At 31.4% G+C, this 57,671-nt stretch carries 41 protein-coding genes and 1 pseudogene (2 of these 42 running past the window's edge); 20 read left to right on the top strand and 22 right to left on the bottom strand.

Going from position 1 to position 57,671, the window contains the following annotated elements:
• The 5 genes in view from ABNT14_RS08520 to pyrR are tightly spaced (at most 35 nt apart) and all read right to left on the bottom strand, a layout consistent with a single transcriptional unit that may run on beyond the window.
• Positions 1-143, bottom strand: the start of a protein-coding gene (locus ABNT14_RS08520; RefSeq protein ID WP_101902828.1) for a ribonuclease Z. The gene continues 802 nt to the left of window position 1, outside the view; the window shows 143 of its 945 coding nt (coding positions 1-143); its start codon is at positions 141-143; the stop codon falls past the left edge of the window.
• A complete protein-coding gene (locus ABNT14_RS08515) occupies positions 144-461 on the bottom strand; it encodes a T9SS type A sorting domain-containing protein (protein ID WP_101902827.1) in 318 nt (105 codons plus the stop codon).
• Between the two features lie 35 nt (positions 462-496).
• Positions 497-829: a hypothetical protein gene (locus tag ABNT14_RS08510; protein WP_101902826.1), complete on the bottom strand. Its 333-nt coding sequence runs from the start codon at positions 827-829 to the stop codon at positions 497-499.
• A gap of 8 nt (positions 830-837) precedes the next feature.
• Positions 838-1,770, bottom strand: coding sequence for an aspartate carbamoyltransferase catalytic subunit (locus ABNT14_RS08505; protein ID WP_101902825.1), 933 nt, complete (start codon positions 1,768-1,770; stop codon positions 838-840).
• 12 nt (positions 1,771-1,782) lie between these two features.
• Positions 1,783-2,346, bottom strand: coding sequence for a bifunctional pyr operon transcriptional regulator/uracil phosphoribosyltransferase PyrR (gene pyrR, locus ABNT14_RS08500; protein ID WP_101902824.1), 564 nt, complete (start codon positions 2,344-2,346; stop codon positions 1,783-1,785).
• Between the two features lie 171 nt (positions 2,347-2,517).
• Here pyrR and ABNT14_RS08495 point away from each other — a divergent pair, with 171 nt between their 5' ends.
• Positions 2,518-4,410, top strand: coding sequence for a SulP family inorganic anion transporter (locus ABNT14_RS08495; RefSeq protein ID WP_101902823.1), 1,893 nt, complete (start codon positions 2,518-2,520; stop codon positions 4,408-4,410).
• Between the two features lie 61 nt (positions 4,411-4,471).
• On the opposite strand, the gene ABNT14_RS08490 is transcribed toward ABNT14_RS08495, so the two are convergent.
• Entirely contained in the window at positions 4,472-5,413 is a 942-nt protein-coding gene (locus ABNT14_RS08490) for a LysR family transcriptional regulator (RefSeq protein WP_101902822.1), read from the bottom strand.
• Positions 5,414-5,551: 138 nt separating this feature from the next.
• On the opposite strand from ABNT14_RS08490, the gene ABNT14_RS08485 reads away from it, so the two are divergent.
• Entirely contained in the window at positions 5,552-6,022 is a 471-nt protein-coding gene (locus tag ABNT14_RS08485) for a Dps family protein (protein WP_101902821.1), read from the top strand.
• Between the two features lie 88 nt (positions 6,023-6,110).
• On the opposite strand, the gene ABNT14_RS08480 is transcribed toward ABNT14_RS08485, so the two are convergent.
• On the bottom strand, positions 6,111-6,926 hold the full coding sequence (locus ABNT14_RS08480) for a TerC family protein (RefSeq protein ID WP_101902820.1): 816 nt from the start codon (positions 6,924-6,926) through the stop codon (positions 6,111-6,113).
• 249 nt (positions 6,927-7,175) lie between these two features.
• Between ABNT14_RS08480 and ABNT14_RS08475 the strand changes: the two genes are divergently transcribed.
• Both ABNT14_RS08475 and ABNT14_RS08470 read left to right on the top strand, forming a co-directional pair.
• On the top strand, positions 7,176-8,723 hold the full coding sequence (locus ABNT14_RS08475) for a phosphatase (protein WP_101902819.1): 1,548 nt from the start codon (positions 7,176-7,178) through the stop codon (positions 8,721-8,723).
• 24 nt (positions 8,724-8,747) lie between these two features.
• Complete coding sequence (locus ABNT14_RS08470) at positions 8,748-10,532, top strand: cytochrome-c peroxidase (RefSeq protein WP_101902818.1); 1,785 nt, start codon at positions 8,748-8,750, stop codon at positions 10,530-10,532.
• Positions 10,533-10,535: 3 nt separating this feature from the next.
• Here the strand turns inward: ABNT14_RS08470 and ABNT14_RS08465 are convergent, their stop codons facing one another.
• Positions 10,536-11,258 (bottom strand): sulfite exporter TauE/SafE family protein, encoded by a 723-nt coding sequence (locus tag ABNT14_RS08465; RefSeq protein ID WP_348719381.1) that lies wholly within the window; start codon positions 11,256-11,258, stop codon positions 10,536-10,538.
• A 41-nt stretch (positions 11,259-11,299) separates the two neighbouring features.
• Positions 11,300-12,232, bottom strand: coding sequence for a helix-turn-helix domain-containing protein (locus ABNT14_RS08460; RefSeq protein WP_101902816.1), 933 nt, complete (start codon positions 12,230-12,232; stop codon positions 11,300-11,302).
• 736 nt (positions 12,233-12,968) lie between these two features.
• Here ABNT14_RS08460 and ABNT14_RS08455 point away from each other — a divergent pair.
• Both ABNT14_RS08455 and ABNT14_RS08450 read left to right on the top strand, forming a co-directional pair.
• Positions 12,969-13,547: a cyclic nucleotide-binding domain-containing protein gene (locus ABNT14_RS08455; protein WP_101903375.1), complete on the top strand. Its 579-nt coding sequence runs from the start codon at positions 12,969-12,971 to the stop codon at positions 13,545-13,547.
• A 59-nt stretch (positions 13,548-13,606) separates the two neighbouring features.
• Complete coding sequence (locus ABNT14_RS08450; RefSeq protein ID WP_101902815.1) at positions 13,607-14,335, top strand: acyl-CoA desaturase; 729 nt, start codon at positions 13,607-13,609, stop codon at positions 14,333-14,335.
• 68 nt (positions 14,336-14,403) lie between these two features.
• Here ABNT14_RS08450 and ABNT14_RS08445 read toward each other — a convergent pair whose 3' ends face one another.
• The 7 genes and pseudogenes from ABNT14_RS08445 to ABNT14_RS08415 form a co-directional block, all read right to left on the bottom strand.
• Positions 14,404-15,486 (bottom strand): mannose-1-phosphate guanylyltransferase, encoded by a 1,083-nt coding sequence (locus ABNT14_RS08445; protein WP_101902814.1) that lies wholly within the window; start codon positions 15,484-15,486, stop codon positions 14,404-14,406.
• A 20-nt stretch (positions 15,487-15,506) separates the two neighbouring features.
• Positions 15,507-15,806 (bottom strand): hypothetical protein, encoded by a 300-nt coding sequence (locus ABNT14_RS08440; protein ID WP_306455149.1) that lies wholly within the window; start codon positions 15,804-15,806, stop codon positions 15,507-15,509.
• 12 nt (positions 15,807-15,818) lie between these two features.
• Positions 15,819-16,007, bottom strand: a pseudogene (locus tag ABNT14_RS08435) (SprT-like domain-containing protein); the annotation flags it as partial.
• Positions 16,008-16,089: 82 nt separating this feature from the next.
• The gene (locus ABNT14_RS08430; RefSeq protein WP_101902812.1) at positions 16,090-16,395 is read right to left on the bottom strand and encodes a hypothetical protein; all 306 of its coding nucleotides are present in this window, start codon (positions 16,393-16,395) and stop codon (positions 16,090-16,092) included.
• A 42-nt stretch (positions 16,396-16,437) separates the two neighbouring features.
• Complete coding sequence (locus tag ABNT14_RS08425; RefSeq protein ID WP_101902811.1) at positions 16,438-17,121, bottom strand: SDR family NAD(P)-dependent oxidoreductase; 684 nt, start codon at positions 17,119-17,121, stop codon at positions 16,438-16,440.
• The gene (locus ABNT14_RS08420; protein WP_101902810.1) at positions 17,114-18,604 is read right to left on the bottom strand and encodes a hypothetical protein; all 1,491 of its coding nucleotides are present in this window, start codon (positions 18,602-18,604) and stop codon (positions 17,114-17,116) included. Before ABNT14_RS08420 ends, ABNT14_RS08425 begins: the two co-directional genes overlap by 8 nt.
• A 345-nt stretch (positions 18,605-18,949) precedes the next feature.
• Positions 18,950-19,990, bottom strand: a complete 1,041-nt coding sequence (locus tag ABNT14_RS08415) for a glutaminyl-peptide cyclotransferase (protein ID WP_101902809.1) — start codon at positions 19,988-19,990, stop codon at positions 18,950-18,952.
• Positions 19,991-20,173: 183 nt separating this feature from the next.
• Between ABNT14_RS08415 and ABNT14_RS08410 the strand changes: the two genes are divergently transcribed.
• The 6 genes from ABNT14_RS08410 to ABNT14_RS08385 all read left to right on the top strand — a co-directional run bounded on the left by ABNT14_RS08410 (position 20,174) and on the right by ABNT14_RS08385 (position 38,850).
• On the top strand, positions 20,174-20,425 hold the full coding sequence (locus tag ABNT14_RS08410; protein WP_058885474.1) for a type B 50S ribosomal protein L31: 252 nt from the start codon (positions 20,174-20,176) through the stop codon (positions 20,423-20,425).
• Between the two features lie 93 nt (positions 20,426-20,518).
• Positions 20,519-22,033: an FMN-binding glutamate synthase family protein gene (locus ABNT14_RS08405; RefSeq protein WP_101902808.1), complete on the top strand. Its 1,515-nt coding sequence runs from the start codon at positions 20,519-20,521 to the stop codon at positions 22,031-22,033.
• A gap of 50 nt (positions 22,034-22,083) precedes the next feature.
• On the top strand, positions 22,084-23,187 hold the full coding sequence (locus ABNT14_RS08400; protein WP_101902807.1) for a class I SAM-dependent methyltransferase: 1,104 nt from the start codon (positions 22,084-22,086) through the stop codon (positions 23,185-23,187).
• A gap of 612 nt (positions 23,188-23,799) precedes the next feature.
• On the top strand, positions 23,800-35,955 hold the full coding sequence (locus ABNT14_RS08395) for a gliding motility-associated C-terminal domain-containing protein (RefSeq protein ID WP_348719380.1): 12,156 nt from the start codon (positions 23,800-23,802) through the stop codon (positions 35,953-35,955).
• Positions 35,956-35,965: 10 nt separating this feature from the next.
• Positions 35,966-36,880, top strand: a complete 915-nt coding sequence (locus ABNT14_RS08390; RefSeq protein WP_101902159.1) for a PorP/SprF family type IX secretion system membrane protein — start codon at positions 35,966-35,968, stop codon at positions 36,878-36,880.
• A 23-nt stretch (positions 36,881-36,903) separates the two neighbouring features.
• Complete coding sequence (locus ABNT14_RS08385; protein ID WP_101902158.1) at positions 36,904-38,850, top strand: OmpA family protein; 1,947 nt, start codon at positions 36,904-36,906, stop codon at positions 38,848-38,850.
• Positions 38,851-38,936: 86 nt separating this feature from the next.
• On the opposite strand, the gene ABNT14_RS08380 is transcribed toward ABNT14_RS08385, so the two are convergent.
• Both ABNT14_RS08380 and gcvP read right to left on the bottom strand, forming a co-directional pair.
• Positions 38,937-40,106: a histidine decarboxylase gene (locus ABNT14_RS08380; protein ID WP_101902427.1), complete on the bottom strand. Its 1,170-nt coding sequence runs from the start codon at positions 40,104-40,106 to the stop codon at positions 38,937-38,939.
• A 401-nt stretch (positions 40,107-40,507) separates the two neighbouring features.
• Positions 40,508-43,363, bottom strand: a complete 2,856-nt coding sequence (gene gcvP, locus ABNT14_RS08375) for an aminomethyl-transferring glycine dehydrogenase (RefSeq protein WP_101902426.1) — start codon at positions 43,361-43,363, stop codon at positions 40,508-40,510.
• 127 nt (positions 43,364-43,490) lie between these two features.
• Here gcvP and ABNT14_RS08370 point away from each other — a divergent pair, with 127 nt between their 5' ends.
• From ABNT14_RS08370 to ABNT14_RS08335, 8 genes are all read left to right on the top strand, one after another.
• Positions 43,491-44,303, top strand: coding sequence for a hypothetical protein (locus ABNT14_RS08370; protein ID WP_101902425.1), 813 nt, complete (start codon positions 43,491-43,493; stop codon positions 44,301-44,303).
• A gap of 96 nt (positions 44,304-44,399) precedes the next feature.
• Entirely contained in the window at positions 44,400-46,289 is a 1,890-nt protein-coding gene (gene serA, locus ABNT14_RS08365; RefSeq protein WP_101902424.1) for a phosphoglycerate dehydrogenase, read from the top strand.
• A 104-nt stretch (positions 46,290-46,393) separates the two neighbouring features.
• Entirely contained in the window at positions 46,394-47,017 is a 624-nt protein-coding gene (locus tag ABNT14_RS08360) for a PAS domain-containing protein (RefSeq protein WP_101902423.1), read from the top strand.
• An 89-nt stretch (positions 47,018-47,106) separates the two neighbouring features.
• Positions 47,107-48,375, top strand: a complete 1,269-nt coding sequence (kynU, locus tag ABNT14_RS08355) for a kynureninase (RefSeq protein ID WP_101902422.1) — start codon at positions 47,107-47,109, stop codon at positions 48,373-48,375.
• Positions 48,376-48,381: 6 nt separating this feature from the next.
• Positions 48,382-49,776, top strand: coding sequence for an FAD-dependent oxidoreductase (locus ABNT14_RS08350; protein ID WP_101902421.1), 1,395 nt, complete (start codon positions 48,382-48,384; stop codon positions 49,774-49,776).
• A 28-nt stretch (positions 49,777-49,804) separates the two neighbouring features.
• Positions 49,805-50,023, top strand: a complete 219-nt coding sequence (locus ABNT14_RS08345; RefSeq protein WP_101902420.1) for a DUF6500 family protein — start codon at positions 49,805-49,807, stop codon at positions 50,021-50,023.
• A 111-nt stretch (positions 50,024-50,134) separates the two neighbouring features.
• Positions 50,135-50,659, top strand: a complete 525-nt coding sequence (locus tag ABNT14_RS08340; protein WP_101902419.1) for a 3-hydroxyanthranilate 3,4-dioxygenase — start codon at positions 50,135-50,137, stop codon at positions 50,657-50,659.
• A gap of 59 nt (positions 50,660-50,718) precedes the next feature.
• Positions 50,719-51,804, top strand: a complete 1,086-nt coding sequence (locus ABNT14_RS08335) for an amidohydrolase family protein (protein WP_101902418.1) — start codon at positions 50,719-50,721, stop codon at positions 51,802-51,804.
• Between the two features lie 39 nt (positions 51,805-51,843).
• Here the strand turns inward: ABNT14_RS08335 and ABNT14_RS08330 are convergent, their stop codons facing one another.
• The 4 genes in view from ABNT14_RS08330 to ABNT14_RS08315 are tightly spaced (at most 6 nt apart) and all read right to left on the bottom strand, a layout consistent with a single transcriptional unit that may run on beyond the window.
• Positions 51,844-52,500, bottom strand: coding sequence for an ion channel (locus tag ABNT14_RS08330; protein WP_101902417.1), 657 nt, complete (start codon positions 52,498-52,500; stop codon positions 51,844-51,846).
• On the bottom strand, positions 52,501-55,611 hold the full coding sequence (locus tag ABNT14_RS08325) for an efflux RND transporter permease subunit (protein ID WP_101902416.1): 3,111 nt from the start codon (positions 55,609-55,611) through the stop codon (positions 52,501-52,503).
• Between the two features lie 3 nt (positions 55,612-55,614).
• Positions 55,615-56,694, bottom strand: coding sequence for an efflux RND transporter periplasmic adaptor subunit (locus ABNT14_RS08320; RefSeq protein WP_101902415.1), 1,080 nt, complete (start codon positions 56,692-56,694; stop codon positions 55,615-55,617).
• A gap of 6 nt (positions 56,695-56,700) precedes the next feature.
• Positions 56,701-57,671 carry the 3' portion of a TolC family protein gene (locus ABNT14_RS08315; RefSeq protein ID WP_101902414.1) on the bottom strand. It continues 1,360 nt past the right edge of the window, so the window shows 971 of its 2,331 coding nt (coding positions 1,361-2,331); its start codon lies beyond the right edge, outside the window — the gene reads right to left on this strand; its stop codon occupies positions 56,701-56,703.

Raw genomic sequence — 57,671 nt, 5'->3', positions numbered from 1 at the left:
TATTTACGCATTTGTCGTTGGGTACCTTCGCCACAATCAATTAAAAAATGACTGTTGTTAATTTCTAAATATTGAGATGTCGGGTGAGAATTTACTCTCGGAGTTGCTGAATGACAACCTAAAATACTTAACTGTAAACTCATTTATTTAATTACAAATCGTTTAGAAATAACTTCTTTATTACTTTGAATAGCGTAAATATACATACCTGCTTTTAAATCGTTGCGTTCAAAAGGAATTTTATTACGCCCGATTTCTATTTTAATTTCTTTATAAAAAACAGTTTTCCCTAGGATATTTTTAACAGATAAAAATACGGTTTGGTTGTTTTTTGAATCGATAAAAATAGTAGTGTTATTCCTAAAGGGATTTGGAGAAGCAACGAGTTTATCTAACTGTTTTTCTTGCGAAAAACCAGCAACTGTTACCAATAAAAATAAAAAAAGTATTTTTTTAACCATATATCTTAATTTTAGGAATTAATGATTATAACTATTTAAAAGCCTAATTCACGCTGCATATTTTCCATTAATAATACATCTTGTGCCTCCTCTAAAGTTGGAACAATGTTAAATGTTTCTGGAAAATCATCAATATTTATATCTTTAACTATAATTACAAAAGATGTGCCACTTTCTTGATGTTTATCAGCATATTCCAAAAATAGTGAAATATTTTCTTTTGAACTGGTAAAATCACCTAAAACTTCAATAATAATATGATTGTTAATGTACTTAAGGTGTTCTTTTTCAAAGTTTAAGAAAAAATCTTGAAAACTTTTTTCATCAGAAGTAATTAAAATATAATTATTTTTTTCTTTAGTTTTCATAGTAATAATTATCTTTTTATTTGCTGAGCTAGTAAATAAATAACCGCCATACGTACGGCAACACCATTTTCTACCTGATTTAAAATAATAGCTTGTTTGCTGTCGGCAACATCACTTGTTAGTTCAACACCACGGTTTATTGGTCCTGGGTGCATAATAACGATGTCTTTATTCAGGTCGTCTAAAATTTCTCTGTTAATACCAAAAAGCTGTGTATATTCTCTAGTTGAAGGGAAATATTTAATGTCCATTCGTTCGTGTTGTACACGTAAAACATTGGCAACATCACACCATTCTAGGGCTTTCTTTAGGTCAGTTTCTACTTGAACACCTAAGCTACCAATATATCGAGGGATTAAAGTTGTTGGTCCACAAACTTTAACTTCAGCACCTTGTAATTGCAAAGCGAAAATATTAGAAAGTGCTACACGTGAGTGTAAAACATCACCAACAATAACAATTTTTTTACCTTTTAAATTACTGTTTAAAGCTTCTCGCATAGAAAAACTATCTAATAATGCCTGTGTAGGATGTTCATGAGTTCCATCACCAGCATTAATAATTTTAGCATCTACATGTCTTGATAAAAAAATACCAGCTCCAACACTTGCATGACGCATTACAACAATATCAACCTTCATGGCTAAAATATTGTTCACCGTGTCAATTAAAGTTTCTCCTTTTTTTACGGATGATTGCCCTGCCGAAAAATTAATAACATCTGCCGACAAACGTTTTTCAGCTAATTCGAATGATAATTTTGTACGAGTACTATTTTCAAAAAACAGATTAGCAATGGTAATATCTCGTAAAGAAGGAACTTTTTTAATGGGTCTGTTGATAACTTCTTTAAAATGAGAAGCAGTTTCAAAAATAAGCTCTAAATCAGTTTTGTTAAGGTATTTGATACCTAATAAATTTTCAACACTTAACTGCTTCATCGTCGTTTTGTTTTATAATTGCGAGTCTACCTTGGTAGGCTTAGTTTCTAAGTAAATGGTGTCTTTTTCATGAGTTTCTTGCCAGTTAACCACCACTTTTTCTTCATTAATGGCATCTACTTGTCGTCCTCTATAATTAGGTTGAATTGGTAAATGACGGCTAAAACGGCGGTCAATAAGTACCAATAACTCAATGTTTTCTGGTCGCCCGTACGATTGAATTGCTGTTAAAGCACTTCGTACACTTCTTCCTGAATAAAGCACATCATCAATAATAACCACTTTTTTATTTTCGATTAAAAAGTCAATTTCTGTTGATGTAGCTTCTAAAGGAGCATCTCTTCGTCGAAAATCATCTCGATAAAAAGTAATGTCTAAAAGCCCTAATTGTAAGTTTTTAATTTGATAATCATCCGTTAACAATTGTGCTAATCGTTTTGCCAAATAACTTCCTCTTGGTTGTAATCCTATTAAAACGGTATTAGAAAAATCGTTGTGATTTTCGATTAACTCACAGGCTAATCGATGCAGAATGATTTCAATTTCTTTTGAAGTAAGTAGTGTTTTCCTGCTCATGATTTGCTACCAAATTGGCTTGATAGTTGAGCGTCAAAAATAAAGTAAAAAATTAAGTGAACAAAATTAAAGTTAAGCAAAATTAAACTTAAACAAACATAAAATTATATGAATAAAATTATCTTTACATTTGCCATCTTTTAGAAAAAATTTAGCAAAACGGATATAATTATGATGAAATACCTTAAAAATAAGAAACTTAACATTAAAGACGATGCTTTAGCGGGTATTACAGTTTCTTTAGCAATGATTCCCGAAGTGGTTGCCTTTGCCTTTGTTGCTCAAATTAGCCCAATTGTAGCGTTATTTGGAGCTTTTGTAGTAGGAATAATTTCTGCCATTTTCGGTGGGCGCCCAGGATTAATTTCAGGTGCAGCAGGAGCAGTAGCAGTTATTTTTGTACACATGATTCAAGAAGGACACGCCAAAGGCTTATTATTTGAAAACCCTGTCGAAAATATGGGGTATTTTTATTTACTCGCCGCCGTGGTTTTAATGGGGGTCATACAAGTATTTGCAGGACTATTTAAGCTCGGTAAGTTTGTCAGGTTAATTCCACACCCTGTAATGATGGGGTTTGTAAACGGACTTGCCATCGTTATTTTTATGGCGCAATTAGGAATGTTTACCGAAAATACTAAAGATTTTTTTGGGCAGAATAAGCGTAAAACAACATCTAAAGAGCTGGTTTATAATGTAAACAATAATGAAGTAAAAGATGTTTTATCGGGTACTGTTTTATATACTATAAAAGATACGTCGGTTATAAATAATCAAACAAAATCAGCAGATTTTATTATTTCTGATGGGCAGGTTTTTAATCCGACAACTAAAAAAGTTATTTTTAATGTAAAACAAGACGGTTTTTATTCGGTTAAAGATTCTGGTGTTGTAAAATCGGCAATGCAAGGCGAAAAGCTTTATATAATGATTGGTTTGGTTTTATTAACAATGCTTATTGTTTGGGGATTGCCAAAAATTACCACAAAAATTCCTGCGGCTTTAACTGCAATTTTAATTGTTACCTTAATTTCAATTTTTAGTGGATTAAATGCCATAAATGTAGGTGATTTTATTAGAGATGGAGGCGGAGCAGGTTTAAATGGAATAGCAGAGCTATCAAAAAACTTAAATGTTTTAGAACTTTGGAGTAATTTACCTTTCAATTTAGAAACCTTAAAATTTATTGCACCGTACGCATTTTTAGCAGCATCGGTTGGTTTAATTGAAACCTTAATGACCATGAATTTAGTAGATGAATTAACAGAAACTAGAGGAAATGGAAATAAAGAATGTATCGCTCAAGGAGCTGGTAATATGGTTAGTGGTTTATTTGGTGGTACTGGAGGTTGTGGTATGATTGGGCAAACGGTAATAAATATTAACGCTGGCGGACGTGGGCGTTTATCGGGAGTAATGATGTCGTTAACCTTATTAACCTTTATTTTATTTGCTGATAAATACATTGAGCAAGTGCCAATTGCGGCATTAGTAGGGGTAATGTTTATGATGGTTATTGAAACTTTTGCATGGTCGAGTTTTCGAATTATGAAAAAAATACCTGCTTCGGATGCTTTTGTTTTAATTATTGTATCGGCGGTAACGGTATTTTTTGATTTGGCAATTGCCGTATTTGTAGGGGTTATTATTTCGGCATTATCATTTGCTTGGTCGAGCGCTAAGAAAATTAGAGCTAGAAAACGTTTAAAAGCCGATGGAACAAGAGTGTACGAAATTTGGGGTCCTTTATTCTTCGGAAGTATTACCGAATTTAACGATAAGTTTGATATTAAAAATGATCCTGAAAATATAGAAATTGATTTTGTAGAATCGCGAATTTCAGACCATTCGGCTTTAGAAGCCTTGTTTTTATTGGTTGAAAAATACCAAGCCGCAGGAAAAACAATCAAATTAAAACACTTAAGTGAAGACTGTAAGGTGCTAATGTATAAGGCTAGTGATACTTTTAAAAATGTAATTATTGAAGATGTTGATGACCCTCGCTATCATTTAGCAGAAAATCCAGAAGCATTTCCGAAGCCTTTATCGGAATATAAATTTTAATCTAGTATTTTAACTATAAAAAATCCCGCAAGAAATTGCGGGATTTTTTTTGATTATAATTTTACATCTTCTGAATCGGACTAATAATTTGAACATCATTAAAGGCAATTGCGCCTCTTACCACGCTATCGATTGTTTTATTTAAGGCTTCAATTAATTGCATTTTAAGCTGCGATTTATGATAAATTAAACTCACTTCTCTTGCGGGTGGCGGTGTTTCAAATTCTCTTAAATTTTTGCTGTCTTTTTCATTCAAATCAAGGGTGTTTAAATAAGGCAATAAAGTCATCCCTAAGCCATCTTTTGATAATTTAATTAGCGTATCGAAACTACCGCTTTGTAATTGAAAACCTTGTGCTGAATTCTTTTTATGGGTTCTACATAAATTAATAATGCTGTTTTTAAAACAATGCCCGTCTTCTAATAATAAAATATCATCAACATCTAAATCTTCTACTTTTATCTTCTTTTTTTTATACAAACGATGTTCGTCAGGAATCAATCCTACAAAAGGCTCGTAGTATAAAACACGTTCTTTTATGGCTTCGTTTTCAAGCGGTGTAGCGGCTAAAGCAGCATCAATATGCCCGTCGCTTAATTTTCTGATAATTTCTTCAGTGGTTAATTCTTCAATAATTAATTGAACTTTCGGGTACTTTTTACTGAATGTTTTTAAAAACATTGGCAATAATGTAGGCATAATTGTTGGGATAATTCCCAATTTAAATTCGCCACCTATAAAGCCTTTTTGCTGATGCACGATGTCTTTAATACGACTGCTTTCATCTACAATAATTTTCGCCTGTGCTATAATTTTTAAACCAACTTGTGTTAATTCAATGGGTTTTTTTGAACGATTAAATATTTTAGCCTCTAATTCGTCTTCTAATTTTTGAATTTGCATACTTAAAGTAGGCTGAGTAACAAAACAGTGTTCAGCAGCGATGGTAAAATTTTTATATTCAGCTACAGCAAGGGTGTATTTTAATTGCGTGATGGTCATTGTATCAGTTTTTTTGATAAAGATATTAAAACTATCAATAACCTTTATAGTTTTTGACAGTTATTTACCTGTACTTTTGAAGTATCAAAATAACAGATTAACAATAAGATATAAATAATAATACTAAAAAAAAGTACTATGAGCACAACAGTTTTAGGTTTAGACAGTAAAAAATCAATACAATTAGTAACAGAATTAAATACATTATTGGCTAATTTTCAAGTGTATTATCAAAATGTAAGAGGTTTACATTGGAATATTAAAGGAAAAAATTTTTTTGAGTTACATGTTAAATTTGAAGAATTATATACCGATGCACAAGAAAAGGTTGATTTAATTGCCGAAAGAATATTAACCTTACAAGGAACACCTTTACATACTTTTGATGATTATATAAAATTAGCAACAGTATCAATAGGAAAAGATATTTCAAATGATGAAAAAGCAGTGGCTTTAGTAGCTGATTCGTTATCAGAATTATTAAAAATAGAGCGTGCTATTTTAGCTATTTCTGATGATGCAAATGATGAAGGAACAAATTCAATGATGAGTGATTTTATCGCAGAGCAAGAAAAAACAATGTGGATGTTAAACGCTTGGTTAGGATAGAATTTATTAAAACACAGTAAAAAACTTCTTGAAAATAAAAAAAGGCAATCATTTACGATTGCCTTTTTTTATGAATATAATTTTAAAATTATTTTTTATCTTCAGAAAGAGCTACCGTATTTTCTGCTAATATTTTTTTCTGATAACGTCCTTGTACAACATCTACAATAATTAAAATTGCCAATACAAAATAGAAGGTTGTTTTACTCATCGGAACAATTTCGTTTCCAAACAATTTTAAATGTGCTAAATGTCCGCCTTCGGTAACTAGCATAATTCCTACGATAAAAAGAATAAATAAGCCTAAAACCTCGTACATACGGTTTTTAGCTAAAAATGTAGAAATTTTATCAGCCATAACAAGCATTAATAATCCGCTGATAACAATGGCAATTGCCATAACAATAAAGGCGGTGGTACTGTTTTTAATTTCGCTGGTAAGCCCGATTGCAGCTAAAATAGAATCAAAAGAAAAGACCAAATTCATAATAACAATACTTATAATAACGGCATTGGATGATTTTGCGCTTTTTCCACCTTCAATATCATGAGCTAAATCGTTACTTCCAATCATATGCCATATTTCTTTAATGGCGGTATATAAAATAAATCCACCACCAAGTAACACAATAATACTGTGTCCGTTAAATGCAAAATGTATGATATCTTTAACGCCTCCTGTTAAAAATGAAAAAGGATCTTGAAAGAAATCAATAATAGAGACTAAAATAAAAAGCAATACAATTCTTAAAACAATGGCGATTAAAATACCCACTTTTCGAACTCTTTTTCTATCCGCTTGCGGGGCTTTTTTAGATTCTAAAGAAATATATAATAAATTATCAAACCCTAAAACGGCTTGTAATAAAATTAGCATTAATAACGTAAAAAGAATTCCTAGCATAATGGTTTAAAATTAATTGATTTTATAGTGTCAAATATATCAATAAACAATTGAAGCAAAAAGTGTTTTTAAAACAAGATATGTAATACTGAACAGCTGTGTTATTTATTTAGAACAAATCTAATTATTTAAGTTCTCTTAATAAAATTCATCTTTTAATGATGTGCTAATAAAACAGGAAGCCTATAACTTTTACAAATGCGCCTTTAATTTGTAACATCAAAAAAAAACTTAAAAAAAAGTATAATAATGAAAAATTTAAAATTGAGCGTATTTGCCTTGTTAGTAATTTCAATTAGTTTTACAACGTTCACATCGTGTGAAACACCTGTTGACGGAACCAATGGTATTGACGGAGTAAACGGAACGGACGGAACTAACGGTACAGATGGAACAAACGGAACTAACGGTACAGATGGTTCTGATGCTATAATGCCTTTAACAGTATCTAAAACGCCAAATTTTTTAAAAGTAACCAGTGATTTTGTTGGCTTGAAAATTACGCCAATATTATCATCAGAAGATGTAATTCCTAATTCGCCAAACTTCGTGTACGGTTCTATGGCAGATGGTTCGGGTTTATTGCCTGAGGTAGATGGTACTTTTACTTTAATTAATAATATTGAAGCAGATTATGCGATTGCCAGAATTAAATTAAACAAAAATTTAAGACCATTTGCAGCTGAATATATTTTAAATGCAACGGCAACAGGCGAAACAGCACAATGTTCAGGGTCTATGATTACACCTGGAGAGCATGGTTTTGGTCCTTTATATTTATCAGGAGGTGAATGGGGTGGCGCATCAAAAGGTGTTTTTGTTACCGATCCTTATAAATCAGCATCCCAAGCAAGTACGGGTAAAATGCTAACGGCAATGGGGCAATGGTCTACTGAAAATGCGGTGGTTATTGGTAAAGATGCCTATGCTGATAAAACTGTTGCTTTTATTGGAGATGATAATGCAAATAACGAAATCCCTTCAGGGCAATTAGGAATGTATGTTGGTAATAGAGGTGATTTAGAAGGCGGAAAATTATATGGTTTAAAAGTAACTTCGGCTAATGTTTCTTATGAGGTAGATATGAAACAAGGAACTTCGTACGATGCAAAATTTGTGGAATTAGAAGAAAGAGAAATTGCTGCTTTAGATGCCGAGTGTAAAACCAAAGGTGTTATGGGGTTTTCTAGGTTAGAAGATATTGATTGGCGAAGAGGTTCAGCGGCAAATAACCGAGAAATTTATTTTGCAGTAACAGGGCGTAACAAACCAGGTTTAGTAGGTAAAGGTGCTATTTTAGGACGTGTGTATAAAGTGGTTTTAAATGAGAATGATCCAACAGGAGCTGCTAAAATTACCTGTGTTTTAGATGCTGATATTGTAGGAGGAAAAGCCGATGGTTTCCATTCTCCTGATAATATTGTAGTTACTGAAAACTACGCCTATATTCAAGAAGATCCTAACGGATATGCTGCTGTAAATTCGGCTATTGTTGGCTATTCTAAATTGTATCAATACAACTTAAACACAGGTGTTGTAAAAACAGTTTTAGAATGCGACCAAGAAAGAGCGGCAAGCTTAGGATATGGTAGAACTTCTAAATATTGGGAAATTACAGGAATGGTTGATGTTACCGATATTGTAAACAATGGAACGTCGTCATTTTTAGTAACAACTCAAAACCACGGATGGGAACCTGCCGATGGAACCTCGTTTACAGACCCAAAAGCAAATACCGATTTAGAAAACAGAAAAGAAGGTTCTGTTTTACATTTAATTACAGGTTTAGAAAGATAAAAAAAGTATAAAAAGAATAAGAAAATGAAAGACTTACTGGGTCAAACTAAGACATACCTTTGTGTATGTCTTTTGCTTTTAGTAGTAGCCTGCAATCAAAAATCAGAAAAATATTCTTCAATTACTGAATTTTCTGACACTGTTAAAAAATTATATTTGAGTCATCTTTCTAAAGCTATTGAAAATTTAGATAGCATGGAATTCAAATCAACAAAAGCACAACAAAAACACTATATTTTAGCTCGAAAATATTTTAAATTATCAGAACCAATTTTAGCTTTTTCTGATAAAGACAATTACAAGTGGTTAAATGCGCCAAATATTATTGGGGTTCATGGCGAGGCAAGTAATGATACTCGTATTGTAAATCCGATAGGTTTTCAGGTTATAGAAGAAGCTGTTTTTGATGAAAATAGCGATTCTTTAGTTTTAAAAAGAGCTATCAATATTACAAGTGCGCGCTTAAAATTAATTCGAAAAAATGCAACACTAAAGTTAAAAGGATATCACGTAATGTGGTTGTTAAGAGATCAAATTACCAGAATAGCCACTACAGGTATTACAGGTTTTGATTCGCCTGTTTTAAATCAATCATTAGTAGAGAGTTCATATACTTATCAAACTTTGCTTACTATTATTAAATTTAATGAAAACAAGTTTCAATCAAAAGCATTATTAAATAAATTTGAAGATGCTATAAAAAGTGCTCAAAAAGCTTTAAACCATGATTTTGATACTTTTGATAGGTTTAGTTTTATAAAAAATCACACCAATAATCAATTAAAAATACTCCTTGAAATTCAAAAAGATTGGAAGGTAAAATATCCTTTTGAAATGGCATTGTCTAACAATATGTCAACGCTTTTTTCTGATAAAACATTAAATATAAATTACTTTTCTGATCATTTAAGCGATACCACTAAACTTGCCGAAAAAATAGTTTTTGGTAAGCAATTATTTAACGATACATCGCTCTCTAAAAAGTACGATATGGCGTGTGCAACTTGTCATGTTAAAGAATTGGCTTTTACCGATGGACGAAAAAAATTCAATAAAAATCAAACAAGAAATAGCCCAACTTTAACCTATGCCGCTTACCAAAGAAGTTTTTTTATGGATGCCAGAGCAGGTAGTTTAGAAGGGCAGGTTATTGGCGTTGTAAAAAATCATAATGAGTTTAATATGTCGATGGATTCGGTAGTACAGCGTGTTTTCAAAAATAAAAATCACAAAAATTCACTAGCGACTTTATACGGTAATAAAAGAATAGATTTTAATATACGTCATGCAATTGCATCTTATATAAGAACCTTGAATACGTTTAATTCTAAATTTGATAAAAATATACGAGAAGAAGAACAAACCTTAACTGCGGATGAAAAAAAAGGCTTTAATTTATTTATGGGAAAAGCATTGTGTGCATCGTGTCATTTTCCACCTCTTTTTAATGGAACAGTGCCGCCTAACTACAAAGATACCGAGTTAGAATTTATAGGTGTTCCAGAGTCCACAGATAGTATTAATCCTAAAATTTCTTCTGATTTAGGAAGATATAATTTGTATAAAACCGCCGAACGTAAACATTTCTTTAAAACACCAACTGTTAGAAATATAGGTAAAACAGCGCCATATATGCACAATGGCGTTTATAAAACTTTAGATGAGGTGATGGATTTTTATAATAAAGGCGGCGGTGCTGGTTTAGGTTTTGAGAGTGAATATCAAACCTTGCCTTTCGATAGTTTAAGCTTATCAAAAAAAGAAGTGTCACAAGTAATTGATTTTATGAAAACCTTGACAGACCAGTAATATTTAAAACAAATATTTTATTAAAATACGAATACTTACAAAGGCAATCAAAATAGCGGTTGCCTTTTTTAATTGCATCGGATTTAGTAATTTATGACTACTTCGCTGCCCAATTTGTCCGCCAATAGCTACGCTAATTAATAAAAGACTTGTTAAATTCCAATCAATAGTAAAATTAGTATTTAATGATTGTCCAATTAGCCCGGAAATAGAATTTACTAAAATAAAAACACTTGCTGTTGCGGCAATTTTTTTAGGAGTATCCCAATGAGTTAAATGTAATAAAGGCGCTAAGAAAATACCGCCACCAATTCCTATCATCCCCGAAATAAAACCGATAGTAGCTCCATAACTTGCATTTTTGTAGTTACTTGTTTTATATTGCTTTTTGTAGTTAGTAGTATTTGAAAACCACATAATAAGCGAAGCAATAAATAATGTAATTCCTAAAATAATAAAAAATGCCGTTTGATTAATTTTGATAAAACCGCCTAAAAAAGCCATTGGAACACTACAAAAAACCAAGGGGCTTATTTTTTTCCAATGTATTAATTTTTCTTTTTGAAAGAATACTACATTGCTAAATACTACCACAATATTACAAAGTAATGAGGTGGCTCTTATTTGTGAATAGGCAATACCTGTGAGTACTAACACCGCTAAATAACTAGAGCCGCCACCAAAACCAACGGAAGCGTATAGTATGGCAATACTAAAAAAAAGCAATAGTAGTTGCCAGTTTAAAAAAAAAGTTTCAAGGAGTGGTATCAATAGTTATATGCTGTTATTTTTGACAAAGATATCTTAAATTTTTGAGGTGTTATTAGTTCATTCTTTTTAAAAAGACGATTAAAATAGGTTACATTATTAAAACCTGCTTTATAAGCAATATCAGAAATGTTTTGGTCAGGGTTTTTCTTAATCAGTTTTTTAGCAAATTTAATTTTTTCAGAATTGATATAATCAATAGGAGTAATACCTAAAGTGCTTTTAAATTTCTTGAAAAAATGAGATTTGCTCATACAGGCTTTTTCGGCAACTTTGTCTAGCGTTAAATTACTTTTGGTTAAATTTTCTTGAATGTATTTAACAGCATAGCTTATACGAGTATCACTAAATTCATCGTTTACTTTTCTTAAAATAAGTTTGCGTGCTTTACTTTGTAACAAGCGAATAATCAATTCTTGAATCATCAGATTTAATAAAGCATCTTTTGATTTTGTATCTTTAATAAAAGTATCTGTAATTTTTTTTACAAGAATATCTATTTCGATATTGTTATTTAAATGTGCGGCTTTCTTTTTAAAATCCCAATTATTATTTTCTCTTTGAAGAATAGTTTTTTCGTTAAAATTAGAAATGACATCATTTATTTTATTCGGGTCAATAACCAAACCTAAACATATTGTAGGGTTAAGTTCTGAGGCTTCAGGAAAATCAATACGTACACTATTTTCTTCAGGAATGATTAATGTTTCTCCAGGTATAAAAGAGAATGGCATTGTTTTTTCAAAATCCATAATTGCTTTACCTGTTATGATGCTAGCAATAATAGGAGCATCAAAATCTAAAAAAATATTTTTAGTAACTTTATTGGTTTTAAAAATAGTTAATTCAGCACAGGGAGAAGTATAAATCGTTTTATTTTCAATAAATGAAGCAAGTTTTCTTGTTTTAAGGTGTTGAAGAAGGGATTTCATAGTGTTTTAAATATTTTTTAAAGAGATTAATGAATATTGTCTAATTTTTTAGAAAGCAGTATTGTTTAAATAATTAATACAATCGTTCAATTTATAAATACGATTGTTCAAGTATTGTTGTTGCTCTTTCAGTATATTTGAAAAATTAAATTATTTTGTATCATTGATCTCTTAGGTTAAATTAATTAAGGGGGAATTATTTTATGCTGTTAACTTTTCATTTTGTTTATTGAAATTTTAAAGACTAAAGTTCGTTTAATTACTTTATCTTCTGTTTTTGTTATTGTTATCTTTTTAGTATGAAAATAAAGTTACTGTTAAGAAATTGGTTTTTAAGAATTAGCATACATATTCGTCTTTTTTATCAAAATCAAAAAAATAATAAGCTTTTAAATGTGTTTTTAAGGTGTTTTTAGAGTTTTTTTAAGTACTACTATTTAAAAATAATAAACACCGCTTAAAACAATATATATAGATGTAATTTTATTTTTTTGCTCTCTTTTAAGTTTTTTTAGCTTAATGTCTTATTTTTAGTTAAAAAGAATAAAATTAATGAGCGGTTATATAAAATTCAGTTTACAATAGGTTTATTAAAAACAATGTCAGGTAAAATTATGCGTTGTATCTTGCGTAAAATTGTACATAACGAATTAGATAATTTAGGCGATGTTTCTATGTTATAAAATTCTGAGGTATTGCAAGGATTATTGATAACAGATTGTAGCTAAACATGAGTATTGTAAATATTAGAACCTATCTAGAAAAATCATTATTAATTAATGATAGCGATTGGCAATTTTTTACCTCTAGATTAAAACTAAGAAAGGTAAAAAAACGCACAAAACTTTTAAACGTAGGCGAGGTCGAAAATTTTATTTCTTTTATAGATAAAGGGATTGTTCGTTTTTTTATCCCTAGAAAAGACCAGGATAAAGACAAAGAAATTACTTTTGGTTTTTGTTTTAGTAATGAATTTGTAAGTGCTTATGATTCTTTTTTAACACAAGCCCCGTCATTATATGAATTAGAAACCCTTACCGATGTTGAAATGTGGAGTATGTCATACGATGATTTACAAAAGGTTTATCAGCAAACAAGTATCGGAAATGCTTTAGGTAGAATTTCGTCAGAGCGCTTATATTTAATAAAATCGAAGCGAGAACAATCGTTATTAAACGAAACAGCCGAAGAGCGTTATTTGAAATTATTTGATGAACGCCCAGAGCTTATAAAAGCAATTCCATTAAAATATATAGCCTCTTATATTGGTGTTACAGCGCAAGCTTTAAGTCGTATCAGAAAGCGAATTACTTAACTTAGGTTCATTTTTTTTGTGCTATAAAAGTAGGTTCTTTGTGTTTTAAACGTACAAGAATGACAATAGTAATTTTTATAATTTTTTTATGGTATTCAGGGTTGTTTTTTCAAACCTTTTTTTTACATAGATATGCTGCACATCAGAGTTTTACGATGTCAAAATTTGCAGAAAAAGTATGTTTTGTACTTACCTGGATTTTTCAAGGATCTAATTATTTGAGCGCTTACGGCTATGGGGTAATGCACCGAATGCACCATGCCTACGCCGATACTGAAAAAGACCCACATTCGCCTAAATACGATAGTAATTTATTTAAAATGATGTGGCGTACTAAAAATGTATATCAAGATATTAATAACCAACGAATTGAAATTCAGGCTAAATTTACTAAAAACGTACCACAATGGAAAAGTTTTGATACTTTTGCAAGTTCTAAATTTTCAAGATTAGTTTGGGCGGCATTGTATGTGGTCTTTTTTGTTTTTTTTGCAACTGCTTGGTGGCAGTGGTTATTATTACCTGTTGCTTTTTTAATGGCACCAATTCATGGAGTAATTATCAATTGGTTTGCACATATTTACGGTTATGTAAACTTTAAAGTAAGCGATACTTCTAAAAATTTATTACCTTTTGATTTTTTAATGATGGGCGAGGGCTATCATAATAATCATCATGCCCACGGAAGTCGTGCTAATTTTGGTGGTGTAAGATGGCATGAAATTGATGTGACTTATTGCATTATGCTTTTTTTGAGTAAGTTAGGTTTTATTAAAATTAAAAATTAATTTGAGAATAAGCTGAAAGTAATTCAAAAGATAACAGCGCCTTTTTTTAGTTAAAAAGGCGCTGTTTTTTAGTTTAATTTTGAAAACTCGGTAGTTGCTAATGCGCTAATTTGCTTAATGTCTTGTTCATCTTTTTTAGGGCAAATTAAAATAGTATCCTCTTTTTCGACTATAATAAAATCGTTTAGCCCTTGAATGATTATTTTTTTACCATTTTCTGTGCTAACCATATTTCCATTTGCATCTCTAAAAATAGCATTTGCACCTACAACAGCATTTTGCTGAGTATCTTTATTTAATTTTTGATATAATGAACCCCAAGTCCCGAGGTCATTCCAACCAACATTAATGGGTAATACATATACATTATCTGAACGCTCCATTATGCCGTAATCAATCGAAATATTTTCACATTTTTCATAATTTTTTTTGATAAAACTAGCTTCTAAATTAGTATTATAAATATTATTATCAGTATTTAAAATAGCAAACATTTCAGGTAAATGATCTTTAAAAGCTTTTAAAATACTCTTAGCCGACCAAACAAAAATTCCCGCATTCCATAAAAAATCACCATTTTTTAAAAATTCTTTTGCAGTTTCTAAATTGGGTTTTTCGGTAAATTTTTTTACTTTTTTAATGGTTGAATCTTCTACAGAATTTTCTTCAAACTTAATATAACCATAGCCTGTGTTTGGGGCATTGGGCTGAATACCAAGGGTCATTAAAATATCATTTTTTTCAGATACTTCAAAGCTTGTTTTTATGTTATTTAAAAATTCAATTTCATCTTCAATCCAATGATCGGAAGGTGCAATTAATAGTACCGCATCAGGGTTTTGAGCGTATGTTTTTAAAGCTGAATACAAAATACACGGTGCGGTATTTCGCATTGTAGGCTCTAATAATAATTGCCGTTTGCTAGTTTTTGATAATTGTTTTAAAACTAATTCTTCGTAATGTTCATTGGTTGAAATTAAAATATTTTCGGCAGGAATTAATTGATTAATTCGATTAAAAGTACGTTGAATTAACGATTCACCAGTACCTAACATATCATGAAATTGCTTCGGATATTCTTGTGTACTTACAGGCCAAAACCGAGAACCGACACCACCTGCCATAATTACTGCGTAATAATTGTTATTCATAAGCTGTTAATTTTTTAATGTCAGAGGTTTATAACTTCTGCATTTTGATTAAAAAGATAGACTCGTTTATTTGTTAAATTTAAGCATTCGTAACGTGTTTTTCGCTTATTTCCTTTTTTATATAAGGTATTTTTAAATTGAAAAGTACTTTCTTTCGGAATTTCAAAAATAAATTTTTTACCAGTTTCAGCTTTTCCATCTCTTAAAGCTAGCGATAAATGAACATCGGAATCGGTACTTGCCTTCGGGTTTTTAAGATAATTAGCCAAGTAAGGAAGTATTTTCTTCGGATAAATAGCAGGATACAAAAAAGGTAACATTAAATGTTGAAAGATAGTTTTCCATTCTTTGCCGTGAGGCTGTACTTGTCCAAATTTTTTATGCGTAATATGATGTGCAATTTCATGAATTAATGTTAATAAAAACTGATGTTTATTTAAATTATTATTAACAGTTATTTGTGTTTCTCCGTTCGAAAAAGTTCTAAAATCACCGTGTTTACTTTGTCGCTGATTTACAATTTTTAGATTGATTTTATGTTCGTTAATTAAATACTCAACTAACGGAACCGCTTTTTCGGGAATATATTTAAGGAGTATGTTTTTAATGATTAGTGTTTTGAGAATTATAATTATTAACCGCTATTATACCCCATATAATTTGTATTATCCAAATTACAGAAAAACCAAATATCAAAATAAATAATCCTAAAAAACCTAAGAAAAGTGTACTAATAGTTGTTATAATTGCAAGGAAAATATTAAAAATTAACATAACAATAAATCCTGTATTTGTTGAATATAACAGCCCTAATGGACCTAGAAAAATTGTTAGTAATAAAGAAATCCCTACGCTTTTTTGATTGCTATTTACAGTGATGTTTTTATTTTCTACTTGAAGGCTATTCATAATTTTTATATCAAATTAATTTTTATGCTTTTTTGAAATGTTTTATGGATTAGAGCTAGAAACCTGTAATACTTGTCCGTTGTAATATTTACTTCCTGTTAATGAGAAATCAAAAATATAGTCAGCCATTTCTTTTGCCGATAAAGGTGCAATATAACCAGGGAAAGCCTCTTCAAGCATTTCTGTTTGTACAGCTCCTAAAGCTAAAACATTAAAGGCTATTTGTTGTTCTTTATATTCTTCCGCTAATAATTCTGACAAGGTAATTACCGCACCTTTTGCCGAGCTATATGCCGCCAAACCTGCAAATTTCAAACTTCCTTGAACTCCACCCATTGAGCTAATGGTAACAACATGACTTCCTTTTTTCATAAACGGAATCAGTTGTTTTGTGATTTCGGCAACTGCAAAAACATTCACTTTATAAACTTCTTCAAAATCGGAAGTTGTTAATTCGGTAAAAGGTTTGTTGATTAATTTACCAGCATTATTGATTAAAATATCAACATTATTCCATTGTTTTTTAATAAAATCAGTGGCTTTTTTTAAATCATCATTATTTGATAAATCAACCGATAAAGCTGTGATGTTTTTATGATTTACAAGCTCTAAAGGTTTTGTGTTTCTTGATAATGCTAATACGTTGTGTCCTTGGTTTGCAAATTTTTGTGCCAACTCAAAACCAATCCCTCGGCTAGTTCCTGTAATTACTATGTTTTTACTCATCTTTTTTAAATGTTATGTGCTGATATGCGCCAATATCAGGATTTGTTTTTCTTGAAATATTTAAAATATCGTTAAATGTACTTGTTTTTTTTGCCTTATTAATAGCATCGGAGTTTTCGCCGATTCTAAAATCGTTTTCATCAACATCCTTAAAATTTGGGTTTCCATTTAAAAGGATGTTTTTAAAATGTGTGGCATCATTAAAGTTTAAAGAATTATTAGAAGCGCCACGAATTAATGAATTTTCAATACGATAATTAAAAATACCATCTTCTTTTTTATCAAAGATAAGTTCGGTATTGTTATTTCCTTCAATAATACAATTGATGAAATTAGCGTTTATTAAATCTTCTGTGATGGTTTTTACTGTTTGATTATCATCTGTAAAAGTGTTATAATTATTTATAAAAACAGTTGGTTTTTGACGTATACTATTGTTCCAATAATTGGCAAATGTACTGTGTGTAAAATTATAATTTCCACCAGAAATACATGCTAAAGATGCTTTTCCTGCGTTACCAATAACTAGGTTTTCGGCTTCAATATGTGTATCTCTTCCTAAAATACCGTAGTAGGAATTAGTATAAATTTCGGTGTTTTTAATTAGAAGAGTAGGGCTGTTTTTTTGCCCAATATTATCGACTAAAACACCTACAGTTCCATTTTTTATAATGGCATGATTAATCTCATTATTCAAGCTTCCTGAACGCAGCCAAATACAGCCCCATTGCCCTGGAGTTTTACGGTAATGATGTGCTAGTTTATCGCCTTGAAAGGTTACCTTTTTATCCAGTGTTCCGTTAATTTTTAAGCGGGCTTTTTTATCAATAATTAAACCTGAGTTTTTATGGAAATAAATGTTTGTCCCTGCATTGATTGTTAGTTTTTTATCCGAAGGAACAGTCGCATATCCATAAATTACATAGGGTTTTTTATCGGTTAAATTTAATTCATCGTCAGTTAAAAAACGACAGGCTATTTTAGTGTTTTTACCATCGATAGTAAGTGTTTTAAAATTGCTGTTGTTTTTTGAAGGAAATATAAAATAAGCGTCTTTAATTAAGGTAATTAATGGTACTTTTTGCTGCTTATTTCCGTTATCAAAAAGTAATTTATCGGTATATAAAGGTGTTGGAATATTATTGAAGTCGACAGTAGTTTCTATAAAAATATACATGCTGTCTTTGGCTAAAATATTAATATCGGTAAAATTTTTACCCGACAATCCATCAACGTTTAAACGGTATTTAGAAGTAGCTCCGTTTTCTAATTTAATTTCAGGAATTGTAATAGCTTTATTAGATCGGTTATATACTTTTAAAGTGTGCGTTGTAGAGCCGATATTTGAAAAAATGGTATCTAAAAAAATGGTGTCTTTTGAAAATTCTAATTTTCCAAAATTCGGAACAGTATTAAAATCTTTTCTGCAAGAACTAACAACAATTAAACTAATACTAGCTAAAATCAGTAATAAATATCTCATATATAAATGTTGTTAGTTGTTTAAGTTAAGCGGCTGTTTAAAATTAAATAAACTGTCAGTTCGAGTGATTTTTTTTCCTCAAAAAATTGTATCGAGAACTTATTTAATATTAAAGTCAATTAGAATTTATCAACATAAAAGAATTCAAATTCTCGATACAATTTTAATTCCTTTTAGTCATTAAAATCACTCGAATTGACAAGAATCATCAAAAAAAGCCAATAATTACGGCAAATCAGGATGCTAACCTGAAATAAATTCAGGTTGACGTATTCTTTTTTAGTTATAAAACGTTTTTAAATGAACTTTAAACAGACGCTAATAATAATTAAAAAAGTAAAAGTATTATTTTTTAATTAGTTCAATTTCAAATAATTTACCCCAATGTTTCCCGGTAACAAACAAGCGATTATTTTGAGCATCGTAAGCAATTCCGTTTAAAACATCGTCATTATCATCTAAAGTTTGATTTTTTGCAACAATATCTCTTAACCCGTTTAAGTTAGCAACGCCATCAACAGCTCCTGTTTTAGGATTGATAATTAAAATAGAATTTTGTTGCCATTTATTGGCGTAAATTTTCCCGTTAATTAATTCAATTTCATTCAAGTTATCAACCGCATATTTATTGGTATAAACCTGAATATTTCTTTTTTCTGTTTGATTATCGGCATTTAAAAACCATATTTTATTGGTTCCATCTGTTTTAATCAACTCATTTTGGTTGTGCGTTAATCCCCAACCTTGATTACTGTTTTTATAATCAAATTCGCCAAGTTGTTTAAAAGTTTCTAAATCGTAAATAAAACCCTTGCGAGCTTGCCAGGTTAACCAGTAAATTTTATTGTTAAAAATAGTCATTCCTTCACCGAAATATTTTTTATCTAAATCAATTTTCTGAAGAACTTCCCCCGTTTTTAAAGCTACTTTTCGTAGGGTAGATTCGCCTCTACGCCCAGTAGTTTCGTATAAAAAACCATCTTTAAATTCTAAGCCTTGGGTATAAGATTTTTTATCATGCGGATAGGTATTTATAACTTTGTAGCTATAAACGGCAGGTGCATTTTGGGCTAAAATTTCAATAGCTCCAGTAATTTTTTTAGATTTCTTCGGATAAAAAGCTAGCGCAGTTACCGCATGTTTACCAACACCAAAATCGGCAGTATTAATGCTAACGTTTGTTTGAGTTTTATTTACACGTTTTTTATTGATAAACAAATGAACAGAATCAATCTTTTCACCTTTAATTTGTTCGAATTTAATAGCAGCTTTTTGCCCTAAAGTAGTTTTTTTAGAGGTATCTAACTTAAATTTGTAGTCTGATTGACTACAAGAAGTGATGCACGTTATTGATAAAGCGAAGGCTAAGTAGGAGTAAATACGCATATTTTATGGTTTGATTTCTTGTTTATTCGATTATACTACAAATTAAAACAATTTATTTGTTTGAAAATTAAAAAATATGGTTAAATTTGCAATCTCAAACAGCTAAAATTTATTTTTAGTGTAAAACCTTACCATTTTTACAATGTTTGATAAAAAAAATAAACAATTTAAAAGTCATTTAAGATGCGTAAAGGAATACATCCAGAAAATTATAGAATGGTAGCTTTTAAAGATATGTCTAACGGAGATGTATTTTTAACACGTTCAACTGCTAACACTAAAGAAACTTTAGACGTAGAAGGAACAGAGTATCCATTAATCAAATTAGAAATTTCAAGAACTTCTCACCCTTTCTATACAGGTAAATCTAAATTAATAGATACTGCTGGACGTATTGATAAGTTCAAAAATAAATATGCGAAATTCAAGAAGTAATTTCAAATATCTACAATATTTAAAAGCTCTAACACTAGTTAGAGCTTTTTTTATGCTGAAAATCTTGTATTTTAGCCTACAAAATTTATAAAAATGAGAGATACAATTCTTGCTGTTATTATTATTGTTAATGCCTTGTGCGGTATATTGGTTTATTTTATGCCTGAAATGGGGAATTTTATTTTATTAACAATTGCATCGGCAGTAACTTTATTAGCTTTATATGATGCTTTTATTCAACAAAACCATTCTTTAATGCGTTCTTTTCCTGTGGTAGCTCGTTTGCGATGGGTTTTTGAAGAAGAGCGTGAAAAAATTCAACAATATTTTATTGAAGATGATTTAAACGGAACACCAATTAATAGAGAAAAAAGAAGTCTTGTTTATCAGCGTTCTAAAAAAGAAATTGAAACCGTTCCTTTTGGTACGCAACATAATTTATATGAAAAAGGATATGAGTTTGTAAAACATTCGTTATTTCCAAAAGACCATCATCATATTGATGGTGAAAGAGTGCTTTTTGGTTCTGATAAATGTACTCAAAAATACGATGCTTCTATTATTAATATTTCGGCGATGTCTTTTGGTTCGTTAAGTAAAAACGCAATTATGGCGTTAAATCAAGGTGCTAAAATGGCTGATTTTGCTCATAATACTGGCGAAGGTGGAATATCGCCACATCATTTACAAGGTGGTGATTTAATTTTTCAAGTAGGAACAGGTTATTTTGGAGCAGGAAAGAGTGTAAACGGAAAACGTGTTTTCGATGCCGAAATTTTTAAAGAAAATGCCATTCGTCCTGAAGTAAAAATGATTGAAATAAAATTTTCGCAAGGTGCAAAACCAGGTCATGGCGGAATTTTACCCGCTAAAAAAAACACCGAAGAAATTGCAAAAATTCGTGCTGTAGAACCTTTTACACGTGTAGATTCGCCTCCAGGGCATTCGGCTTTTTCTAATTTTGATGAAATGATTGTTTTTATTCAAAAAGTGAGAGATTTATCCGAAGGAAAACCTGTTGGAATTAAATTTTGTGTAGGTGATAACGATGAAATTGAAGCAATGATAAAAGCATTTGCTGATGCTAATAATTATCCTGATTTTATTGCAGTTGATGGAGGTGAAGGAGGTACAGGTTCTGCGCCAATAGAATTTTCTAATTATATAGGAACGCCATTATTAGATGGTTTGGCTTTTGTTAATAAAACTTTGAAAAAATATAAATTAAGAAATCAAATAAAAATTATAGCAAGTGGTAAGGCTATTGATGCTTTTGATATTGTAAAATACAAAGCTTTAGGTGCTGATGCAATTGGTATGGCACGTAGTTTTATGCTAAGTTTAGGTTGTATTCAGGCACGTGAATGTAATTTAGATACCTGTCCTGTTGGTGTTGCAACACAAGAAGAAGACTTGGTAGAAGCTTTAGTGGTTGCCGATAAAAATATTCGTGTTAAAAATTATCATAATAAAACGATTGATGCCGTAAAAGAAGTGGTGGCGGCTATGGGGAAAGACTCGATTGCCGACGTTAAAGCAACACATATTTTTAGAAGAAATAAAGCTGGAGAAATTCAGTCTTTAGATGCTGTGTACGATTTACAATAAAAAATTAATTAAATATCAAGTTCTAAATACATAAAGAATTTATCAAAATAATGGAAACAAAATTACAATTAAACGCTAAAAAATATCAATTAGAAAGGTATCCTAAAACTGATGATAAATCGTTACGTGCTTGGAGCAATGCAGAGCTATTAACGCTTGATTATATTACCGATTTAGAGATTGAAAATATTCATATATATAATGATAGATTTGGTGTTTTTAATACTTTATTAAATACTAAAAAATTAACTACTATTTGGGCATATGCAAGTCAGAAAAAAGCAATTACCCAAAATTTAAAATTAAATAATTTATCTACGGATGTTGTTTATAAAACTCCTTTAGATACTTTAGAAAAGGTTGATTTAGCTTTAGTTAAATTACCAAAATCAGTAGAGTTATTTGAACTGTTTTTACAACAAATTTATAAATCAGCAAATGAAAATACAGTAGTTGTTTGTGGTTTTATGACTAAATATTTTTCTCGTGCGTATCTTAAAAAAGCCGAACGATATTTTGAAGAAGTAGAACAAACCAATGCTTGGAAAAAAGCAAGATTGTTAGTTTTAAAAACACCTAAAACACCTAAAACAGCTATTCAAGAAAAAGAATTATTGAATGAAATTCCTTGGAAAGATGATTCTATAAAGCAATATTACGGAGTTTTTTCTTCGGATAAAATTGATTATGGAACACAGTTTTTCTTAGAGAATTTAGAAGTACAAGAAAATGAACTAAAAGTGTTAGATGTTGCTTCTGGTAACGGTGTTATTGCTTACGATGTTTTAGACAAAAATCCAAAATCAGCGGTAACTTTAGTTGATGATTTTAATATAGCAATTGCTTCTTCTAAATTAAATATAACAGCAGAAAATGCAAAATTTGTCTGTGCCGATAATTTAGATGATTTAGAAACAGCAAGTTTTGATTTAGTAGTTTCTAATCCGCCTTTTCATTTTGAACATGAAAATAATATAGAAGTAACTATTGCTTTATTTAAAGGAGTAGCACGTTGTTTAAAATCAAGCGGACGTTTCGTATTAGTAGCAAATACACATTTGAATTACAAAACGCATTTAGAGAAAGTTTTTACCAATATAAAAATAATAGGAAACACTAAAAAGTTTCATATTATTGAATGTAAAAAAAGATGATTTTTATTTAGGGTTATGTATTAAAAAATATCTGTTCATTTATAAATGAACAGATATTTTTTTGTGGTAAATTTAATTTTATAATAATAATTCAATTTTAAGAATATTAAGGAAATAACACGTTTTTATATTAAGCTTAGATAAAAGTTGTATGTTAATCAATTGTTTACTTTTTCTTGATTAAGAAAAGGTTAATTATTTCTTTTTTAAAGAAGAATAGGTAGCTGTTTTTGTGTGTTTTAATATATTTGTTAGTTGTTAAACTTAAGAAAAGTGTTTGAAATCTTGATGATGTGTACTAACAGTGGTAGATAATAAAGTAAAAAAATATTTGTTCTATATTATTTCAGATAATTTGGAATAATTAATGTAGAATGTGACTTTAGTTTAAAAAAAGTGTCATTATAGTATATTTTACAAAAAATATTGAATACTTTAGTTAAATAATCATTTTTTTAAAAAGTAATTCAATTGTATTATTTTAGCATAAAAAGATATTATATTCACTATTGTGTTTGTTTTTAGAGACTGAAAAATACTTTTTGTGTGTATAAATAGCATCATTAAAAATATTTGGAAATAAAATTAATAAAATTATTAAAATAGAAATTTATGAAAAAAAGTTACTTGAAATTATTAGCTAATACCTTTTGTTTAGCATTTTTCTTATTTCCTATAATTGTTAATTCTCAGGTTGTTTCAACTTGGGGTAATTTATCAGGGTCTATTCCTGAAAATAATTTTTCAACAAGTAGTTATTCATCTATAGCAGATGGAACATCACTTGTTAAGGTTGATGTTACTAGAACAAATTCATCAACAGTAGGAGGTCCTATAAATGCAGTACCTCCATCATTAACTTTAACAAATAGTTTTAATAATGCAAGAGCTACTGTTGGAATATCGGGTAATACATATACATATATATTTAGTGAACCTGTATTTATTAAAATAAGTTCAGAAGAACATAGCGAGTTTTTTAGAAATGAAAATATAAAAATTTCTAGTACAACAGCAGGCGCTCAATTTTCTGGTAGTTTTGTAAACGGACAAGTAGGGCATTCTATAGAAAATAACAATACGTCATCTGTGCATTTTATTTCTGATGGTTCAGCGACTGCAGCAGGAACTCACTGGCTGGTAGAAAGTAATATTGCCGTAACAAGTATATCGGTTGAGTATTATGTAACCAATGAAACGGAAGCAGTTTCATCAGAGCCATTTACATTAAATCTAGCGCCAACCCCTTTTATACGTTTAGACAGTGCTAATATTACAGGGGCAGGAGGTATTGACTTAAATTCATCAGCTTGCTCGACAGGTTCTGAAATTTTAGATAATACCAATACGGGAGCAACTTCTATATTAAACGCTCCATTTGGCATAGAGTCAATGACTGTTACACTAACAAATTCTCAAAATATAGGAGATGAAGAATTAACAATGAAAGGGGCTTTTTTAGGTTTAATAGTTTCAGGAAATAATACAACTTCTTTAACATTTAAAAATGATGGAACAGCACCTAATAGTTCTTTTAGAAACTCATTAGATGATATTTTTTATAAAAACAACGCAGCATTGCCAAATACAACAGTTAACAGAATTTTAGAGGTTCAATTAACAGATATAAATGGTGTTGTTTCAAATATAGCAAAAACTACATTTCCTGTTTTTGTAGGACCTGTACCTGGAGAAACTAATGGACCTATTTTTGTTCTTGAAGGCTCGGGAAATATAGATTTGTTTACAGCTTTAGATGGCTCGCAAGATGCAGGAGGTACTTGGGTTGATGTAGATAGTAGAGGAGCATTATCTGGTAGTACTGTAGATGAAAGTTTATTACCATTAGGTGGAACAATTTTTAGATATGAAGTAAGTGGAATATCTCCTTGTAATAAAGCAACGGTTACAGTTGTAATTATAAAAATAAGTAATAATGAAATAGGGCTAACTTCATCAACATCATGTGGAGAATTGTTAACAGAATATACAAATCCATTGTATTCATCTAATTCTGATGACCCTATCTTTTTATTTACAAGTGGAAGTGGTGAGTTAACTTCTCCATTGGGAGCTGCAGGTACCATATATGATTGGTATAAATTTAATCCAGCATCTAACTCTTATGATACTTATGCGTTAAATTCAACAGCAACTCAAACAGGTTTAACTGATGGAGGTTATTTAGTTGTTAGAAATGATGGAGGCACAGTTGTAGAAGGAAGAGCTTGGGTATGGAATACCTCATTAAGTTTAAATATTGGGGCAGATGAAACCGTTTGTGCTGGAGATACTATTAATTTAAACGGAGTAGGTTCTGTTACAAATCCGAAATACACGTATTATGACCCAAGACCAAGACCTTTAATTTTAACACCAACAACAGAAATAACAGTAACTTTTGATGCAACGCATACTTATGTATCAGATTTAGGCTTTTTTCTAGTAACTCCAGATGGTAAAAAAGTAACATTAGGACCTAATCAGAAAAATTACTGTAATGGCAATGATAATGTTTCAGGATTAAGTTTTACAAATACCTCAGGATCAGGGGTTTTTAATTTTTGTGCTCCAGATCAATCGAAACCAGGTAAAAGTCTTACTGGTCTTTATAATAAATATTTTGATGGAACAACTGAAGAAACAATAGATTGGTCAAAAGTTATTGGTAAAGATGCTCGTAAAGGAGGGTGGGCTGTTCAAATATATGATTGTGTAGATCAGGATGTTGGTCGTTTAAATGGAGCTGTTATTAAATTTGATGATGGTTTAGGGAATGTCGTAACGCATTCAAGTGGTTCTATAGATGTAGAAATAAAGGATAATTCATGTACTGCTTCTACTGCTTCTATATATGTGGTTCCTTTTGTTCCTCCTGTACTTAATATAAATTCAGTTGTTTCTTTAGTTGATGGAATTGGTTTAAATGGAGCTTTAGGTGGTTATCAGTGGTCTTATAGTACAGCTGGTGACACAGGTCCTTGGGCACCTTTTGAAAATGAAACTTTAAGCCCTTCAAGAATATTTAATGAAGATACTTGGATTAAATTAGAAGCCGATAATGGTGTTAGATGTGTTACAGAAGTAATAAAGAAAATTACAGCAGTCGCTAAACCTAAAGCAGGTGTTGGTTCTGACAGTTATGTTTGTGTTGGAGATGCTTCTGTTAATTTATCATCATTATTAACAGGACAAGATGCGGCAGGAGTATGGAGTGTTTCAGCTGGTTCACCAAATAACCCAGCAGCAGATTTTAATGCAAGTACTGCTACATATAATCCAACAGCAAGAGGTGTTTATCAATTTGATTATACCGTTACAGCAACAACGCCTTGTGTAAATGATACAAGTACGGTAACTGTATTTGTATCAGGTAATTCTGTGACAGCAGCTTCAAACACACCAACTTTATGTATAAATGAACTTCTTACAGATATAACACATCAAACAACAGGGGCTACAGGTATTGGAGTTGCACAAAATTTACCTACGGGTATAACTGCTGTTTTTACTTCTGATAATATAATTACACTATCAGGAACACCAACGGTTAGTGGAGTATTTAATTATACAATTCCATTAACAGGAGGTTGTGGTACTCTTGTTAATGCTACAGGGAAAATTACAGTAACAGCAGATATGACTGTTACAACTGTACCACAAACAGTAACAACTATAAATACGGCACTTACAAATATAACTCACACAACTACCTTGGCTACAGGAATCTCAAATGATGGTATTTCAGGAGCTAATGGATTACCACAAGGAGTAAACGCTAGTTTTTTATCGGATAAAATAACAATTAGTGGTACCCCAACAGTTTCAGGAACGTTTAATTATGAAATAGACTTAACGGGGTCATGTAAGCCTTTAAAAGCAACAGGAACGATAATTGTTAAGAATGCTTTATTAGCAGATGACGATACATTAGGAACTGCTTCAACGCCATTATCATCAGGAACAACAGATGTTTCAGCGGGTGAAGTTTTAACAGGTGATACTTTAAACGGCGTTCAAGTAACGACAGCAACTACAGATGTAACGCCAATAACGACAGGAAATATTTTAATAGATGCCGATGGAAATGTAACTATTGCAGCAAATACGCCAACAGGAAGTTATGATGTAGAATATGAAATTTGTGAAAGTGGAGCAAATCCAGACAACTGTACAAAAGCTACGGTAACGGTTTTTGTAGTTGGAGAATTAGTAGCAAATATTGATGATTTCACAGGAACCGCTTTAACCATCGGAGATGATAGTCCATCAGTAATTGCTGATGATACTTTAGATGGCGTAGCTGTTGTAATTGGAACAAATCCAGGTCAAGTAACATTAAACGGAACAACAGTTCCAAGTGAAGTAACTTTAAATGCTGATGGAACGATAACTGTAAACGCAGGGTCTCCTTCAGGAACTTACGAAGTTACTTATGAAATCTGTGAGAATGGAGCAAATCCAGCAAATTGTAAGAGTAATACAGCGACAGTTTTAGTAGAAAATCCATTAGTAGCAAATATTGATGATTTTACAGGAACCGCTTTAACCATCGGAGATGATAGTCCATCAGTAATTGCTGATGATACTTTAGATGGCGTAGCTGTTGTAATTGGAACAAATCCAGGTCAAGTAACATTAAACGGAACAACAGTTCCAAGTGAAGTAACTTTAAATGCTGATGGAACGATAACTGTAAACGCAGGGTCTCCTTCAGGAACTTACGAAGTTACTTATGAAATCTGTGAGAATGGAGCAAATCCAGCAAATTGTAAGAGTAATACAGCGACATTTTTAGTAGAAAATCCATTAGTAGCAAATATTGATGATTTTACAGGAACCGCTTTAACCATCGGAGATGATAGTCCATCAGTAATTGCTGATGATACTTTAGATGGCGTAGCTGTTGTAATTGGAACAAATCCAGGTCAAGTAACATTAAACGGAACAACAGTTCCAAGTGAAGTAACTTTAAATGCTGATGGAACGATAACTGTAAACGCAGGGTCTCCTTCAGGAACTTACGAAGTTACTTATGAAATCTGTGAGAATGGAGCAAATCCAGCAAATTGTAAGAGCAATACAGCGACAGTTTTAGTAGAAAATCCATTAGTAGCAAATATTGATGATTTCACAGGAACTGCTTTAACCATCGGAGATGATAGTCCATCAGTAATTGCTGATGATACTTTAGATGGCGTAGCTGTTGTAATTGGAACAAATCCAGGTCAAGTAACATTAAACGGAACAACAGTTCCAAGTGAAGTAACTTTAAATGCTGATGGAACGATAACTGTAAACGCAGGGTCTCCTTCAGGAACTTACGAAGTTACTTATGAAATCTGTGAGAATGGAGCAAATCCAGCAAATTGTAAGAGTAATACAGCGACATTTTTAGTAGAAAATCCATTAGTAGCAAATATTGATGATTTTACAGGAACTGCTTTAACCATCGGAGATGATAGTCCATCAGTAATTGCTGATGATACTTTAGATGGCGTAGCTGTTGTAATTGGAACAAATCCAGGTCAAGTAACATTAAACGGAACAACAGTTCCAAGTGAAGTAACTTTAAATGCTGATGGAACGATAACTGTAAACGCAGGGTCTCCTTCAGGAACTTACGAAGTTACTTATGAAATCTGTGAGAATGGAGCAAATCCAGCAAATTGTAAGAGTAATACAGCGACATTTTTAGTAGAAAATCCATTAGTAGCAAATATTGATGATTTTACAGGAACTGCTTTAACCATCGGAGATGATAGTCCATCAGTAATTGCTGATGATACTTTAGATGGCGTAGCTGTTGTAATTGGAACAAATCCAGGTCAAGTAACATTAAACGGAACAACAGTTCCAAGTGAAGTAACTTTAAATGCTGATGGAACGATAACTGTAAACGCAGGGTCTCCTTCAGGAACTTACGAAGTTACTTATGAAATCTGTGAGAATGGAGCAAATCCAGCAAATTGTAAGAGCAATACAGCGACAGTTTTAGTAGAAAATCCATTAGTAGCAAATATTGATGATTTTACAGGAACTGCTTTAACCATCGGAGATGATAGTCCATCAGTAATTGCTGATGATACTTTAGATGGCGTAGCTGTTGTAATTGGAACAAATCCAGGTCAAGTAACATTAAACGGAACAACAGTTCCAAGTGAAGTAACTTTAAATGCTGATGGAACGATAACTGTAAACGCAGGGTCTCCTTCAGGAACTTACGAAGTTACTTATGAAATCTGTGAGAATGGAGCAAATCCAGCAAATTGTAAGAGTAATACAGCGACAGTTTTAGTAGAAAATCCATTAGTAGCAAATATTGATGATTTTACAGGAACTGCTTTAACCATCGGAGATGATAGTCCATCAGTAATTGCTGATGATACTTTAGATGGCGTAGCTGTTGTAATTGGAACAAATCCAGGTCAAGTAACATTAAACGGAACAACAGTTCCAAGTGAAGTAACTTTAAATGCTGATGGAACGATAACTGTAAACGCAGGGTCTCCTTCAGGAACTTACGAAGTTACTTATGAAATCTGTGAGAATGGAGCAAATCCAGCAAATTGTAAGAGTAATACAGCGACAGTTTTAGTAGAAAATCCATTAGTAGCAAATATTGATGATTTTACAGGAACTGCTTTAACCATCGGAGATGATAGTCCATCAGTAATTGCTGATGATACTTTAGATGGCGTAGCTGTTGTAATTGGAACAAATCCAGGTCAAGTAACATTAAACGGAACAACAGTTCCAAGTGAAGTAACTTTAAATGCTGATGGAACGATAACTGTAAACGCAGGGTCTCCTTCAGGAACTTACGAAGTTACTTATGAAATCTGTGAGAATGGAGCAAATCCAGCAAATTGTAAGAGTAATACAGCGACAGTTTTAGTAGAAAATCCATTAGTAGCAAATATTGATGATTTTACAGGAACCGCTTTAACCATCGGAGATGATAGTCCATCAGTAATTGCTGATGATACTTTAGATGGCGTAGCTGTTGTAATTGGAACAAATCCAGGTCAAGTAACATTAAACGGAACAACAGTTCCAAGTGAAGTAACTTTAAATGCTGATGGAACGATAACTGTAAACGCAGGGTCTCCTTCAGGAACTTACGAAGTTACTTATGAAATCTGTGAGAATGGAGCAAATCCAGCAAATTGTAAGAGTAATACAGCGACAGTTTTAGTAGAAAATCCATTAGTAGCAAATATTGATGATTTTACAGGAACCGCTTTAACCATCGGAGATGATAGTCCATCAGTAATTGCTGATGATACTTTAGATGGCGTAGCTGTTGTAATTGGAACAAATCCAGGTCAAGTAACATTAAACGGAACAACAGTTCCAAGTGAAGTAACTTTAAATGCTGATGGAACGATAACTGTAAACGCAGGGTCTCCTTCAGGAACTTACGAAGTTACTTATGAAATCTGTGAGAATGGAGCAAATCCAGCAAATTGTAAGAGTAATACAGCGACATTTTTAGTAGAAAATCCATTAGTAGCAAATATTGATGATTTTACAGGAACCGCTTTAACCATCGGAGATGATAGTCCATCAGTAATTGCTGATGATACTTTAGATGGCGTAGCTGTTGTAATTGGAACAAATCCAGGTCAAGTAACATTAAACGGAACAACAGTTCCAAGTGAAGTAACTTTAAATGCTGATGGAACGATAACTGTAAACGCAGGGTCTCCTTCAGGAACTTACGAAGTTACTTATGAAATCTGTGAGAATGGAGCAAATCCAGCAAATTGTAAGAGCAATACAGCGACAGTTTTAGTAGAAAATCCATTAGTAGCAAATATTGATGATTTCACAGGAACTGCTTTAACCATCGGAGATGATAGTCCATCAGTAATTGCTGATGATACTTTAGATGGCGTAGCTGTTGTAATTGGAACAAATCCAGGTCAAGTAACATTAAACGGAACAACAGTTCCAAGTGAAGTAACTTTAAATGCTGATGGAACGATAACTGTAAACGCAGGGTCTCCTTCAGGAACTTACGAAGTTACTTATGAAATCTGTGAGAATGGAGCAAATCCAGCAAATTGTAAGAGTAATACAGCGACATTTTTAGTAGAAAATCCATTAGTAGCAAATATTGATGATTTTACAGGAACTGCTTTAACCATCGGAGATGATAGTCCATCAGTAATTGCTGATGATACTTTAGATGGCGTAGCTGTTGTAATTGGAACAAATCCAGGTCAAGTAACATTAAACGGAACAACAGTTCCAAGTGAAGTAACTTTAAATGCTGATGGAACGATAACTGTAAACGCAGGGTCTCCTTCAGGAACTTACGAAGTTACTTATGAAATCTGTGAGAATGGAGCAAATCCAGCAAATTGTAAGAGTAATACAGCGACATTTTTAGTAGAAAATCCATTAGTAGCAAATATTGATGATTTTACAGGAACTGCTTTAACCATCGGAGATGATAGTCCATCAGTAATTGCTGATGATACTTTAGATGGCGTAGCTGTTGTAATTGGAACAAATCCAGGTCAAGTAACATTAAACGGAACAACAGTTCCAAGTGAAGTAACTTTAAATGCTGATGGAACGATAACTGTAAACGCAGGGTCTCCTTCAGGAACTTACGAAGTTACTTATGAAATCTGTGAGAATGGAGCAAATCCAGCAAATTGTAAGAGCAATACAGCGACAGTTTTAGTAGAAAATCCATTAGTAGCAAATATTGATGATTTTACAGGAACTGCTTTAACCATCGGAGATGATAGTCCATCAGTAATTGCTGATGATACTTTAGATGGCGTAGCTGTTGTAATTGGAACAAATCCAGGTCAAGTAACATTAAACGGAACAACAGTTCCAAGTGAAGTAACTTTAAATGCTGATGGAACGATAACTGTAAACGCAGGGTCTCCTTCAGGAACTTACGAAGTTACTTATGAAATCTGTGAGAATGGAGCAAATCCAGCAAATTGTAAGAGTAATACAGCGACAGTTTTAGTAGAAAATCCATTAGTAGCAAATATTGATGATTTTACAGGAACTGCTTTAACCATCGGAGATGATAGTCCATCAGTAATTGCTGATGATACTTTAGATGGCGTAGCTGTTGTAATTGGAACAAATCCAGGTCAAGTAACATTAAACGGAACAACAGTTCCAAGTGAAGTAACTTTAAATGCTGATGGAACGATAACTGTAAACGCAGGGTCTCCTTCAGGAACTTACGAAGTTACTTATGAAATCTGTGAGAATGGAGCAAATCCAGCAAATTGTAAGAGTAATACAGCGACAGTTTTAGTAGAAAATCCATTAGTAGCAAATATTGATGATTTTACAGGAACTGCTTTAACCATCGGAGATGATAGTCCATCAGTAATTGCTGATGATACTTTAGATGGCGTAGCTGTTGTAATTGGAACAAATCCAGGTCAAGTAACATTAAACGGAACAACAGTTCCAAGTGAAGTAACTTTAAATGCTGATGGAACGATAACTGTAAACGCAGGGTCTCCTTCAGGAACTTACGAAGTTACTTATGAAATCTGTGAGAATGGAGCAAATCCAGCAAATTGTAAGAGTAATACAGCGACAGTTTTAGTAGAAAATCCATTAGTAGCAAATATTGATGATTTTACAGGAACCGCTTTAACCATCGGAGATGATAGTCCATCAGTAATTGCTGATGATACTTTAGATGGCGTAGCTGTTGTAATTGGAACAAATCCAGGTCAAGTAACATTAAACGGAACAACAGTTCCAAGTGAAGTAACTTTAAATGCTGATGGAACGATAACTGTAAACGCAGGCTCTCCTTCAGGAATTTACGAAGTTACTTATGAAATCTGTGAGAATGGAGCAAATCCAGCAAATTGTAAGAGTAATACAGCGACAGTTTTAGTAGAAAATCCATTAGTAGCAAATATTGATGATTTTACAGGAACTGCTTTAACCATCGGAGATGATAGTCCATCAGTAATTGCTGATGATACTTTAGATGGCGTAGCTGTTGTAATTGGAACAAATCCAGGTCAAGTAACATTAAACGGAACAACAGTTCCAAGTGAAGTAACTTTAAATGCTGATGGAACGATAACTGTAAACGCAGGCTCTCCTTCAGGAACTTACGAAGTTACTTATGAAATCTGTGAGAATGGAGCAACTCCAGCAAATTGTAAGAGTAATACAGCGACAGTTTTAGTAGAAAATCCATTAGTAGCAAATATTGATGATTTTACAGGAACCGCTTTAACCATCGGAGATGATAGTCCATCAGTAATTGCTGATGATACTTTAGATGGCGTAGCTGTTGTAATTGGAACAAATCCAGGTCAAGTAACATTAAACGGAACAACAGTTCCAAGTGAAGTAACTTTAAATGCTGATGGAACGATAACTGTAAACGCAGGGTCTCCTTCAGGAACTTACGAAGTTACTTATGAAATCTGTGAGAATGGAGCAACTCCAGCAAATTGTAAGAGTAATACAGCGACAGTTTTAGTAGAAAATCCATTAGTAGCAAATATTGATGATTTCACAGGAACTGCTTTAACCATCGGAGATGATAGTCCATCAGTAATTGCTGATGATACTTTAGATGGCGTAGCTGTTGTAATTGGAACAAATCCAGGTCAAGTAACATTAAACGGAACAACAGTTCCAAGTGAAGTAACTTTAAATGCTGATGGAACGATAACTGTAAACGCAGGGTCTCCTTCAGGAACTTACGAAGTTACTTATGAAATCTGTGAGAATGGAGCAACTCCAGCAAATTGTAAGAGTAATACAGCGACAGTTTTAGTAGAAAATCCATTAGTAGCAAATATTGATGATTTTACAGGAACCGCTTTAACCATCGGAGATGATAGTCCATCAGTAATTGCTGATGATACTTTAGATGGCGTAGCTGTTGTAATTGGAACAAATCCAGGTCAAGTAACATTAAACGGAACAACAGTTCCAAGTGAAGTAACTTTAAATGCTGATGGAACGATAACTGTAAACGCAGGGTCTCCTTCAGGAACTTACGAAGTTACTTATGAAATCTGTGAGAATGGAGCAAATCCAGCAAATTGTAAGAGTAATACAGCGACAGTTTTAGTAGAAAATCCATTAGTAGCAAATATTGATGATTTTACAGGAACCGCTTTAACCATCGGAGATGATAGTCCATCAGTAATTGCTGATGATACTTTAGATGGCGTAGCTGTTGTAATTGGAACAAATCCAGGTCAAGTAACATTAAACGGAACAACAGTTCCAAGTGAAGTAACTTTAAATGCTGATGGAACGATAACTGTAAACGCAGGGTCTCCTTCAGGAACTTACGAAGTTACTTATGAAATCTGTGAGAATGGAGCAAATCCAGCAAATTGTAAGAGTAATACAGCGACAGTTTTAGTAGAAAATGTTTTGGAAGCTATTAACTATATAGGAACACCAATTACATCAGGAGGTACTACTTCAAGTATAACAGATAACGATATATTAAATAGTACTCCAATAATTGTAGGTTCTGGAGTTGGTGAAATTACTTTATCAGCAGATCCAAACGGAACAAATCCATCAGGGTTTATTTTAAACCCAAATGGAACAATAACTGTTGAAACTAATATACCTTCAGGAGCTTATGATTTTGAATATCAGATTTGTGAAAACGGAGCTAATCCAGAAAATTGCCAAATAGCAGTTGCTACTATTATTGTTGCAAATCCAATAGATGCTATTAATGATGATTATAGTAATAATCCTTTAGCAGCTGGAAGTGTAACACCAAGTATTCTTATCAATGATCTATTAGATGGTAATTCAGTAATAATAGGTACAGGAGTAGGAGAGGTTACTTTATTAGGAAATCCAAATGGAACAAACCCTTTAGGTTTTACCTTTAATTCAGATGGAACTATAGCAATAAGCACAGATATTGCTTCAGGAACTTATGTGTTAGAGTATCAAATTTGTGAAAATGGATCATCACCTATAAAATGTAATATAGCAACAGTTACAATACTAGTTGGAGTTGATACTGATGGAGATGGTATTTTAAATACAGATGATATAGATGATGATAATGATGGTATTTTAGATACAAATGAAGGAGATGGTACAATAGATACAGATAATGACGGTATTCCAGATAGTTTAGATACTGATAGTGATAATGATGGTTTATTAGATATTATAGAAGGAAATGATAATGATGGAAATGGTATTCCAGATTTAATTCCAAGTGGAGTTGATACCGATTTAGATGGATTAGATGATGTATTTGATACTGATAACGGAGGAGTTCCAACCAATCCTTCAGATACTGATGGTGATGGTATATTTGATTATCAAGATATTGATGATGATAATGATGGAATAAATACTATTGATGAAAATCCTGGTGATAATGATATTACAACAAATGATTCTATGGATACTAATGAAAATGGTATTCCAGATTATTTAGATGAAGATGTAAACCCTTGTGGAACGCCATACAACATCATGACACCAGATAACGATGGTGAAAATGATAGCTTCTTTATTTCTTGTATTGATAAGCCCGAATACGCAAATAATACTGTAGAGATATTCAATAGATGGGGAAATACAGTTTATAAAGCTTCAGGGTATAATAATGAAAGTGTTTCATTTAAAGGAATTTCAAACGGAAGAACAACACTAGTTGTTGATGAAAAATTACCACCAGGAACTTATTATTATGTTATTGATTTAGGAGATGGTTCAAAACCAAAAGTAGGTTGGTTATACATTAATAGATAAAAAAAACAATATGAAAATTAGATATTCAATACTATTAATTCTATGTATAATCAGCGGAATTAATGCACAACAAGATCCACAATATACACAGTATATGTACAATACAATGACCGTAAACCCTGCTTATGCAGGGTCAAACGGACATAGTATCATTAATTTATTAGGAAGAACTCAATGGGTTGGTGTTGATGGAGCACCTGATAGTCAGACATTAAGTTATGACACTCCATTAGGTTATAGTGGAGTAGGTTTAGGAATCAACTTAACAAATGATCGAATAGGTCCATCAAACGAACTTTATTTAGATATCAACGGGTCTTATACAATTCGTACAAGCGAAGAAGGGAATTTATCTTTAGGATTAAAACTCGGAGGTCGTAATTTGAATATTGATTGGAATAAAGGACGTATTAAAAATACAGGAGATAAAAAAGTACAAACGAATATTAATAAGTTTTTACCAACCATTGGAGCAGGACTATATTACTATACAAATAATTGGTATTTAGGAGCAGCAATTCCAAATTTTATAAACACCGATCATTATGATGACACTGTTAATGGTGGAGATATAGCAAAAGAACGCAAGCATTTATTTTTTATCGCAGGATATGTTTTTGATTTAAGTGATAACATAAAGTTTAAACCCGCAGCATTGGCAAAAGCAGTAAAAGGAGCGCCATTATCAGTAGATGTGTCAGCAAATTTTATGTTTAACGAAAAATTTACAGGAGGTTTGGCTTGGCGATGGGATGATTCTATAAGTGCTTTGTTAGGATTTCAAGTAAATAAAAGTTTATACTTAGGTTTTGCATATGATTTAACGAGCTCAAATTATAGTAATTATAATTCAGGAACTTATGAAGCAATGCTACGTTATGAAATACTTAAGGAACAGGCTATAAAATCTCCAAGATTCTTCTAAAGATAAAAGAAAAACGAATTCAGATGAAAAAAATAATATACATACTAATTTTATTAATAAGCACAGCTAGTTTAGGGCAACGTAAATATGCTGCAGATAGATATTATAAAGAATTTGCCTATAAAAAAGCTTCCGAATTATATGAGTCAATTTATAAAAAAGGCGATAATTCTTATTTAGTATTAAGTCGTTTAGCAGATGCTCAATATTTCAATTTTGAATTTACAAAAGCAGAAAAGTATTATGCAAAATTAATGGAACTTCACGAAGAAAACGTTTCTTCTAAACATTTATTTAGATACTCTCAAGTATTGAAAACGAATGGTAAAATAGCTGAATCTGATACTTGGTTGTTAAAGTTAAAAGGAGAAAATAGCAGTGATAGTAGAGTTAAATCATTAGAGAATAATAAAGATTATTTTGCAGAATATTCCAATACAAAAAAAACGTATATTAATATTCATAATGTATCAAGCAATACAAAATATTCTGATTTTGGTGGTTTTATTTATGATGACGCACTTTATTTTGCATCAACGAAACCAAAAAATAAAAGAGATAAAAAGTTATATAAATGGAATAAACAACCATTTTTGAACATCTATAAGGCAAAGCAAAATAATATAGTATCTAAAAAAATGCTAGATTTAGAGAAATCAGAAATGCTTGAAGGATTAAGTTCAAAATATCATGAATCTAATATAATTATCACAAAAAACGGAAAAAAAGCCTATTTTACAAGAGATAATTACGATGGAAGAAAATTAAAAGGTGATGAAGATCAAGTATCTCATCTTAAAATTTACAGTGCCGATAAAATAGGTGAAATATGGGGTAATGTTCAAGAATTACCTTTTAATAGCAATGATTATTCATGTGGTCATCCAGCTTTAAGTTTAGATGAAGAAACTTTATATTTTGTATCAGATATGCCAAATGGATTTGGAGGTACTGATATTTATAAAGCAAGAATTTTAGGCGATAATAAATTTGGAAAATCAATCAATCTAGGAAGTGAAATTAATACAGAAAGTAGAGAAATGTTTCCATTTATCGGAACAAACAACGAGTTGTATTTTTCGTCAAATGGTCATTTAGGTTTAGGAGCTTTAGATGTTTTTGAAGCAAAATACGTTGAAGGGAAATATGAAAATCCTGTAAATTTAGGAAGTCCAATAAACAGTGCATTTGATGATTTTTCATTTGTAATAAACCAAAAACATTCCCACGGATTTTTCTCATCAAACCGCAAAAATGGAAAGGGAGATGATGATATTTATAGTTTTATAATTTATCAATGTAAAGAGGATATCAAAGGAGTAATTAGTGATTCTCGTACAGGAGAACCAATTTCTAATGTTGTTGTTCAATTAATGAATCCAAAAGGAGAAGTTGTATCATCATTAAAAACAGGACGTACAGGTTCTTATATTTTTAAACAGAGAGATTGTGAGCATAATTTTGTAGTTGTAGCATCAAAAGAAGGCTATAAAAATGTAAATGAACAAGCAGCAACCCTTGATGTTAATCAGCAAGATGTTATTGTAAATCTTAATTTACAGTCATTAATAGTAGGAAATCAGATAGTAATTAATCCTATTTATTTTGATTTTGATTTATGGAACATTCGAGAAGATGCCGAATATGAACTAGAAGATATTGTAAGTGTAATGAATACGTATCCTGAATTAGTTATCAAAATAGAGTCTCATACTGATAGTCGTGGAAGTAAAACTTACAATAGAAATTTATCTGATCGAAGAGCAAAATCAACGCGCGATTATATAATTTCAAGAGGAATTGCATCAAACAGAATAGAAAGTGCGATTGGTTTTGGAGAGGACGATTTATTAAATGATTGTGATGATGCCAACAGTAAAAAATGTACGGAAGAAGAGCATCAGAAAAACAGGCGTTCTTATTTTTATATTGTTAAAGGAAATGAAATTGTAAAGGCAGTAAATGAGTAAAAAAAGTAGTTGCTAAACGCTTAAAAAATAAGTTTTATAATAAAAAAACACGAGGTTAATACTTCGTGTTTTTTGGTTTATATTTTTTATGTTAATGAATAATCAAAGGTGATTTCTTCTTCGATAGTCGGTTCATCGCAATTTTTTAAATCATCAATAAAGGCATCAATTTGTATTTTCGTTACATTTGGCATGCAAATTATATGTGAAATATCACCTTCGGTTGCTAATTGCCATTTATCTTTAATTTTTTTAGATGTTTTAGGTAAAACTACGGTAATTGCATTTGGATTTCTCCATGCTTTAATACCGATTTTTTTTAGTGAAGCTTCACAATATTGTGCAACTTCTAAACTCTTTTGATAGCGTTCTTGTAAACCTTTAATACCCAATTGTTTTAAAGCGTACCATAAAAAAAGTGGTGAATGTCCGTTGCGAGAACCTGTTATGGTAGTATCTAACGAGCCGATATACGAAATTCCTTTGGCAATTCGATCTCTATTGGAGCGTTTTGCCATTAATACGCCCGTTGGTATTGGAGACCCTATAAATTTATGTCCGCTAATAGAAATACTATCAGCTCCATCCATAAAATCGAAGGGTAGGCGAGGTTGCATAAAAGCTCCAAAGGAACCAGATAAGGCTGCATCACAATGAATATAATGGTCTTGAATTGCTAGGCTTGCTAAAATGTTTTTTATGTTAGAAATATCGTCTTTTGCTTCTTTCATAGTCGTACCAAAAGTAGCCAAAACAATAACGGGTTTATGGCGGTTCATACGCACGGTGTTCTTAAAATCTTTATAATCCATTTCACCGTTTTCTTGTGCTTTTATAACAATACTAGGGATGTTTAATAAATGAATGTTTTTACGAATACTATAATGTGTAGATTCGGAATAATAAACAATTGCTTTGGGATATAACTCACGCGCAAGATACAAACCATATAAATTACTTTCAGAACCTCCGTTGGTAACATAGCCCCAAAAATCTTTGGGATTTGCTCTAAATAATTTGGCAAAAAAAGCAATTACTTCGCGTTCCATTTCATGAGTTTGTACTTGGTACGTTCCTTTTTCAAAGGGATCTCCTAAATTGTTAATAGGAAATTGAAAGAACTCATTTAAGGCGGAGTAATCAAAATCTTTTGAAACGGGGTAGCCTAAAAAACCATCACGAGCGGTGGTTAATTGTTCTTTTAGTGTGTTTAATTTTTGTCTATTTTCTTCGGATAAATTTTTAAAACCTGCCATAGTAATGATATTTAGCTATCAAAAGTAGCAGAATCAATAATAATAGTTAGTATTTAGGTTTAAATTTAGATTATTTTTCTGTTTATTTTATTTATATAGATAAATAATCTAAAATTATGTTTTTGGAATACTTTTAATAGAAAAAACACAGTTTTATAAAGATATTATTTTCTGATAAAAAAGATGAATTCATGTACTTTTTTTAAGGTCGTTCTGGTTTTTAGCCCCGATTGAAGCAATTGTTTGAGCTCTTTTTTATTTTTCTTTTAAAAATAAAAAAAGCGAGTGCGCAAAGCGGGAATAGCTTCAAATAAAATTAATATAGAAAAATAATTTCAAAAAAAAACCTCACTATTTCTAGTGAGGTTTTTAAATTTATAAAAAAAGATAAAGAATATTTTTTAAGCTTCTTCGTCAATATAATCTTCAATTGGGTTACAAGAACAAATTAAGTTTCTATCACCAAAAGCATCATCTACTCTACGAACAGAAGGCCAAAATTTATTATCGGCAACATAACTTAAAGGAAATGCCGCCTGCTGACGCGTGTATGGTAAATCCCATTGGTCATCAGTTAGTAAACCTTGTGTATGCGGTGCATTTTTTAAAGGGTTGTTCGTGTCTTCTTTGGTTGCTTCTGAAATTTCTTTACGAATAGCAATCATAGCATCACAAAAACGATCTAATTCAGCTACATTTTCAGATTCCGTAGGCTCAATCATCATTGTTCCTCCTACTGGGAAAGAAACCGTTGGTGCGTGAAAACCGAAATCCATCAAACGTTTAGCGATATCAACTACTTCAATTCCGTTTTGTTTAAAGTCTCTACAGTCAATAATCATTTCGTGCGCCGCTCTATTCATTTCTCCTGAATATAAGGTTTCGTAATGACCGTGTAAACGTTCTTTAATATAATTGGCGTTTAAAATAGCATTTTTTGTAGAATCTGTTAATCCTTTAGCGCCTAACATGGTTATATATCCGTAAGAAATTAAACATACCAAAGCAGATCCCCAAGGAGCAGCAGAAATAGCAGTAATTGCATTTTCACCACCTGTTGGAATTAATGGGCTTGTAGGTAAAAAAGGTACTAATTGAGGCGCAACACATATTGGTCCAACCCCTGGTCCACCACCTCCATGAGGAATGGCGAATGTTTTATGTAAGTTTAAGTGACAAACATCAGCACCAATTGTTGCAGGGTTTGTTAATCCTACTTGTGCGTTCATATTTGCACCATCCATATAAACTTGCCCACCGTTATCATGAATAATTTGGGTGATTTCTTTAATCGCTTTTTCGTACACTCCATGCGTTGATGGATAAGTAACCATTAAAGCGGCTAAATTATCTTTATGTTTTTCGGCTTTTGCACGTAAATCTTCAACATCGATATTTCCTTTTTCATCGGTTTTGGTAACCACTACTTTCATACCAGCCATAACTGCCGATGCTGGGTTTGTACCGTGTGCCGATGCAGGAATTAAACAGATATTTCTATGAGCATCATCATTTGATTCATGATACGCACGAATTACCATCAATCCTGCAAATTCTCCTTGTGCACCAGAATTTGGCTGTAAAGAAGTTCCTGCAAAACCAGTAATAACGTTTAATTGATTTTCTAAGTTTTTTAATACTGTTTGATATCCTTCAGCCTGTTCTAATGGTACAAATGGGTGAATATTCCCCCATTGTGCATTACTTAAAGGTAACATTTCAGAAGCAGCATTTAATTTCATGGTACATGATCCTAAAGAAATCATGGAATGATTTAACGCTAAATCTTTACGTTCTAATTTTTTGATATAACGCATCATTTCAGTTTCTGACTGATACGTATTAAATACCTCATTGTCTAAGAAAGAAGTGTTTCTTAAAACGTTAGGAGCAATTGCGACTGTTGTTGTTAATTGTGTAACAGTAACATTTTGTACATTAAAAGCTTGTTCAAAACAATCAACAATGGCATTAATTTCTTTTAAACTAACGGTTTCATTTACTGAAATAGAAACGTGGTTGTTATCAATATAATTAAAGTTGATTCCGTTTTCTTGTGCAACAGTGCGTAATTTTTCAGCTTCAACTTCAATTAAAATAGTATCGAAATAGGCGCTATTTTTTTGTTTGAAACCTAGTGTTTCTAGAGCTGTAGCTAAGGTGTTTGCTGCAGCATGAGTTTTGTCAGCAATATATTGTAAACCATCTTTACCATGGTAAACGGCATACATTCCTGCCATAACAGCTAATAAAACCTGTGCAGTACAAATATTAGAAGTAGCTTTTTCACGCTTAATATGTTGCTCACGAGTTTGTAACGCCATACGCAATGCACGACCACCGTTAACATCTTTAGTAACACCAATTACACGACCAGGAAGACTACGTTTGTAAGCTTCTTTGGTAGCAAAATAACCAGCATGAGGACCTCCGTAACCTAATGGAATTCCGAAACGTTGTGTAGTTCCTACTACTACGGCAGCACCAAATTCAGCAGGTGCTTTTAATTTTACTAATGATAAAATATCGGCAGCAACAGCTACTTTTATATTTTTTTCGTTACAGTTGGCAACAAATTCAGTATAATCGCAAACCTGCCCATGTTTTCCTGGGTATTGAACAATAGCTCCGAAAAAATCTTCAGAAAAATCAAATTCTTCATGATTTCCTACAACTAATTCAATTCCGATAGGCGTTGAACGTGTTTTTAAAACCGATAATGTTTGTGGTAAAATATCTTCAGAAACAAAAAACTTGGTTACACCTGCTTTTTTCTGAGCACGCTCACGTACATCAAATAATAACGCCATTGCCTCAGCAGCAGCAGTTGATTCATCTAATAAAGATGCGTTTGCAAGTTCCATACCTGTTAAATCGCAAACCATGGTTTGGAAATTTAACAATGCTTCTAAACGTCCTTGTGCAATTTCTGCTTGATATGGCGTATAAGCGGTGTACCAACTTGGGTTTTCTAAAATATTACGTTGAATAACACTTGGCACAATTGCCTCGTTGTATCCTAATCCGATGTAACTTTTAAAAACCTTGTTTTTTGCACCTAATTCGGTAATATGATTCAGATATTCATACTCACTCATTGCAGGAGCTAAATCTAATTCGTTTTTAAGGCGAATATCATCAGGAATTGTTTCAAAAATTAATTGGTCTATGCTATCAGATTTAATCGTTTCTAGCATTTTTTCTTGTCCTTTTGAATTAGGACCAATATGTCTTAGTTGAAATGAATTTGTGTTCATTCTGTGTTGTTTTTTAGTCCATCAAAAATAACAAAAAAGTGTAATTTTTATAGTATGTTTTTGGCTTAAAACTGATATTTTATTAACTAAATGTAATGGTTCTAAACATAAAAACTATTTTTGTGTAATGAATTTGCTAAAAAAACTATTTAATTTTTATATAAACGCTAGTATTCACGTAGCCTTAGCGGTCTGTTCATTTGTTTGTATTACTGCGCTATATTTTAGATTGGAATACAATAAATCGTTGTTGTTTTTTATTTTTTACGCTACAATTACGGGTTATAACTTTGTAAAATATGCAGGAGTTGCTAAATTGTATCATAAAAGTTTAACAAGGCATTTAAAAATTATTCAAATTTTTTCGTTGTTTTGCTTTTTAATGATGTGTTTTTATGTAACTAGATTAAGTTTAAAAACAGTACTCTTTTTTAGTCCCTTCGGATTATTAACACTTTTATATGCTGTTCCTTTTTTTAGTGGATTTAAAAAAAACTTACGAAGCATTGGCTACTTAAAAATCATAATTGTTGCTTTAGTTTGGTCGGGAATAACGGTTTTTTTACCTTTTTTTGATACTCTTGCTAGTTTTTCGAGTTCTCTTTATTTATTAGGATTACAGCGTTTTTTGTTTGTGGTGGTTTTAATTCTACCTTTTGATATAAGAGATGTAAAATATGACGCTATTTCTTTGCAAACCATTCCTAAAAAAATAGGGGTTCAGCAAACCCAAAAAGTAGGTTATGTTTTATTAACACTTTGTTTTTTTTTAGAATTTATAATAACGTCAAATACTAATTTTAAACAGGTTTTTTTCGTGATTTTTACGCTTCTTTTGGTTTTATTGATGCGTTGTTCAGAAAAACAATCAACTTATTATAGTTCATTTTTTGTAGAATCAATTCCTATTATTTGGTTGCTTTTGTTGCTAATAACTTGATATTCTATGGATAAAAAAATAAAATCTTTTTAAAATAGTGCATTATTTGTTTAATATCATTTGTATTTTTGGATACGAACCCTTAAATAAAATGCTATGACACCAAAAAGAAGTTTTGTTTTCGATTTTGATAGTACACTCACAAAGGTAGAAGCTTTAGATGTTTTAGCAGAAATAAGTCTGCTAGGAAATCCGAAGAAAGAGGCTATTATTAATCAAATTATAACAATAACCAATCAAGGAATTGACGGCGAAATATCGTTTACCGAATCTTTAAAAAAACGGATTGACTTATTAAACGCTACAAAAGCTGATTTACCTTTATTGATAAAAGAATTAGAACAAAAAGTATCTCGTTCAATTGCTGATAATAAAGATTTTTTTAAAGAGTTTTCTGATGATATTTATGTAATATCCGCAGGTTTTAAGGAATTTATAATTCCGATTGTTGCCGAATATAATATTCCTGCTGAAAGAGTTTTTGCTAATACTTTCGAGTTTGATAAAAACGATGCAATAATAGGTTTTGATACTCAAAATTTGTTATCGCAACACAATGGAAAAATTGACTGCTTAAAAAACTTAAATTTAGCTGGTGAAATTCAAGTAATCGGTGATGGTTATAGCGATGCGGTAACCAAAAAAGCAGGAGTTGCTGATACTTTTTTTGCCTATACCGAAAATGTACAAAGAGCAAAAACCATAGAAAATGCCGACCATATTACGCCTAATTTAGACGAATTTTTATACTTAAACGATTTGCCAAGAAATATATCATATCCAAAGAATAGAATTAAAATTTTATTATTAGAAAATGTTCATAATGATGCTTTTACCAACTTAACAGCCGATGGTTTTACAGTAGAAACAGTGTCAAAAAGTTTATCCGAAGAAGAATTAATTGATAAATTAAAAGATGTTCATGTTTTAGGGATTCGCTCAAAAACACAGGTTACTAAAAAGGTAATCGAATCGGCAGATAAATTAATGGTGGTTTCGGCATTTTGTATCGGAACAAAACAAATAAATTTAGAGGCTTGTAAAGAAAATGGTGTGGTCGTTTTTAACGCTCCTTATAGTAATACTCGCTCGGTGGTAGAATTGGCAATTGGCGAAATTATTATGTTAATGCGTAGTGTTTTTCAGCGAAGCACAGAAATTCATAATGGTCAGTGGAATAAGACTGCCCAAGGTTCGAGAGAAATTCGAGGTAAAAAACTAGGAATTATAGGCTACGGAAATATTGGTAAACAATTGTCTGTTTTAGCCGAAGCAATGGGTATGGATGTGTATTATTATGATGTTGAAGATAAATTAGCCTTAGGAAATGCTAGTAAAATAAATACTTTAAAAGAGCTGTTAAATATAGCTGATGTTATTACCTTACATGTAGATGACAATGCGGCAAATAAAAACTATATCGGAGAAAAAGAAATTGCTCAAATGAAAGATGGTGTTCATTTTGTAAATTTATCGAGAGGTTTTGTGGTTGATATTAAAGCCTTGGTGGCAGGTTTAAAATCGGGTAAAATAGCAGGAGCGGCTGTTGATGTATATCCTGAAGAACCAGCAAAAAATGGTGATTTTTATACGGAATTAAAAGGCTTAAATAATGTGATTTTAACACCTCATGTTGGTGGAAGTACCGAAGAAGCACAAAAAGATATCGCTAACTTTGTGCCAGGAAAAATAATGGCATATATGAATTCGGGAAATACGGTTGATGCGGTAAATTTCCCTAATATCCGCTTGCCACGTCAAATAAATGCACATCGATTTTTGCATATTCATAAAAATATATCGGGTGTAATGGCTAAAATCAATAAAGTTTTGGCAAAATACGATTTGAATATTACAGGACAGTATTTATCGACAGATGAAAAAGTAGGCTATGTAATTACGGATGTAAATAAAATATATGATAAAAAAGTTATCGAAAAATTGCAAGAAATAGACGGAACTATAAAATTTAGAATATTATATTAATATTTAATCTTGATAAACAATATGTTAAGTTTTTATTTTATGATATTTGTCATGTATTTTGTTTATTTCTGATTTTATATTTGTTATCAAAAATAATTATTAGAATGAAAGAAGTATCAAGAAAATCACAAATATCTTCGCCAACACCTATTGATAAAAAAGTACTATTAGAGCAAGACACAATTCTGATTAGTATTACCGATAAAAAAGGTGTTATTGAATATTGTAATGAAGATTTTGTTGCTTCATCAGGGTATGAAGAATGTGAATTAGTAGGGGCAAGGCATAATATTATTCGACATCCAGAGATGCCTAGGATTATTTTTAAAATGATGTGGGAGCGTTTAGAACAAGGTGAAAATATGATTGCCGTAGTTAAAAACTTAGCGAAATCAGGTAAGTATTATTGGGTAGTTACTGACTTTACGGTTAAAAAAGATGAAAAAGAACAGGTATTAAGTTATAAAGCAATTCGAAGATTAGCTCCTCAAAAAGCAATTGATGAGGTAATTTCTTTATATAAAAAACTTAAAGATATTGAAGATGTAAAGGGAATGGAAGCTTCTCGGAAATTTTTAAATGGTTTTTTAGATACCAAAGAATTAGAGTACGATAGTTATATAGAGGGCTTAGTTTCGTCTGGAATGAATATGTCAAAACCTAAAAAAGATAAAAAAGTAGGTGCATTTTTTAACTGGTTCTTTTTTGCCGAAGAAAGACCGTTTTAAAATGTAGGTTAAATCAAAAATAAATATAGGGTATTTAATAAATGAAAAAGGATTGTTTTATATTTGAAAACAATCCTTTTTTCTATTACATGAATTATCAAAAGACCTTAGACTACGCACAACAACAAGATAAAGAAGATAAATTAGCATACTTACGCAATCAATTTCATATTCCGAAAGATAAAAAAGGTAACGACTGGTTATATTTTACAGGAAACTCTTTAGGATTACAGCCTAAATCGACTAAAAAATACATCAATCAAGAATTAGAAGATTGGGCAAAATATGGTGTAGAAGGTCATTTTGAAGGAGAAACTCCTTGGTTACCATATCATGAGTTTTTAACCGAAAATATGGCGAAAATAGTAGGGGCAAAACCGCTAGAAGTTGTCGTTATGAATACCTTAACTACTAACTTACATTTGTTGATGGTTTCGTTTTATCAGCCTACCAAAAAGAAATATAAAATTGTAATAGAATCTGATGCTTTTCCTTCGGATAGATATGCGGTACAATCGCAATTAAATTTTCATGGATTTGATGCATCCGAAGGTTTAATAGAATGGAAACCAAGAAAAGGCGAAGAATTATTAAATATTGAAGATTTAGAAACAATTATAGCTGAACAAGGCGATGAAATTGCGTTGTTATTAATTGGCGGTGTAAATTATTATACAGGTCAATATTTAGATTTAAAGCGAATCGCTGAAATAGGACATTCAAAAGATTGTTTTGTTGGAATTGATTTAGCACACGGAGCAGGAAATATTTCTCCCGAATTACACAACTCAGGTGTAGATTTTGCAGCTTGGTGTACTTACAAATACTTAAATTCAGGTCCAGGAAGTTTAGCAGGATTATTTGTTCATGAAAAACACGCAGAAAATAAAGAGTTACCTCGTTTTGCTGGTTGGTGGAATCATAACAAAGAAACTCGTTTTAATATGCGTCAACCTTTTGATGTAATGGCGGGTGCTGAGGGTTGGCAATTATCGAATCCTCCAATATTATCGATGGCAGCCATCAAAGCTTCCTTAGATATGTTTGCTGAGGTAGGAATGGAGGCTTTACGAGAAAAATCAGAAAAATTAACAGGATATTTTGAGTTTTTAATCAATGAAATAAATTCTGAGGATATTAAAATTATTACGCCATCAAATCCAAAAGAAAGAGGTTGTCAATTATCTATTCAAGTTAAAAATGCCGATAAAAATTTGCATAAAAAATTAACCGAACATAATATAATTACCGATTGGCGTGAACCAGATGTTATCCGCTGTGCACCAACGCCAATGTATAATTCTTTTGAAGATGTTTATAAAATGGTAAGCATTTTAAAAGGATTGTTATCAAAATAAATCAATATGAATAAACAAGATAATATATTAATAATAGGTGCAGGTCTGTGCGGAAGCTTATTAGCTTTACGATTAGCACAAAGAGGATATAAGGTTTCGGTTTATGAAAGCAGACCCGATTTAAGAACTGTTGATATTTCAGCAGGTCGTTCTATAAATTTAGCATTATCAGACCGAGGATTTAAAGCCTTGCGTTTAGCAGGTGTTGCCGAAAAAGCTCGTGAAATTTGTATTCCAATGTACGGAAGATTGATTCATGATATTGAAGGAAATACATTTTCATCAAATTATTCAGGTAGAGATAATGAGTGTATAAATTCCATTTCTCGTGGCGATTTAAATGCGATTTTATTATCTGAAGCCGAAAAACATGAAAATGTAACCATTCATTTTAATAAAAAATGTACTTCTGTAAATATTGAAAACACAATAGCACACTTTAAAGATTATCATACAAAAGAAGAGTTTTCTATAAATTCGGATGTGATTTTCGGTACTGATGGAGCTGGTTCTGTTTTACGTAAAAGCTATTATTTAGAACGAAAATTTTTGTTTAGTTATTCTCAAAATTATTTATCTCATGGATATAAAGAGCTAGAAATTCCTGCGGATAAAAAAGGGAATCATCAAATAAGTAATGCTCATTTACATATTTGGCCTCGTGGTGCATATATGTTAATTGCATTGCCAAATATGGATGGTAGTTTTACCGTTACGCTGTTTTTAAGTTATGATGAAGGAAAATATAATTTTAATAATTTAACATCCGAAGAAAAAATAACCGAATTTTTTGAAACACAATTTCCTGATGCGTTAAAATTAATTCCGAATATTAAAGAGGAGTTTTTAAACAATCCGACAGGAGCTTTGGGAACGGTAAAATGTTCGCCTTGGCATTATCAAAATAAAACTATTTTATTAGGAGATGCAGCACACGCAATCGTGCCGTTTTATGGGCAAGGAATGAATGCTTCTTTTGAAGATATTACCGTTTTTGATAAAATTCTTAATCAAAATTTAGGCGATTGGGAAACGGTGTTTAAAACCTACGAAAAAGCAAGAAAAGAAAATACCGATGCTATTGCCGATTTAGCAATTGATAACTTTCATGAAATGAAAAATCATGTTGCTAATCCGTTATTTAAAGAGAAAAGAATATTGGAAATGGCTTTAGAAAAAGCGTTTCCAAATGAATATTTTTCTAAATATTCGATGGTTACTTTTAAAGAAGATATTCCGTATGCTGATGCCATGAAAAAAGGACGTGCGCAAGATAAAGCATTGTTAAATTTGGTAGCAGATGCTGATTTTAAACAATCTGGTAATTTAGAGAATCTTCTTGAAAAAGTACAAAAACAAACCAATGAAATTTTGCAAGAAGATGAAATAGCAGGATTGTAATTTTTTTATCAAAATAAATTAGATAAAGATGACTGATGAAATAAAACAAAAAATCATTGCCATTTGTGAGGAGAAAATTACTAAAAAAGGTGCAAATGTAGGTTTGTCTTTTTATGCGTTTTTTCAAAATAAAAATGATAATCCGAAGTTGTTAATGCAAGTCGCAACTTGGTGGATTGAAACACATCAATTAAATCATTTTGAAAAAGCTATCAAAATTAAAACAATGATTGAAAATTATAAATAAAAACAAAATTTGCGTTAGGGATTGAAGCGACATCCTTTTTATAAAACTTTTCTTTTATAAAAAGATATAGCGGAAAGCCCGACCTTTAGGGAACGCCCAAAATATATACATATGAATTTAGTACAGCCTTTAAATTTTAAAAAGTGGATTGATGAAAATCGTCATTTATTAAAACCGCCCGTTGGAAATAAACAGGTGTGGGATAATGGTGATTATATCGTAATGGTTGTTGGAGGACCTAACAATAGAAAAGATTATCATTATAACGAAACACCAGAATTTTTTTATCAAGTAGAAGGGGATATGATTCTGAAAATTATCGACCAAAATGGTAAAATGATTGATGTCGAAATTAAGGAAGGAGATATTTATTTATTGCCCGCTAAAGTGCCACATTCGCCACAACGTAAAGAAAATACTGTTGGTTTAGTTATTGAATATCCAAGGTCGGAAGGAATGTTGGATGCATTAGAATGGTATTGCGAAAATTGCGGAAATCAGCTATACAGAGAAGAATTTGCTTTAGATAATATTGAAACTGATATGCCCGTTATTTTTGATAAATATTACTCTGATACTCAAAAATGTACGTGTTCTAATTGCGGAACAATTATGAATCCTCCGAATAAAATTTAAAAATATCTAATAATTTTATCAAAAAAATCATCATAAAAATTATTTAAATAAAATAAACGATGGAAAAACGTAAACTACGAATAAACGGACATTCTCATTTATTGCCTTATCCTGAGCAAATACCTCAGTTTATGAAGGAAAAAGAAATTTTTTGGGTCGATGATGAACGTAAACATATGTTACAAAAAGGATGGAAACGTCCTGTAACAGATTCTAGTTTTTTCTTAGATGAGAAATTACGTTGGATGGAAAAAAATAAGTTAGATCATGCAGTTGTTTTAAATTTATCGCAATTATATGGTAACGGATTGCGTTTGGAAGAAATGAAAAAAGCTTTGCGTTTTCAGAATGATTTTAACGCAAAAGTACAGCATGACCATCCTGATAAATTTACTTGTGGTTTTGTAGTTCACCCTGGTTTTATTTATGGTGCTTTGTACGAAATGGAACGCTGTGTGGAGGAATTAGGATTAAAAGTTTTGTGTTTACCAACGCATTTTATGGATTCGATAGGGCAGTGGCGTTGTGTTTTTGATAAAGAAAATGACCGTATTTTTGAATTAGCTGATAAGTATAAATTAGCCATTGAAATTCATCCGTATGATGGTGATAAAATGATAAAATTAGAAAATACCAATTGGCGTTTTCATTTAATTTGGATGTTGGCACAATGTGGTGATGCCTATCATTTTTATACGTTAAACGGAATGCAAGAGCGTTTTAAAAATATCAGAACTTGTTTTGCACATGGCGGGCAATTGGCACAAATGAATTTAGGACGTAGGATTCAAGGTTTTGACGGAAGACCTGATTTATTTGAAGGAAAAACGCATCCTAGAAAAGCGGTTGGGCATCCAAATATTTTCTTTGATACGCTAGTACATGATACCGATTCGTTAAAATTAATGATTGACCGACAAGGCTCAAATCAAATTATTATGGGCTTAGATGACCCGTATCCACTAGGAGAAATGGAAAGTGATGCGCAATCTTCATATCCAGGGAAATTGTTAGATTTGGCTATTGATAGAGATATTATCAATCAAAAACAATATCATGAAATTTGGGAAGACAACACCTTGCGTTGGTTATTTGGTGATGATGAAAAAGCAAAACAAGATTTAATTACAAAGATTTTAGGCTAATTTTTGAAGCATTTTTAGGAGGCTATTTAGTAAAGTGTTTTAGGGTGTTTTTTCTTGGTTGATATATTTACCAATAACAATTCCCATTAAAACTACTAAGTATATTTGCCCAATTAAACCGATAAAAACCACGGCTTTTTGAGCCAAAACAGTTTCGGGTAAAATTTCGCCATAGCCAATGGTTAGCAGTGTTATATAGCTAAAATACATTAAGTTTTGAATTGTTGAAATACCATTTTCGGGGAAGCTAAAAGAACCTGGATAAAAAATTTCAATAAGTAAACAGATAAAAAAACCGATAAAACCAAGCGATATAAAACCACTAATTAGACCTAAAATTGTTTTTTGATCGATATTTTTAGTATTCCAAACTTGAATAATTAATTCTCTGGTTACAACGATATGAAAGATAAAATAAGAGCTAATTCTTAAAATATCAACAAAGTGTTTTCCTGCTTTGTCAAATATATCTAAACTGAAAGACAAGGTGGCTAATAAGATTAAAAGCAGTACTAACCAAAATGTTTTTTTCTTTTTATGAAGTAAAAATAAGCCTGTACTTAAATTAAAAAGATGGAGTACAGGCGATATTTTAGTATCATAAATTTCAATAGGAAAAACAAGTGCACCAAATAACAGTGTTAATTGTGAAAATAAAAATATTTGAAATCGGAACTTGTATAATTCGTTTAACATTTAATCTAATAATTCTTTTTTAAATTGGTATCCTTTATAATTTACTTTATATAAAACACTATAAAATGCAGGAATAAATAATAACGTAATTACTGTTCCAAATAATAAACCAACCATTATGGTTACAGCCATAGGCTCCCACATAGCACCTCCACCAAGGTATAAAGGCACTAAACCTAAAACAGTTGTAAATGTTGCTAAAATAATCGGTCGGAAACGTTGTAAACAAGCGGCAATAATAGCATCTTGAGGTATTCTTTTTATTTCATTTTCTTCAATTTCAATTCTATCGACTAAAACAATGGCATTATTAATAACAATTCCTGCTAAAGAAATTACCCCTAAAAAAGCCATAAATCCGAAAGGAACATTAAAGATTAATAAGCCTAAAACCATTCCAATCACTCCTAAAGGAATGGTTAAAACAATCATCGTCATTTTTCGTAAAGAATTAAATTGAATGATTAATAACATGATAATAATAAAAGCAGATAACGGTAAATACTTAATTACAGCACCCATGTTTTCAGCCGAATTTTCAGCATCTCCTCCTAATTTATAAGTATAATCATTTCCCCATTTTTTCTTTTGAAGTGCGAGCCACGGTTTTAATTCAGCAGTAATTTTATTAGCATTACCATTGGCTGTTAATTCACTTTTTACATTAATTGAACGAGTTAAATCTAATCGTTTTATTTTGGTGTATTGCCATTGTGGAATAATTTCAGCAACCTGAATTAATGGTACACTTTTTCCTGAGTTTTGACCATAAATATTTAAGGTTTCTAAAGATGCTAAATCTTGATTTTTACTATTAGCACTTTGCATTACAATAGGAATAGCATTGTTTCCTTCTCTAAATTCACCAGCATTAAAACCATCTAAAACTGTTTGTAAAGAAATAGCAATATCTTGATTAGATATTCCTGCTTTTTGAGCTTTAAAAGGAGCTATTTTAATGATAAATTTTTTACCTTTCGGTCCCCAGTCATCACGTATATTTTTAGTTCCGCTAATAGAGAATAGTTTTGCTTTTATTTGAGAAGAAATAGAAGCTAATTTATCAGGGTTATCTCCTGATACTTTTATTTCAATAGGAGTTCCGCCACCTCCAGCACCTAAAAGCCCTACTTTTATTTGTGCATTCGGAAAGTTATTAAAACAGTAGGTATCTAATTTATTAATAAGACTTGCATTTGCTAAAAAATGTGTGGTATTAATTAGCATATGAGCATAATTAGAATTTGGCTCATCGACAGTATAACCTAAGTCATAAGAAGAAGGTCCTTTACCGATAAAAGAAGTCCAATCTTCAACGCCTTCTAATTGATTTTTATGTATCAATAAATCGGTTTTTATATATTTTTCAATTTCAAAAACAGTTTTTGATGTTTCTTCGATTTTTGTTCCTTGTGGAAGGTTAATATCAACAGTAATCATATTTCTATCACTATCAGGAAAGAAAAGAACATCCAACAATCCGAAGCCAAAAAAAGAAAGTATTAATAAGCCTAAAACAGAAAATAATACTGTTTTTTTCCATTGTAATGCTATCAAAATTAAATCTTTATATTTAGATTTCATTGCATAGATAATTTTATCTAAAAAACTCGGTTTTTGTGTTTTTTTCTTTTCAACTTTTAAGAAATAAACAGCAAATAAAGTAATAATAGAAAGTGAAATAATCCAAGAGCTAATTAAAGCAATTGTAATAACCACAAATATAGGTCCCATAATATCACCCATAACAGATTCTGCCATATAGAAAGACATAAAAGCGGCTGATGTTGTTAGGGTAGAAATAAGTAAAGGCATAAATAATTCTGAGCCCGATTCAATAGCAGCTTGTTTGGCAGGTTTGCCACTTTCCATTTTTACAATAATAGATTCTGCAACAACAATTCCGTTATCAACCATCATTCCTAAAGCCATAATTAGTGCTGCTAAAGAAATTTGATTTAATCCAATACCCATTAATCCCATTATAAATAACGTGCTAATAGTAACTATAGGAATTAAACTAGAAATAACTAATCCTGTTCGTAATCCTAAGAAAATCAACATAACAGCTAAAACAATACCAATGGCTTGTAATAAATTTGTCATGAAATTATCGATTTTACTATCGATATATGTATCAATAGAGGTAATTCTTGAAGTGTTTAAGCCTACAGGAAGTTTAGCATTATATTGTTGAATTAATACATCAATTTCTTGTCCTAATTTAATAATATTTCTACCTTTTTTTAATGAAATATGTAAGGTTATAGCTTCATTTCCATTTACCTTAACAATTTGTTTTGGCGGATAAATATAATCTTGTTTAATTGTTGTAATATCTTTTAATGAAATAACTTGACCACTTTTACCAATAGGAATTAAAAGATTTTCGATGTCAGAAAGTGTATTGAAATTACCTGTTGGTTCTAAAATTATTCTTTCTTCTTCAATATTAATTTCACCACCTGTATTTAAAATATTGGTAGTTGCAATAATTCCTTGTAAAGTACTTGATGTTAATCCGTAGGCTTTTAATTTATTGTTATCAAAATTAACAAAAACACGTTCTTCTTGATTTCCATTTATTTCAACTTTAGCAGCGTCATCAAGTTTAATTAAATCATTTCTTAAAGCATCAGCATATGTTTTTAATTCTTTATAACTAAAACCATCATTTGCTATTCCTAAGGCTATTCCAAAAACTTCACCAATTCCTTCATCTTTTAATAAAGGGCGTACGTTTTGTGGTAAGCCTTGTAAATTTGTTAGTTTTCTTCGTAAACGATCCCATACAGATTGTAATTCTTCAGGAGAAACATCCATTTTAAGTTCTACATTAATTACAGAAAGCCCAGACCTAGAGGTACTAGTAACTTTTTTTAATTCAGGTAATTCTTGAACTATTTTTTCTATTTTATCAGTAACTAATTGTTCTACTCTTTCTGGGCTAGCTCCAGGGAAAGAAGATATTATTGATGCGACTCTTATGGTAAAAGGTGGCATACTATCACGAGATAAATCACTATAGAATTTTAACCCCATCAATAAACATACTACTAATATACTTAGTACAACACGGCTTTTATTGATTGAAAATTTTGTTATATTCATAGCTTATAATTTTACTTTTTGTCCGTCTAAAAGAGAATTTGTACCAGCAGTAACTAATAATTGACCTTTTTTAAGCCCATCTAAAACGGTAAAACCATTATTTGTTATTTTACCTAAAGTAATATGTTGTTTTTTTACAGTTCCTATTTTTTTATCAGCTGTATTTACAATAAAAACAAAATTACCTTTACCATCTTCTCCAACTGTTTTTACAGGAACGATAATCTGTTTATTTGTTTTAACTTCTTCTTTATTAAAATTAAAAGTAACGCTTGCCGTCATACCTTGTTTTAATTTTTGAGTATCGCCATGTAATGCTATTTTTATAGGATAGGTTGCCGAATTTACATCAATTACAGGAGCTATTTCAGTAATATTACCTTTAAAAGAACTTCCTTCTAAGGCTGAAAAAGAAAGTACTGTTTCCATATTTAAAGCTACTTTATTAATAATACTTTCGGGTAATCCTATTTCAACATTAAGCCCTTCGCCAGCATTTAACACCGCAATTACTTGCCCTGAATTTGCGGTTTCATTAATACTTACATTTTTAGAGGCTATAATTCCATTTTTTGGGGCATAAATATATCCGTAAGCTATTTGAGATTTTTTAATACCGATATTCCTTTTTGCGGTTTCTAACTGGTCTAAATTAGTTTGATACACATTTTTAGCCTGTTCATAATCACTTAATGAATTACTTCCTTTTTCGTATAAAGAACGAGTTCTTTCTAATTGAGATTTAGATGTTTTAAGCGTAGATTTTGCCGAATTTAAGGCGCTTAAAGTTTGTTCATAAGCTAAATTAGCTTGGATATTATCTAGCTTAGCTATTAAATCGCCTTTTTTTACTTTTTTACCAACTTTTACATTTAGTTTAGTAATAACACCTGAACTACGAAAACTTAATTCAATTTCATTACTAGCTTTTACCAAGCCACTAAATGTACGGGTTAATTCAGTATTTGATTTACCTATTGTAATGTATTTAATTGGTCTAATAATTTCAATCTGCTTTTTTTGTTCTTTTTTACAAGAAAATAACGTTGAAAATATCAATAGTACGAGAAATATATTTTTCATGATAGCTTATTTTTTATTGATAATAAATTGGTTAGCATTTTTAAAGAATAAATCGTTTTCTTGTTGTGTGTGTGTTAAGAAGAAATGACCAATAATTCTTTCTAATTGTATAGAAGTTAATAAAAATTGATATTTTGCAGTAGCACTTCCTAGTTTAGATTGCAGGTAATTATTTTGAGAATCAATTAATTGAATAATTGTTATTGAGCCATTTTGATAGGCATTTTGTGTTAAATCTAAACTTTCTTTTGCTGTTTTTTCTGATATTTTAGAAGTTTCGATATTAGCGATACTTCCCATTAAATCTAAAGAAATTTCCTGAACTTTTCTTGTAAGATTCTGTTTTAAGCTTAATTTTTGAATATCGATTTGTTCTCTTTGTATAAAAGCTGTTTGTTGCTGAATATTTCTTGAGTTTTTTCCGAAAATTGGTATTGATACATTTAAAGCAACATTATACGTGTTATTAGGTAAGTTTGGATATCCTAAAGGAATTTTACTTCCTTTACCATTTTTTATAAGACCAACGTTGTATTGACCTTGTAAGGCAATTGTTGGTAAATATCGACCATTTTTGTTTAATTTATAATTCAAATCTATTGCTTCACGATTTAGTAGTAAGCTTTTTAATTCGGGTGCATTTTTATATGCTGTTTTTACAAAAAAATCAACCAATTTAGGTAGTAATTCAGGAGAATCCATCATGTTTTTTAAAGATTCATAATTATAATCTTTAAAAATACCTTTAGATATATCGGCATCTGTTAATTCAATATCATCAGAAATAGTTGTATTTAATAATTGATTAATTGTTAAATACATTTGTTTTAATTGATTACTAGCATCAATAACATTTTGAGTATTTTGAGCTAATTGACTTTTAAATCGTAAAACATCAGCTTTACCTGAAGTACCAATTTCAAAATTTTGTTTAGCGATTTCTAAATTTTGTTTTGTTAATTGTAAATTTTTATTTT

It is taken from the genome of Tenacibaculum dicentrarchi (genome assembly GCF_964036635.1).
Lineage (GTDB): Bacteria > Bacteroidota > Bacteroidia > Flavobacteriales > Flavobacteriaceae > Polaribacter > Polaribacter dicentrarchi.
This window is presented reverse-complemented; position numbering and strand designations above follow the sequence as displayed.

What these genes read in the sequence shown, in the direction of transcription:
- ABNT14_RS08395 (WP_348719380.1), top strand. Translation starts at nt 23,800, where the DNA reads ATGAAAAAAAGTTACTTGAAATTATTAGCTAATACCTTTTGTTTAGCA.
- ABNT14_RS08430 (WP_101902812.1), bottom strand. Translation starts at nt 16,395, where the DNA reads ATGAATAGCCTTCAAGTAGAAAATAAAAACATCACTGTAAATAGCAAT.
- ABNT14_RS08420 (WP_101902810.1), bottom strand. Translation starts at nt 18,604, where the DNA reads ATGAGATATTTATTACTGATTTTAGCTAGTATTAGTTTAATTGTTGTT.
- serA (WP_101902424.1), top strand. Translation starts at nt 44,400, where the DNA reads ATGACACCAAAAAGAAGTTTTGTTTTCGATTTTGATAGTACACTCACA.
- ABNT14_RS08480 (WP_101902820.1), bottom strand. Translation starts at nt 6,926, where the DNA reads ATGCTAGGAATTCTTTTTACGTTATTAATGCTAATTTTATTACAAGCC.
- ABNT14_RS08340 (WP_101902419.1), top strand. Translation starts at nt 50,135, where the DNA reads ATGAATTTAGTACAGCCTTTAAATTTTAAAAAGTGGATTGATGAAAAT.
- gcvP (WP_101902426.1), bottom strand. Translation starts at nt 43,363, where the DNA reads ATGAACACAAATTCATTTCAACTAAGACATATTGGTCCTAATTCAAAA.
- ABNT14_RS08325 (WP_101902416.1), bottom strand. Translation starts at nt 55,611, where the DNA reads ATGAATATAACAAAATTTTCAATCAATAAAAGCCGTGTTGTACTAAGT.
- ABNT14_RS08330 (WP_101902417.1), bottom strand. Translation starts at nt 52,500, where the DNA reads ATGTTAAACGAATTATACAAGTTCCGATTTCAAATATTTTTATTTTCA.
- ABNT14_RS08495 (WP_101902823.1), top strand. Translation starts at nt 2,518, where the DNA reads ATGATGAAATACCTTAAAAATAAGAAACTTAACATTAAAGACGATGCT.
- kynU (WP_101902422.1), top strand. Translation starts at nt 47,107, where the DNA reads ATGAATTATCAAAAGACCTTAGACTACGCACAACAACAAGATAAAGAA.
- pyrR (WP_101902824.1), bottom strand. Translation starts at nt 2,346, where the DNA reads ATGAGCAGGAAAACACTACTTACTTCAAAAGAAATTGAAATCATTCTG.
- ABNT14_RS08405 (WP_101902808.1), top strand. Translation starts at nt 20,519, where the DNA reads ATGAGAGATACAATTCTTGCTGTTATTATTATTGTTAATGCCTTGTGC.
- ABNT14_RS08345 (WP_101902420.1), top strand. Translation starts at nt 49,805, where the DNA reads ATGACTGATGAAATAAAACAAAAAATCATTGCCATTTGTGAGGAGAAA.
- ABNT14_RS08385 (WP_101902158.1), top strand. Translation starts at nt 36,904, where the DNA reads ATGAAAAAAATAATATACATACTAATTTTATTAATAAGCACAGCTAGT.
- ABNT14_RS08470 (WP_101902818.1), top strand. Translation starts at nt 8,748, where the DNA reads ATGAAAGACTTACTGGGTCAAACTAAGACATACCTTTGTGTATGTCTT.
- ABNT14_RS08515 (WP_101902827.1), bottom strand. Translation starts at nt 461, where the DNA reads ATGGTTAAAAAAATACTTTTTTTATTTTTATTGGTAACAGTTGCTGGT.
- ABNT14_RS08410 (WP_058885474.1), top strand. Translation starts at nt 20,174, where the DNA reads ATGCGTAAAGGAATACATCCAGAAAATTATAGAATGGTAGCTTTTAAA.
- ABNT14_RS08425 (WP_101902811.1), bottom strand. Translation starts at nt 17,121, where the DNA reads ATGAGTAAAAACATAGTAATTACAGGAACTAGCCGAGGGATTGGTTTT.
- ABNT14_RS08460 (WP_101902816.1), bottom strand. Translation starts at nt 12,232, where the DNA reads ATGAAATCCCTTCTTCAACACCTTAAAACAAGAAAACTTGCTTCATTT.
- ABNT14_RS08350 (WP_101902421.1), top strand. Translation starts at nt 48,382, where the DNA reads ATGAATAAACAAGATAATATATTAATAATAGGTGCAGGTCTGTGCGGA.
- ABNT14_RS08450 (WP_101902815.1), top strand. Translation starts at nt 13,607, where the DNA reads ATGACAATAGTAATTTTTATAATTTTTTTATGGTATTCAGGGTTGTTT.
- ABNT14_RS08360 (WP_101902423.1), top strand. Translation starts at nt 46,394, where the DNA reads ATGAAAGAAGTATCAAGAAAATCACAAATATCTTCGCCAACACCTATT.
- ABNT14_RS08380 (WP_101902427.1), bottom strand. Translation starts at nt 40,106, where the DNA reads ATGGCAGGTTTTAAAAATTTATCCGAAGAAAATAGACAAAAATTAAAC.
- ABNT14_RS08485 (WP_101902821.1), top strand. Translation starts at nt 5,552, where the DNA reads ATGAGCACAACAGTTTTAGGTTTAGACAGTAAAAAATCAATACAATTA.
- ABNT14_RS08475 (WP_101902819.1), top strand. Translation starts at nt 7,176, where the DNA reads ATGAAAAATTTAAAATTGAGCGTATTTGCCTTGTTAGTAATTTCAATT.
- ABNT14_RS08400 (WP_101902807.1), top strand. Translation starts at nt 22,084, where the DNA reads ATGGAAACAAAATTACAATTAAACGCTAAAAAATATCAATTAGAAAGG.
- ABNT14_RS08320 (WP_101902415.1), bottom strand. Translation starts at nt 56,694, where the DNA reads ATGAAAAATATATTTCTCGTACTATTGATATTTTCAACGTTATTTTCT.
- ABNT14_RS08415 (WP_101902809.1), bottom strand. Translation starts at nt 19,990, where the DNA reads ATGCGTATTTACTCCTACTTAGCCTTCGCTTTATCAATAACGTGCATC.
- ABNT14_RS08390 (WP_101902159.1), top strand. Translation starts at nt 35,966, where the DNA reads ATGAAAATTAGATATTCAATACTATTAATTCTATGTATAATCAGCGGA.
- ABNT14_RS08335 (WP_101902418.1), top strand. Translation starts at nt 50,719, where the DNA reads ATGGAAAAACGTAAACTACGAATAAACGGACATTCTCATTTATTGCCT.
- ABNT14_RS08370 (WP_101902425.1), top strand. Translation starts at nt 43,491, where the DNA reads ATGAATTTGCTAAAAAAACTATTTAATTTTTATATAAACGCTAGTATT.
- ABNT14_RS08505 (WP_101902825.1), bottom strand. Translation starts at nt 1,770, where the DNA reads ATGAAGCAGTTAAGTGTTGAAAATTTATTAGGTATCAAATACCTTAAC.
- ABNT14_RS08490 (WP_101902822.1), bottom strand. Translation starts at nt 5,413, where the DNA reads ATGACCATCACGCAATTAAAATACACCCTTGCTGTAGCTGAATATAAA.
- ABNT14_RS08440 (WP_306455149.1), bottom strand. Translation starts at nt 15,806, where the DNA reads ATGTTACCTTTTTTGTATCCTGCTATTTATCCGAAGAAAATACTTCCT.
- ABNT14_RS08445 (WP_101902814.1), bottom strand. Translation starts at nt 15,486, where the DNA reads ATGAATAACAATTATTACGCAGTAATTATGGCAGGTGGTGTCGGTTCT.
- ABNT14_RS08510 (WP_101902826.1), bottom strand. Translation starts at nt 829, where the DNA reads ATGAAAACTAAAGAAAAAAATAATTATATTTTAATTACTTCTGATGAA.